Source organism: Tropicibacter alexandrii (assembly GCF_003667315.2).
Classification (GTDB): Bacteria; Pseudomonadota; Alphaproteobacteria; order Rhodobacterales; family Rhodobacteraceae; genus Tropicibacter; species Tropicibacter alexandrii.
In genome coordinates this window covers 113,829-167,657 of sequence record NZ_RCTZ02000007.1, presented here as the reverse complement: position 1 = coordinate 167,657, position 53,829 = coordinate 113,829, and the positions used below count along the sequence as shown (strand labels likewise).

60 protein-coding genes and 1 tRNA gene (2 of these 61 running past the window's edge) are annotated in these 53,829 nt (G+C 64.6%); 35 read left to right on the top strand and 26 right to left on the bottom strand.

Annotation, left to right across the window (positions count from 1 at the left end):
• Window positions 1–827 carry the 3' portion of a tRNA pseudouridine(55) synthase TruB gene (truB, locus tag D8Z78_RS11355; RefSeq protein ID WP_121630248.1) on the top strand. 79 nt of this gene lie to the left of the window's left edge, so only the last 827 of its 906 coding nucleotides appear in the window; the start codon falls outside the window, past its left edge; the stop codon is at window positions 825–827.
• Between the two features lie 16 nt (window positions 828–843).
• On the opposite strand, the gene D8Z78_RS11350 is transcribed toward truB, so the two are convergent.
• The 3 genes from D8Z78_RS11350 to D8Z78_RS11340 form a co-directional block, all read right to left on the bottom strand.
• Window positions 844–2,301 carry an ICP22 family protein gene (locus tag D8Z78_RS11350; protein ID WP_121630247.1) on the bottom strand — a complete coding sequence of 486 codons (1,458 nt, stop codon included), beginning with the start codon at window positions 2,299–2,301 and terminating at the stop codon, window positions 844–846.
• A 146-nt stretch (window positions 2,302–2,447) separates the two neighbouring features.
• Entirely contained in the window at window positions 2,448–3,269 is an 822-nt protein-coding gene (locus D8Z78_RS11345; RefSeq protein ID WP_121630246.1) for an alpha/beta fold hydrolase, read from the bottom strand.
• Window positions 3,269–3,949 carry a haloacid dehalogenase type II gene (locus tag D8Z78_RS11340; protein WP_121630245.1) on the bottom strand — a complete coding sequence of 227 codons (681 nt, stop codon included), beginning with the start codon at window positions 3,947–3,949 and terminating at the stop codon, window positions 3,269–3,271. Before D8Z78_RS11340 ends, D8Z78_RS11345 begins: the two co-directional genes overlap by 1 nt.
• A 158-nt stretch (window positions 3,950–4,107) precedes the next feature.
• Here D8Z78_RS11340 and D8Z78_RS11335 point away from each other — a divergent pair, with 158 nt between their 5' ends.
• Window positions 4,108–4,536, top strand: coding sequence for an FKBP-type peptidyl-prolyl cis-trans isomerase (locus D8Z78_RS11335; RefSeq protein WP_121630244.1), 429 nt, complete (start codon window positions 4,108–4,110; stop codon window positions 4,534–4,536).
• A 30-nt stretch (window positions 4,537–4,566) separates the two neighbouring features.
• Here D8Z78_RS11335 and D8Z78_RS11330 read toward each other — a convergent pair whose 3' ends face one another.
• Window positions 4,567–5,823 (bottom strand): SulP family inorganic anion transporter, encoded by a 1,257-nt coding sequence (locus D8Z78_RS11330; protein WP_121630243.1) that lies wholly within the window; start codon window positions 5,821–5,823, stop codon window positions 4,567–4,569.
• 127 nt (window positions 5,824–5,950) lie between these two features.
• Here D8Z78_RS11330 and pcaD point away from each other — a divergent pair, with 127 nt between their 5' ends.
• The 8 genes from pcaD to D8Z78_RS11290 all read left to right on the top strand — a co-directional run bounded on the left by pcaD (window position 5,951) and on the right by D8Z78_RS11290 (window position 14,361).
• The gene (gene pcaD, locus D8Z78_RS11325) at window positions 5,951–6,736 is read left to right on the top strand and encodes a 3-oxoadipate enol-lactonase (RefSeq protein WP_121630242.1); all 786 of its coding nucleotides are present in this window, start codon (window positions 5,951–5,953) and stop codon (window positions 6,734–6,736) included.
• A 1-nt stretch (window position 6,737) separates the two neighbouring features.
• The gene (locus D8Z78_RS11320; protein ID WP_121630241.1) at window positions 6,738–7,451 is read left to right on the top strand and encodes an alpha/beta fold hydrolase; all 714 of its coding nucleotides are present in this window, start codon (window positions 6,738–6,740) and stop codon (window positions 7,449–7,451) included.
• The gene (locus D8Z78_RS11315) at window positions 7,448–8,767 is read left to right on the top strand and encodes a class-II fumarase/aspartase family protein (RefSeq protein WP_121630240.1); all 1,320 of its coding nucleotides are present in this window, start codon (window positions 7,448–7,450) and stop codon (window positions 8,765–8,767) included. Before D8Z78_RS11320 ends, D8Z78_RS11315 begins: the two co-directional genes overlap by 4 nt.
• Window positions 8,768–8,854: 87 nt before the next feature.
• Window positions 8,855–10,057, top strand: a complete 1,203-nt coding sequence (locus D8Z78_RS11310; RefSeq protein WP_121630239.1) for an MFS transporter — start codon at window positions 8,855–8,857, stop codon at window positions 10,055–10,057.
• Window positions 10,058–10,122: 65 nt separating this feature from the next.
• Entirely contained in the window at window positions 10,123–11,199 is a 1,077-nt protein-coding gene (locus D8Z78_RS11305) for an alcohol dehydrogenase catalytic domain-containing protein (RefSeq protein WP_121630238.1), read from the top strand.
• Between the two features lie 116 nt (window positions 11,200–11,315).
• On the top strand, window positions 11,316–12,548 hold the full coding sequence (locus D8Z78_RS11300) for a mandelate racemase/muconate lactonizing enzyme family protein (RefSeq protein ID WP_121630237.1): 1,233 nt from the start codon (window positions 11,316–11,318) through the stop codon (window positions 12,546–12,548).
• Window positions 12,549–12,614: 66 nt separating this feature from the next.
• The gene (locus D8Z78_RS11295) at window positions 12,615–12,950 is read left to right on the top strand and encodes an ArsR/SmtB family transcription factor (protein WP_240672093.1); all 336 of its coding nucleotides are present in this window, start codon (window positions 12,615–12,617) and stop codon (window positions 12,948–12,950) included.
• Window positions 12,925–14,361, top strand: a complete 1,437-nt coding sequence (locus tag D8Z78_RS11290; RefSeq protein WP_121630236.1) for an amidase — start codon at window positions 12,925–12,927, stop codon at window positions 14,359–14,361. Before D8Z78_RS11295 ends, D8Z78_RS11290 begins: the two co-directional genes overlap by 26 nt.
• Window positions 14,362–14,541: 180 nt before the next feature.
• Here the strand turns inward: D8Z78_RS11290 and D8Z78_RS11285 are convergent, their stop codons facing one another.
• Window positions 14,542–16,422 carry an acyl-CoA synthetase gene (locus D8Z78_RS11285; RefSeq protein ID WP_121630235.1) on the bottom strand — a complete coding sequence of 627 codons (1,881 nt, stop codon included), beginning with the start codon at window positions 16,420–16,422 and terminating at the stop codon, window positions 14,542–14,544.
• A 141-nt stretch (window positions 16,423–16,563) separates the two neighbouring features.
• On the opposite strand from D8Z78_RS11285, the gene D8Z78_RS11280 reads away from it, so the two are divergent.
• Window positions 16,564–16,863: a DnaJ family domain-containing protein gene (locus D8Z78_RS11280; RefSeq protein ID WP_121630331.1), complete on the top strand. Its 300-nt coding sequence runs from the start codon at window positions 16,564–16,566 to the stop codon at window positions 16,861–16,863.
• Here the strand turns inward: D8Z78_RS11280 and D8Z78_RS11275 are convergent.
• Window positions 16,860–17,414: a flavodoxin family protein gene (locus D8Z78_RS11275; RefSeq protein ID WP_121630234.1), complete on the bottom strand. Its 555-nt coding sequence runs from the start codon at window positions 17,412–17,414 to the stop codon at window positions 16,860–16,862. The genes D8Z78_RS11280 and D8Z78_RS11275 overlap by 4 nt on opposite strands.
• A gap of 54 nt (window positions 17,415–17,468) precedes the next feature.
• Between D8Z78_RS11275 and D8Z78_RS11270 the strand changes: the two genes are divergently transcribed.
• Window positions 17,469–18,662, top strand: a complete 1,194-nt coding sequence (locus tag D8Z78_RS11270; RefSeq protein WP_121630233.1) for a class I SAM-dependent methyltransferase — start codon at window positions 17,469–17,471, stop codon at window positions 18,660–18,662.
• A 2-nt stretch (window positions 18,663–18,664) separates the two neighbouring features.
• Window positions 18,665–19,327, top strand: coding sequence for an SOS response-associated peptidase (locus tag D8Z78_RS11265; RefSeq protein ID WP_121630232.1), 663 nt, complete (start codon window positions 18,665–18,667; stop codon window positions 19,325–19,327).
• Here the strand turns inward: D8Z78_RS11265 and D8Z78_RS11260 are convergent.
• The gene (locus D8Z78_RS11260) at window positions 19,324–19,731 is read right to left on the bottom strand and encodes a cupredoxin domain-containing protein (RefSeq protein ID WP_121630231.1); all 408 of its coding nucleotides are present in this window, start codon (window positions 19,729–19,731) and stop codon (window positions 19,324–19,326) included. The two genes, D8Z78_RS11265 and D8Z78_RS11260, sit on opposite strands and share 4 nt — an antisense overlap.
• Window positions 19,732–19,905: 174 nt before the next feature.
• Here D8Z78_RS11260 and D8Z78_RS11255 point away from each other — a divergent pair.
• Both D8Z78_RS11255 and D8Z78_RS11250 read left to right on the top strand, forming a co-directional pair.
• Window positions 19,906–19,979, top strand: a tRNA-Gly gene (locus tag D8Z78_RS11255).
• Between the two features lie 109 nt (window positions 19,980–20,088).
• A complete protein-coding gene (locus D8Z78_RS11250) occupies window positions 20,089–21,882 on the top strand; it encodes an ABC transporter transmembrane domain-containing protein (protein ID WP_121630230.1) in 1,794 nt (597 codons plus the stop codon).
• A gap of 94 nt (window positions 21,883–21,976) precedes the next feature.
• Here D8Z78_RS11250 and D8Z78_RS11245 read toward each other — a convergent pair whose 3' ends face one another.
• Window positions 21,977–23,536 carry a bifunctional metallophosphatase/5'-nucleotidase gene (locus D8Z78_RS11245; protein WP_121630229.1) on the bottom strand — a complete coding sequence of 520 codons (1,560 nt, stop codon included), beginning with the start codon at window positions 23,534–23,536 and terminating at the stop codon, window positions 21,977–21,979.
• 312 nt (window positions 23,537–23,848) lie between these two features.
• Here D8Z78_RS11245 and D8Z78_RS11240 point away from each other — a divergent pair, with 312 nt between their 5' ends.
• The 4 genes from D8Z78_RS11240 to arsC are packed head-to-tail and all read left to right on the top strand — an operon-like array spanning window position 23,849 to window position 25,999.
• Window positions 23,849–24,187 carry a DUF952 domain-containing protein gene (locus D8Z78_RS11240; protein ID WP_121630228.1) on the top strand — a complete coding sequence of 113 codons (339 nt, stop codon included), beginning with the start codon at window positions 23,849–23,851 and terminating at the stop codon, window positions 24,185–24,187.
• Complete coding sequence (locus D8Z78_RS11235) at window positions 24,184–24,612, top strand: DUF1330 domain-containing protein (RefSeq protein WP_121630227.1); 429 nt, start codon at window positions 24,184–24,186, stop codon at window positions 24,610–24,612. Before D8Z78_RS11240 ends, D8Z78_RS11235 begins: the two co-directional genes overlap by 4 nt.
• Complete coding sequence (locus tag D8Z78_RS11230) at window positions 24,609–25,664, top strand: quinone-dependent dihydroorotate dehydrogenase (protein WP_121630226.1); 1,056 nt, start codon at window positions 24,609–24,611, stop codon at window positions 25,662–25,664. Before D8Z78_RS11235 ends, D8Z78_RS11230 begins: the two co-directional genes overlap by 4 nt.
• Window positions 25,661–25,999 carry an arsenate reductase (glutaredoxin) gene (arsC, locus tag D8Z78_RS11225; RefSeq protein WP_121630330.1) on the top strand — a complete coding sequence of 113 codons (339 nt, stop codon included), beginning with the start codon at window positions 25,661–25,663 and terminating at the stop codon, window positions 25,997–25,999. Before D8Z78_RS11230 ends, arsC begins: the two co-directional genes overlap by 4 nt.
• A 33-nt stretch (window positions 26,000–26,032) precedes the next feature.
• Here the strand turns inward: arsC and D8Z78_RS11220 are convergent, their stop codons facing one another.
• The 5 genes from D8Z78_RS11220 to rpsA all read right to left on the bottom strand — a co-directional run bounded on the left by D8Z78_RS11220 (window position 26,033) and on the right by rpsA (window position 29,825).
• Window positions 26,033–26,701 (bottom strand): phosphoribosylanthranilate isomerase, encoded by a 669-nt coding sequence (locus D8Z78_RS11220; RefSeq protein WP_121630225.1) that lies wholly within the window; start codon window positions 26,699–26,701, stop codon window positions 26,033–26,035.
• Window positions 26,702–26,787: 86 nt separating this feature from the next.
• The gene (locus tag D8Z78_RS11215) at window positions 26,788–27,147 is read right to left on the bottom strand and encodes a LapA family protein (RefSeq protein ID WP_121630224.1); all 360 of its coding nucleotides are present in this window, start codon (window positions 27,145–27,147) and stop codon (window positions 26,788–26,790) included.
• On the bottom strand, window positions 27,147–27,434 hold the full coding sequence (ihfB, locus tag D8Z78_RS11210) for an integration host factor subunit beta (RefSeq protein WP_121630223.1): 288 nt from the start codon (window positions 27,432–27,434) through the stop codon (window positions 27,147–27,149). The genes D8Z78_RS11215 and ihfB overlap by 1 nt, the downstream gene beginning before the upstream one ends.
• Before the next feature lie 276 nt (window positions 27,435–27,710).
• Window positions 27,711–27,989 carry a hypothetical protein gene (locus tag D8Z78_RS11205; RefSeq protein WP_121630222.1) on the bottom strand — a complete coding sequence of 93 codons (279 nt, stop codon included), beginning with the start codon at window positions 27,987–27,989 and terminating at the stop codon, window positions 27,711–27,713.
• A 159-nt stretch (window positions 27,990–28,148) separates the two neighbouring features.
• A complete protein-coding gene (gene rpsA, locus D8Z78_RS11200) occupies window positions 28,149–29,825 on the bottom strand; it encodes a 30S ribosomal protein S1 (RefSeq protein ID WP_121630221.1) in 1,677 nt (558 codons plus the stop codon).
• A gap of 562 nt (window positions 29,826–30,387) precedes the next feature.
• Between rpsA and D8Z78_RS11195 the strand changes: the two genes are divergently transcribed.
• Entirely contained in the window at window positions 30,388–30,603 is a 216-nt protein-coding gene (locus tag D8Z78_RS11195) for a DUF1127 domain-containing protein (protein WP_121630220.1), read from the top strand.
• A gap of 133 nt (window positions 30,604–30,736) precedes the next feature.
• Here D8Z78_RS11195 and rpsD read toward each other — a convergent pair whose 3' ends face one another.
• Complete coding sequence (rpsD, locus tag D8Z78_RS11190) at window positions 30,737–31,357, bottom strand: 30S ribosomal protein S4 (protein ID WP_121630219.1); 621 nt, start codon at window positions 31,355–31,357, stop codon at window positions 30,737–30,739.
• A gap of 257 nt (window positions 31,358–31,614) precedes the next feature.
• On the opposite strand from rpsD, the gene D8Z78_RS11185 reads away from it, so the two are divergent.
• From D8Z78_RS11185 to D8Z78_RS11165, 5 genes are all read left to right on the top strand, one after another.
• A complete protein-coding gene (locus D8Z78_RS11185) occupies window positions 31,615–32,442 on the top strand; it encodes an EAL domain-containing protein (RefSeq protein WP_121630218.1) in 828 nt (275 codons plus the stop codon).
• Between the two features lie 148 nt (window positions 32,443–32,590).
• Window positions 32,591–33,766, top strand: coding sequence for an acetyl-CoA C-acetyltransferase (locus tag D8Z78_RS11180; RefSeq protein ID WP_121630217.1), 1,176 nt, complete (start codon window positions 32,591–32,593; stop codon window positions 33,764–33,766).
• A 40-nt stretch (window positions 33,767–33,806) separates the two neighbouring features.
• Window positions 33,807–34,628 carry a patatin-like phospholipase family protein gene (locus D8Z78_RS11175; RefSeq protein WP_121630216.1) on the top strand — a complete coding sequence of 274 codons (822 nt, stop codon included), beginning with the start codon at window positions 33,807–33,809 and terminating at the stop codon, window positions 34,626–34,628.
• A gap of 68 nt (window positions 34,629–34,696) precedes the next feature.
• The gene (phbB, locus tag D8Z78_RS11170) at window positions 34,697–35,419 is read left to right on the top strand and encodes an acetoacetyl-CoA reductase (RefSeq protein ID WP_121630215.1); all 723 of its coding nucleotides are present in this window, start codon (window positions 34,697–34,699) and stop codon (window positions 35,417–35,419) included.
• 247 nt (window positions 35,420–35,666) lie between these two features.
• Window positions 35,667–36,596, top strand: coding sequence for a VOC family protein (locus tag D8Z78_RS11165; RefSeq protein WP_121630214.1), 930 nt, complete (start codon window positions 35,667–35,669; stop codon window positions 36,594–36,596).
• Between the two features lie 109 nt (window positions 36,597–36,705).
• Here D8Z78_RS11165 and D8Z78_RS11160 read toward each other — a convergent pair whose 3' ends face one another.
• The 3 genes from D8Z78_RS11160 to D8Z78_RS11150 form a co-directional block, all read right to left on the bottom strand.
• Window positions 36,706–36,879 (bottom strand): YdcH family protein, encoded by a 174-nt coding sequence (locus D8Z78_RS11160; protein ID WP_121630213.1) that lies wholly within the window; start codon window positions 36,877–36,879, stop codon window positions 36,706–36,708.
• A gap of 119 nt (window positions 36,880–36,998) precedes the next feature.
• The gene (locus D8Z78_RS11155; protein WP_240672092.1) at window positions 36,999–37,772 is read right to left on the bottom strand and encodes a tRNA1(Val) (adenine(37)-N6)-methyltransferase; all 774 of its coding nucleotides are present in this window, start codon (window positions 37,770–37,772) and stop codon (window positions 36,999–37,001) included.
• Window positions 37,762–37,977 carry a putative signal transducing protein gene (locus tag D8Z78_RS11150; protein ID WP_121630212.1) on the bottom strand — a complete coding sequence of 72 codons (216 nt, stop codon included), beginning with the start codon at window positions 37,975–37,977 and terminating at the stop codon, window positions 37,762–37,764. The genes D8Z78_RS11155 and D8Z78_RS11150 overlap by 11 nt, the downstream gene beginning before the upstream one ends.
• Window positions 37,978–38,028: 51 nt before the next feature.
• Between D8Z78_RS11150 and D8Z78_RS11145 the strand changes: the two genes are divergently transcribed.
• Entirely contained in the window at window positions 38,029–39,027 is a 999-nt protein-coding gene (locus D8Z78_RS11145) for a polyprenyl synthetase family protein (RefSeq protein WP_121630211.1), read from the top strand.
• A 34-nt stretch (window positions 39,028–39,061) separates the two neighbouring features.
• Here the strand turns inward: D8Z78_RS11145 and D8Z78_RS11140 are convergent, their stop codons facing one another.
• From D8Z78_RS11140 to D8Z78_RS11120, 5 genes are all read right to left on the bottom strand, one after another.
• On the bottom strand, window positions 39,062–39,886 hold the full coding sequence (locus D8Z78_RS11140; RefSeq protein WP_121630210.1) for a 4-(cytidine 5'-diphospho)-2-C-methyl-D-erythritol kinase: 825 nt from the start codon (window positions 39,884–39,886) through the stop codon (window positions 39,062–39,064).
• Complete coding sequence (locus D8Z78_RS11135) at window positions 39,873–41,585, bottom strand: tetratricopeptide repeat protein (protein ID WP_338064682.1); 1,713 nt, start codon at window positions 41,583–41,585, stop codon at window positions 39,873–39,875. The genes D8Z78_RS11140 and D8Z78_RS11135 overlap by 14 nt, the downstream gene beginning before the upstream one ends.
• Window positions 41,586–41,666: 81 nt before the next feature.
• Window positions 41,667–41,957 (bottom strand): hypothetical protein, encoded by a 291-nt coding sequence (locus D8Z78_RS11130; protein WP_121630208.1) that lies wholly within the window; start codon window positions 41,955–41,957, stop codon window positions 41,667–41,669.
• Between the two features lie 122 nt (window positions 41,958–42,079).
• On the bottom strand, window positions 42,080–42,475 hold the full coding sequence (locus D8Z78_RS11125; RefSeq protein WP_121630207.1) for a DUF1493 family protein: 396 nt from the start codon (window positions 42,473–42,475) through the stop codon (window positions 42,080–42,082).
• A gap of 24 nt (window positions 42,476–42,499) precedes the next feature.
• On the bottom strand, window positions 42,500–44,152 hold the full coding sequence (locus D8Z78_RS11120) for an electron transfer flavoprotein-ubiquinone oxidoreductase (protein ID WP_121630206.1): 1,653 nt from the start codon (window positions 44,150–44,152) through the stop codon (window positions 42,500–42,502).
• Window positions 44,153–44,596: 444 nt separating this feature from the next.
• On the opposite strand from D8Z78_RS11120, the gene D8Z78_RS11115 reads away from it, so the two are divergent.
• The 8 genes from D8Z78_RS11115 to D8Z78_RS11080 all read left to right on the top strand — a co-directional run bounded on the left by D8Z78_RS11115 (window position 44,597) and on the right by D8Z78_RS11080 (window position 49,956).
• On the top strand, window positions 44,597–45,289 hold the full coding sequence (locus tag D8Z78_RS11115) for a hypothetical protein (RefSeq protein ID WP_121630205.1): 693 nt from the start codon (window positions 44,597–44,599) through the stop codon (window positions 45,287–45,289).
• 122 nt (window positions 45,290–45,411) lie between these two features.
• A complete protein-coding gene (locus D8Z78_RS11110) occupies window positions 45,412–45,864 on the top strand; it encodes a hypothetical protein (RefSeq protein WP_128910769.1) in 453 nt (150 codons plus the stop codon).
• A gap of 355 nt (window positions 45,865–46,219) precedes the next feature.
• The gene (locus tag D8Z78_RS11105) at window positions 46,220–46,528 is read left to right on the top strand and encodes a hypothetical protein (RefSeq protein WP_121630203.1); all 309 of its coding nucleotides are present in this window, start codon (window positions 46,220–46,222) and stop codon (window positions 46,526–46,528) included.
• A gap of 73 nt (window positions 46,529–46,601) precedes the next feature.
• The gene (locus D8Z78_RS11100; protein ID WP_128910768.1) at window positions 46,602–46,988 is read left to right on the top strand and encodes a hypothetical protein; all 387 of its coding nucleotides are present in this window, start codon (window positions 46,602–46,604) and stop codon (window positions 46,986–46,988) included.
• Between the two features lie 323 nt (window positions 46,989–47,311).
• Window positions 47,312–47,782, top strand: a complete 471-nt coding sequence (greA, locus tag D8Z78_RS11095) for a transcription elongation factor GreA (protein ID WP_121630201.1) — start codon at window positions 47,312–47,314, stop codon at window positions 47,780–47,782.
• 21 nt (window positions 47,783–47,803) lie between these two features.
• A complete protein-coding gene (locus tag D8Z78_RS11090) occupies window positions 47,804–48,796 on the top strand; it encodes a hypothetical protein (RefSeq protein ID WP_121630200.1) in 993 nt (330 codons plus the stop codon).
• Window positions 48,797–48,931: 135 nt separating this feature from the next.
• Window positions 48,932–49,633, top strand: a complete 702-nt coding sequence (locus D8Z78_RS11085; protein ID WP_121630199.1) for an AzlC family ABC transporter permease — start codon at window positions 48,932–48,934, stop codon at window positions 49,631–49,633.
• A complete protein-coding gene (locus D8Z78_RS11080) occupies window positions 49,630–49,956 on the top strand; it encodes an AzlD domain-containing protein (protein ID WP_121630198.1) in 327 nt (108 codons plus the stop codon). Before D8Z78_RS11085 ends, D8Z78_RS11080 begins: the two co-directional genes overlap by 4 nt.
• Here the strand turns inward: D8Z78_RS11080 and D8Z78_RS11075 are convergent.
• The 4 genes from D8Z78_RS11075 to D8Z78_RS11060 all read right to left on the bottom strand — a co-directional run bounded on the left by D8Z78_RS11075 (window position 49,950) and on the right by D8Z78_RS11060 (window position 53,658).
• Entirely contained in the window at window positions 49,950–50,573 is a 624-nt protein-coding gene (locus D8Z78_RS11075; RefSeq protein WP_121630197.1) for a hypothetical protein, read from the bottom strand. The two genes, D8Z78_RS11080 and D8Z78_RS11075, sit on opposite strands and share 7 nt — an antisense overlap.
• A 26-nt stretch (window positions 50,574–50,599) precedes the next feature.
• Window positions 50,600–50,734 (bottom strand): aa3-type cytochrome c oxidase subunit IV, encoded by a 135-nt coding sequence (locus D8Z78_RS11070; RefSeq protein WP_121630196.1) that lies wholly within the window; start codon window positions 50,732–50,734, stop codon window positions 50,600–50,602.
• 177 nt (window positions 50,735–50,911) lie between these two features.
• Entirely contained in the window at window positions 50,912–51,949 is a 1,038-nt protein-coding gene (locus D8Z78_RS11065) for an MBL fold metallo-hydrolase (RefSeq protein WP_121630195.1), read from the bottom strand.
• A complete protein-coding gene (locus tag D8Z78_RS11060; RefSeq protein WP_121630194.1) occupies window positions 51,949–53,658 on the bottom strand; it encodes an acyl-CoA dehydrogenase family protein in 1,710 nt (569 codons plus the stop codon). The genes D8Z78_RS11065 and D8Z78_RS11060 overlap by 1 nt, the downstream gene beginning before the upstream one ends.
• Before the next feature lie 126 nt (window positions 53,659–53,784).
• Between D8Z78_RS11060 and D8Z78_RS11055 the strand changes: the two genes are divergently transcribed.
• A protein-coding gene (locus D8Z78_RS11055) for an L-threonylcarbamoyladenylate synthase (protein ID WP_121630193.1) crosses the window boundary here: on the top strand, window positions 53,785–53,829 show its 5' end (the start). It continues 903 nt past the right edge of the window; the window shows 45 of its 948 coding nt (coding positions 1–45); it begins with the start codon at window positions 53,785–53,787; the stop codon falls past the right edge of the window.

Genomic DNA, 53,829 nt, shown 5'->3' with positions numbered 1-53,829 from the left:
TCGGCAAGGTCCGCTGGGCTTTGGACGCAAAGAAGGCAGGCCATGCGGGCACGCTCGACCCCGAAGCGACAGGCGTGCTGGCGATAGCCTTGGGCGAGGCAACCAAGACCGTCCCCTACATCACCGACGCGCTCAAGGCCTATGTCTTTACCGTCAATCTCGGCGCCGCGACCAATACCGACGATGCCGAGGGCGAGGTCATCGCCCGCTCCGAGGCCCGCCCCTCGGATGACGAGATCAAGGCCGCGCTCAGCGGCTTCATCGGCGACATCATGCAAGTCCCGCCACAATTCTCGGCGGTGAAGGTCGATGGTGAGCGCGCCTACAAGCGCGCCCGCGACGGCGAAGAAATGGACCTTGCCGCCCGTCCCCTCTGGGTCGAAAGCCTGATCCTGCTGGATCGGCCCGACCCCGACACCGCCGTGCTGGAAATGGTCTGCGGCAAGGGCGGCTATGTCCGCTCCATCGCGCGCGATCTGGGCGAGGTGCTGGGGTGCCTCGGCCATGTGCAAAAGCTGCGTCGCGTTTGGTCCGGCCCGTTCGAGGCCGAAAAGGGCCTGACGCTGGAGCAGATCGAGGCCATGGCCCGCACCCCGGAACTGGACACTCATCTGCTGCCGCTGGAACTGGGGCTCGACGACCTGCCCGAATTGCGCGCCACGCCCGAAGGCGCGGTGCGGCTGGGCAATGGCAATCCGGGCATGGTCTTTGCCGGGGACGCCGAATATGGCGACGAGGCTTGGGCCAGCCTCGATGGCAAGCCGCTCGCCGTCGGAATCTACAAGTCGGGCGAATTGCACCCCAGCCGGGTCTTCAACCTGCCCTGAGCGCAGCCGCGGCGGATCACTCCGCCATGGTCAGGATGACATTGACCAGCGACGGGTCGGAGATCGCAGAATAGACGGTGGCCACGGCCATCCCGTCGACGCGGATCTCCGTCCCGCCGATGGCGGAGGCGCCAAGCGTCACCTCACCCGGCCCGTCATAGCCCGACGGCATCACGATCGACAGAATATCCTCGCTTTCGTCGTAATCGGCCACGATGGGCGTGCGGTCGCCGACCTCGACCTGGAACAGGTCGGCCCCGGCGCCGCCGATCATGGCAAGGTTCGGCGCAAGCCCCGTGCCGGTCGTGTCGTCGCTCAGGTTTGACACGAGGGTATCGTCGCCCGCACCGCCTTCCATCCGGCCACCGAGCGCCTCGGTCACCGAAAGGAAATCGTCCCCCGCGCCGCCATCGATATCGACAAGACTGCGCGCGACCGAGACGAAGTCATTCCCCTCGCCCGCCGACACCTCCTGTTCCGCAGGCGCCTCCAAGGCGATGATCTCGGACAGGCCGATATAGGTATCATCGCCCTCGCCAAGGTCCACATCCGACCGGAACCCGAAGAACCCGACCGTGTCGTCGCTGCCGCCGGTCTGTCCGTCCAGCACTTGGTCGGTCGAGGAGGTCTGGGTGTTGTAATCAAAGGTCTCGGCCCCGGCCCCGCCGTCGATATGGCGGACGAAATTGGCGGGCGCGTCAAAGAAATCGTCAAGGTCCTCGGTATCGAAAGTCTCTTCGACCGTGCGGTCGAGGATGAGTTGCACGCCGACATCGCTGTCCTCGGGCGGCACCTCCAGCCCTTCGAGAAAGACGACATCGACCGGGGTCGTGCCGCCGTTGCCGCCGGAGCGGGTCAGGGCCACACCATCCTCGCGCACGTCCCAGTCATAGATCGCGCCGCGCTCGGGCGTGTGTTCCTCGCCCTCGGGGTGCGAGGTGGTCAGGATGCGGTCGATGCCCGGCTCGTAATCGGTGATCGTGGCACCGAAGCCATCGGTCACCAGCAGGCCCTCTTCGTCCGGGCCGGCGATATAGAAGGTATCCGCCCCCGCACCACCCGTGACGGTGTCGCCCTGCATGGCGAGGATGGTGTCATCGCCTGACAGGTCGTCGCCGCCGGCTGTGGTGTCGTCGCCGTCGCCGGGGTCACCAGCCGGGATCGTATCGTCGCCATCCGGGCCGGGCAGCGTTTCCTCGGCGCTTCCCGGCGGTGCCGGGGTCAGCGGATCATCCGCCGCGTCGTCGCCAGACAGCGGAATGTCGGCGGCGTCGTCTCCCGATAGCGGATCGTCCTCGCCCGCAGGCGTGTCATCGCCAAGGATGTCATCCCCGATCTCGATGGTATCATCGCCGATATCGAGCGTTTCGCCCTCGTCGCGATCGTCGGAGTCGTCGCCATCCCCGTCGAACGCGCCCAGCGCCCAGCCAAGCAGCGACAGATTGAATAGCGTTCCCAACAGAATCAAATACATGCACATGCCCCCCGGCAGAAAACCCGAATCAGGAAAGCACGTTTCCCGGTTTTCGCCTAGCGACGCAGATCACAGGGGCCGAAAGAAACAATTGTAGATAAACAATGGACCCGGGCGGGGTCCACTGTTTCCATTTCGGGCGCTTTCTACCGCAGCATCGCCAGCCATTTGGTCAGCGCCGCCAGCGCCTCGGGTTCGTCGAGGAACGGGATATGGCCGCGATCGGGCACCTCGGCCACGACCGCGTCAGGGCGACGGCGGATCATCTCGGCAAAGGTTTCTTCGTCCAGAAGGTCGGAATTCGCGCCCCGGATCAGGCACAACGGCAACCCTGCCAGCGCATCGTAGAGCGGCCACAGATCGGGGGCGGGCTGCGCGCCGCCACCCAGCACCGCCTCGCGCAGTTTCGCGTCATAAGGCAGGTCCAGCCCGTCGGGGGTTTCGATATACAGCCGTTCGGCCTCTGCTTCCCATCGGCCCTCGGGAAGGTTGGCAAAGGCGGTCATGGCCTTGCGGCGCGCGGCGACCGCCTCGCTCAGGGTTTTCCAAGGCGGGCGCTTGCCCAGATAGCCCTCGATCACCTTCAGCCCGGCCTCGGCGATCACCGGGCCGATATCGTTCAGCGCGACCCCGGTCAGCCGGTCCTTGGCCGTCGCGGCCAGCACCATGGCAATGATACCGCCGCGCGAGGTGCCGAGGATCGCCGCCTTGTCCAGCCCCAGATGGTCGAGCAGTTCCAGCGCATCGCGCCCCTCGACCGGGACCTGATAGGTGGTGTGATCCCCCCAGTCGGACTGGCCGCGCCCGCGATAATCCATCCGGATCAGCCGCACACCGTCCAGATGCGGCGCGACGAAGTCGAAGTCGCGCCCGTCGCGCGTCAGCCCCGACAGGCACAGCAGCGGGGTGCCCTCGCCCTCGTCGGTATAGTGCAGGGACAGACCGTCAGAGGTGGTGAAACGCGGCATCAGATCAGCTCCGGTATGGTGGTCAGGTCGGGCAGAATGTGGGCGGGCTGGGCCATCAGGCGATCAACGGGCAGGCCCGCGCGGTTGACCCAGACCGTGCGAAAGCCATAGGCCGCAGCGCCCGCCACGTCCCAGCCATTGGACGAGACGAACAGCACCTCTTCGGGTGTGACGTCGAAATGCTGCCCGACGAGGTCATAGACCGCGCGGGCGGGCTTGAAGGTGCCGACCTCTTCGACCGACAACACCGCGTGCAGGGAGGTGCGCAGACCCGAACTGTCGACAGCCCCTTCAAGCATGTCCTTGCTGCCATTGGACAAAATCGCCGTCGCCATGCCGCGCGCCTGAAGATGCGCCAGCATGAAGGGCACCTCCTTGTAGGCGGCCAGTTCCCAATAGAGCGCCAGCAGGCGCTCGCGCAGTTCCATGTCCTCGGACAGGCCCGCGCGGTCCATCGCCCAGTCGAGCCCGTCGCAGGTGACCTGCCAGAACGGGACATAGTCGCCCGTCACCGCGCGCAGCCAGCTGTATTCCAGCTGCTTGCGCCGCCAATCCTCGGACAGTTGTTCCCACACGGCGGCCAGCGCCGCGCGCCCCGGTTCAGCCGCCGCGACACGGGCGGCGGCGGCCACGTCGAACAGGGTTCCGTAGGCGTCGAAAACGCAGAGCTTCGTTGTCATGGCCACTCCCTTTTGCGGCGCAGACTGGCACAGTGAAGGCACGGGGGAAAGCCGTGGTTTGCAAATCCGGCCCGTCAGGCGTATGCTGTCGCGCGAGCCAGAGCACCCGGGAGAGACCCGGCCTCTTCGATTCCCTTCCCAGACATTCAAGGAACCCCATGACGCAGGTCAAATCCGGCGACACCGTTCGCATTCATTACACTGGTACGCTCACCGACGGCACGACATTCGACAGCTCCGATGGCCGTGATCCGCTGGAATTCACCATCGGCTCCGGCCAGATCATTCCGGGCCTCGAAAAGGCGATCCCCGGCATGGAAGTCGGCGAGAAGAAGCGTGTCGAGATCCCGGCGGACGAGGCCTATGGCCAGCCCAACCCGCAGGCGATACAATCGGTGCCGCGCACCGAGATCCCCGACAACATCCCGCTGGACCTTGGCACGCAGCTGCAGGTGCAGACGCCCACCGGGCAGGTCATGCCCGTGACCGTGGTCGAAGTGACCGAGGAGCAGGTGACGCTGGACGCCAACCACCCGCTGGCGGGCAAGGATCTGGTGTTCGACTTCGAACTCGTCGCGATCGCGTGAAACATCGGGTAGGATGGGTCTGAACCCATCCTACTTTTCCCTCGGCGCCCAGTCCACGGGCTCCGCCCGGCGTCTCAGCCGCAGCGCAAGCCCCAACGCCACGCCGACCCCGATGGCCACCGTCAGGTCCGCCGCCAAGGTCAGGACCATCGTCAGCACCAGCAGGAACAGGTCCGACCGGCGCAAGCCGAGATAGCCGCGCCACTTGCCCGGCTCGCTCATGTTCCACGCGGTCAGCAGCAGCAATCCCGCCAGAGCCGGCATTGCCATCGCCCCCACCAACGGGGCCGCCAGCGCCATGCACAGCCCCACCGTCAGCGCATGCACGATGCCTGCCACCGGCGTCTTGCCACCCGCCCGCACATTCGTCGCCGTCCTAGCAATCGCCCCCGTTGCGGGCAGGCCGCCGAACAGAGCCGAGCCGAGATTCGCCACGCCCTGCGCCAGCACTTCGGCATTGGGGCGATGCCGCCCGCCGATCATCCGATCGGCCACCACCGCTGACAACAGCGACTCGATCCCCGCCAGAAAGGCGATCACCAGCGCCGAGGGCAGAAGCTCGACCAGCCGCGCGGTCGTCACCTCCGGCAATGCCGGCACCGGCAAGCTGCGCGGCAACGCGCCAAATCGCCCCGCCACCGTATCGACCTCCAGTCCGGCCAGTGCCACGACAAGCGACCCGAGTCCCACGGCGACGATCAAGCCCGGAAATCGTGGAAAGGCCCGGCGCAACGCGATGATCAGGGCCATGACCGCCAGCCCCACGCCGAGCGCCGCGCCGTTGACCATGTCCCGCGCGGCCCAAACGGCCTTCAGCCGCGCAAAGACGCCTGCGGGCAGCTCTCCCGACAGCCCCAGCAAGTCCGGCAGTTGGCTGACCGCGATGATCCCTGCGATCCCGATGGTAAAGCCATGCACCACCGGCTCTGGCACATAGGCGATCAGGCTGCCTGCGCGCAGCAATCCGGCCACCAGCAGGATCCCCCCCGCCATCATCGTGGCCAGCACCAGACCGTCCATGCCATGCGCCTCGATCACGCCGAACACCACGACGATGAACGCCCCCGTCGGCCCGCCGATCTGCACCCGGCTGCCGCCCAGCGCCGAGATCAGGAACCCGCCGACCATCGCCGTGTAAAGCCCCGTCTCGGGCAGCGCGCCGCTGGCAATCGCGATGGCAAGGCTCAGGGGCAGCGCCACAAGCGCCACGCTGATCCCGGCAATCACGTCGGCCAGAAAGGTCGCGCGATCATACGTCCTGAGGGTCGTCAACAGTTTCGGAGTCATGGCGCACCGCTATACGGTATCATATTACCACCATACACCCCAGTGCCCGATCTGACAAGACCGGCCAGCGCCCCTTCCCGCCCGCGCCGCACCGCGCTACACAGGTCGCAAAACGGGAGGACAGCACATGCAGATGGCCAAGATCGGCGACATCCACATCCATTACAGCCTGACCGGCCCCGAGGACGGGATGCCGGTGGTCTTTGCCAACTCGCTCGGCACCGATTTCCGACTGTGGGATAAGATCCTGCCCCTTCTGCCCACGAACCTGCGCATCCTGCGCTTCGACAAGCGCGGGCACGGCCTGTCGGACACGCCCGATGGCCCCTATTCCATGGGCGCGCTGGTGTCGGACACCGAAAAGCTGATGGATCACGTGGGCTTCAAGAACGCGGTCTTTGTCGGTCTGTCGATTGGCGGGATGATCGCGCAGGGGCTGGCGGCCAAGCGGCTCGACCTCGTGCGCGCCATGGTGCTGTCGAATACGGGGGCCAAGATCGGCACCCGCGACATGTGGGCCGAGCGCATCAAGCTGGTCGAGGACGGCGGGCTGGAGGCGATCATCGGCCCGACCATGGACCGCTGGTTTTCCAAGCCGTTCCATGCCAGCGACGAATTCCCCGGCTGGTGCAACATGTTCCTCAGCACCGGCCCCACCGGCTGGACCGGCTGTGGCGCAGCGATTGCCGGGACGGATTTCATGACGCCCACCAGCGGCTTGCGCCTGCCGACGCTGGCGATTGCCGGGTCCGAGGACGGCTCGACCCCGCCCGATCTGGTCTTTGAGACAGCCGACCTGATCCCCGGAGCGCAAAAGGCGCTGATCCGCGGCGCGGGCCACTTGCCCTGCGTGGAAAAGCCCGAGGAATACGCGCAAATACTGTCGGATTTCCTGCGCGCGCAAGGCGCCTGACATGGCGCGTTTCCTGCTGATCCACGGTGCGTCGCATGGCGCGTGGTGCTGGCGCGACGTGATCCCGGCGCTGGGGGCGCGGGGGCATCAGGCCACGGCCATCGACCTGCCCGGCCACGGCGACGACCCGGCGGATATCGAACAGACCAGCCTGCGCGACTTCGGTCAGGCTGTTGTGGATGCGTTGACCGAACCGACCATCGTCGTCGGCCATTCCATGGGCGGCTACTCGATCACGCAGGCGGCCGAAATCGACCCTACGCAGATCCACCGCCTCGTCTATCTGTGCGCCTACACGCCTTGGCCCAGCTTCAGCCTGTCGCAGATGCGGATGCAGGCCGACGAGCAACCCTTGGTGCCGCTGATCCGCCTGTCCGACACGCGGCTGAGCTTCACCTTCGACACCTCGGGCGGGGCGGGTGAGTTCTATCACGATTGCCCGCCCGGCACGCTGGACTACGCCCTGCCCCGGCTCTGCGCCGAGTCCACCGCCGCCTCAAACACGGCCATCGACCTGACGGACCGCTCGCAAACCCTACCGCGCAGCTACATCATCTGCACCGAAGACCGCGCCATTCCCCCCGCCTTCCAGCGCGTCATGGCCGGGCGGTTCGCACCCGAGGACCGGCATGAACTGAACACCTCGCATTCGCCTTTTTTCGCCGCGCCCGATGACCTTGCCGCGCTTCTCGACAGGATTGCCAAAGACCGATGACCGCCACGCCGTTCGATTCCGCCCACCTGCACAGGCTGTTCCCCACGGGCGAGACCGCCCGCTTGTTCTCCGACACTGCCGAGATTCGCGCCATGATGCTGGTCGAGGGGTCGCTGGCGCAGGTGCAGGCCCAACACGGCGTGATCCCGGAAACCGCCGGAAAGGCGATCCACCGCGCGGCGCTGGAATTGCAGATCGACCCGGCCGGGCTGGCCGAGGCGACGGGGCAGAACGGCGTCAGCACGCCCGCGCTGGTGGCGGAGTTCCGCAAACTGACGCAGGCGCCCGAACATGCACAATACCTGCATTGGGGGGCGACGTCGCAAGACATACAGGACACCGCCCTGATGTTGCGCCTGCGCCAAGCCATCGCGCTGGCCGAGGACCACTTGACGGCGACCGTGCAGGCGCTGGCCCGGCTGGCCGAGGCGCATGCCGAAACGCCCATGGCCGCGCGCACCTATGGCCAGCACGCGACACCGACCAGCTTTGGCGCGGTGGTGGCCCAATGGGGCACGCCGCTGCTGCACCTGTTGCAGGACGCCCCGCGCATCCGCGAGAACCTGATGGTCTCGCTGTCCGGCGCGGCAGGCACCGGGTCCGCCTTGGGCGACGACCCGGCCGCGATCCGCGCCGGTCTGGCCAAGGCTTTGGGTTTGAAAGACCCCCAGCGCAGTTGGCACACCGACCGCGCCCCGGTGCAGGCCATCGCGGGCTGGTTCGCGCAGGTGGCCTTGGTCACGGGCAAGATGGGCGAGGACCTGACCCTGATGACCCAATCCGACCTTGGCGAAGTCCGCCTTGGCGGCACGGGTGCGTCCTCCACCATGCCGCAGAAACAGAACCCGGTCGCGCCGTCCGTGCTGGTCGCGCTGGCGCATCACGCCCAAGGCCTGTTCGGCACGCTTCAGGGCGCGACGCTCCACCGTTGGCAACGGGACGGCGCGGCGTGGTTCACCGAATGGCTGACCCTGCCGCAATTGATCCTGACCGGCGCGGCGTCGATGACCCACGCGCAGGCGCTGGCGGAGACCCTGTCGCCCGATGCCGACGCCATGCGCGGGCATCTGGACGCCACCGGCGGCCTGATCCTTGCCGAGGCGCTGTCGTTCGAGTTGGCCAAATCCATGCCCCGCCCCGAGGCGCAGGCCCTGTCCAAGGACCTGTGCAAACAGGCCCGCACCAACGGCCAGCCGCTGGAGGAGATCGCCCGCGACGCCCACGCCCTGCCCGAAGGTTTCTTTGACCCGGCCCGGCATCTCGGGACCGCGCCCTCAGAGGCGCGCGCCTTTGCCGCCGCCGTGCATGCGCTGTGACCTGACACCCCCCGTCCCGGGCTTGACCCGGGACCTCCACCGCACTCCGGCCAGAGGCCCCGGGTCTGCGCCCGGGGCGCGTCGGTCATGAAGCTGCCGGTCCTCTTCCTGCTTCTGACCGTCGTCATCGACGCCATGGGCATCGGCCTGATCATCCCGGTCATGCCCGACCTGATCCGCGAAGTCTCGGGCGGCGGCCTGTCCGAAGCCGCCCTGTGGGGCGGTGTCCTGTCGACGATCTTCGCCGTGATGCAATTCCTTTGCGCGCCGCTTCTGGGCCACCTGTCGGACCGCTTTGGCCGCCGCCCCGTCTTGCTGGTCACGCTCGCCATCGTCATGGCCGATTACGCGCTGCTGGGGCTGGCGGGCACCATCGCCCTGCTGGTCGCCGCCCGCGCTTTGGGAGGCCTCGCCAGCGCCACGCAAAGCACCGCATCCGCCGCCATGGCCGATCTCTCCCCGCCAGACAAACGCGCCCAAGGGTTCGGCCTGATCGGCGCCGCCTTCGGCCTTGGCTTCATCGCCGGGCCGCTGCTGGGTGGCCTGCTGGGCGAGCTGGGCACACGCGCGCCCTTCTGGGCCGCCGCCGGGCTGTGCGCTCTGAACTGGGTGCTGGGCTTGCTGACCTTTCCCGAAACGCTCACGGAAAAAGCCGACCGGTTCCACTGGTCCCGCGCCAACCCGTTCGGCGCATTCTACGCCCTGACGCGGCTGCCCGGCATCGCGCGCAGCCTCGTGGTGATCTTCCTCTACCACCTCGCCTTTGCGGTCTACCCGCTGGTCTGGGCCTATTTCACCACCGCGCGCTATGGCTGGGACGCCGGCCTGATCGGCCTCTCGCTGGCGATCTTCGGCTTGTCGGGCTTTGTCGTGCAGGCCGGGCTGATCCGGCTGCTGATCCGCCAGATGGGCGAGCGCGGCACGGCGATCTTCGGCCTGTCCTTCCTCGCGATCGCCTTCGCCGCGACCGCCGTGGTGCCGAACACGGCCTTGGCCCTGACATTGGTGCCGCTCGCCGCACTTGGCGGCTGCTTCGGCCCCGCCGCCACCGCCATGCTGTCGCAAGGGCTTGGCCCCAACCGTCAGGGCCTGCTGCAAGGTGTCCTAACCTCGACCGCCGCCATCGCCACCATCGTCTCGCCGCTGTTGATGACCACCAGCTTTGCCTGGGCCACGGCGCCGGAGCGCACAACGCCCTTCGCCGGCGCGCCCTTTGTCGTGGCGCTCGGGCTGATCCTGATCGCGCTGGCGTTGTTTCTGTCCCAATCGCGCCAAAACGCCGTTGCGTAACGCCGCATTCCGGCTTGCACCGCGCCGCAACGCACAGCAGGCTCGCCGAAAACAGGGAGAGGGACATGACACGCATCAAGGCCGCCGTCTGCACGGCGTTCAACGCGCCATTGGAGATCCAGGAACTGGACCTGCGCGCGCCCGACAAGACCGAGGTCGAGGTCACGCTGGAGGCGGTGGCCATCTGCCATTCCGACATAAGCTATGCCGAGGGCATCTGGGGCGGCGACCTTCCGGCCGTCTACGGCCACGAGGCCGCAGGCCGCATCAGCAAACTCGGCAACGGCGTCACGGGCTTCACCGAGGGCCAGCGCGTCGTCGTCACCCTGATCAAGTCCTGCGGCCATTGCGGGAACTGCGCAACCGGCAAGCCGACGATCTGCGAGCATCCCGGCAGCGACAGCCCCCTGACCTGCCCCGACGGCACTCCCGTGGTCAAGGCCATGAATTGCGGTGCCTTTGCCGAACGCGTCGTGGTCGACCAGACCCAGATCGTCGCCATGCCCGACGACATGCCCGCCGAAAGCATCTGTCTGCTGGCCTGCGGCGTCATCACCGGCATCGGCGCGGTGGTCAATGCGGGCCGCTTGCGCGCGGGCGAGGACGTCGTGGTGATCGGCGCGGGCGGCGTCGGCCTGAACGCCATTCAAGGCGCCCGCATCGCCGGGGCCCGCCGCATCGTCGCCGTCGACATGAGCCCCGAGAAACTCGACATCGCCCGCGATTTCGGCGCCACCGATGGCGTGCTGGCCACCGACAAGGCCCCGTGGGCCAAGGCGATCAAGGCCATGGGCCGCGGTGCCGACCTCGTCGCCGTGACCGTGGGCGCCATCCCGGCCTACGAACAATCCCTGCGCTACATGGGTTGGGGTGGACGGATGGTCATGGTCGGCATGCCCGCCTCGGGTGCCATGGCGCAATACGAACCGGTCGTCCCTGCCTTCATGGGCCAATCCATGATAGGCTCGAAAATGGGCGACGTGGTGATCAGCCGCGACATCCCATGGATGGCCGACCTCTACCGCCAAGGCCGCCTGAAACTCGACGAGCTCGTCTCGGGCCGCTGGTCGCTGGACCAGATCAACGAAGCCATCGCCGACACGAAGACCGGCGGCGCGCGGCGCAACGTGATCCTCTTCTGACCCGCCAGCCCTTCTTCTGGCTGAAGATACCGCGGAGGGGGGTTGGGGGAGGCAGAGCCTCCCCCAACCGGTCGCCCAAGCGCAGCGCGGGCGAAACATGTGAAAGGACGACACCGATGAAACTCGCTGATCTCGACATCATCGTCACCAGCCCCCCGGCCCCCGGCTGGGGCGGGCAATACTGGATCCTCGTGAAACTGACGACGGCCTGCGGCATCACCGGCTGGGGCGAATGCTACGCCTCCTCCATCGGTCCCGACGCCATGCGCGCGGTGATTTCGGACGTCTTCCAGCGCTATTTCGAGGGCGAGAACCCCGAGAACATCGAACGCATGTTCCGCCGCACCTATTCGTCGGGCTTCACCCAACGCCCCGACCTGACGGTCATGGGCGCGTTCTCGGGCCTCGAAATCGCCTGCTGGGACATCCTCGGCAAAGCCCGCGACCGCCCCGTCTGGGCGCTGATCGGCGGGCTGATGAACGAGCGCGTGCGCGCCTATACCTATCTCTACCCGCTGCCGCATCACCCGCTGCCCGACTTCTGGGTCAGCCCGGAAATGGCCGCCGAGTCGGCGCTGGACTGCATCGGGCGCGGCTATACCGGGGTCAAGTTCGACCCGGCAGGCCCATACACCATGCGCGGCGGGCACCAGCCCGCCATGTCCGACATCTCGCTGTCGGTGTCCTTCTGCCGGGCGATCCGCGCCGCCGTGGGCGACAAGGCCGACCTGCTCTTCGGCACCCATGGCCAGTTCACCACCGCCGGCGCGATCCGGCTGGGACAGGCCATCGAGCCCTACAACCCGCTCTGGTTCGAGGAACCCATTCCCCCGGACAACCTGCTGGAGTTCCAGCAGGTGGCAAACGCCGTCCGCATCCCGGTCGCCACCGGCGAGCGCCTGACCACCCGCGCTGAATTCGCCACCCTGTTGCGCACCGGCGGGGCGAAGATCCTGCAACCGGCGCTGGGGCGCGCGGGCGGCATCTGGGAGGCGCGCAAACTGGCCGCGCTGGCCGAAAGCTTCAACGCCGAGATGGCGCCGCACCTCTACGCAGGTCCCATCGAATGGGCCGCCAATATCCAACTGGCCTGCGCGATCCCCAACCTGCTGATCGCCGAGACCATCGAGACGCCCTTCCATGACGCGCTGATCAAGGGAACCATCCGCATCGAAGACGGTTTCATCCCTGCCCCACAGGCGCCCGGCCTTGGGATAGACGTAGACGAGGATCTGGCCCGCGCCCACCCCTTCACCGGCGAGGGATTGCACCTGCAGATGCAGGATGCGCCCTGCGATTATGCGAACGGCAACGTGTTCGGCGGCGGAGCGCCCGTCAAGCAGAGTTGACCTCGCAATTTCCGATCAAGGGGTCTATATTGGCGCGGTTCCAAGCAGACAGAGCAGATGCAGACGATGGATACAGTCACACAGCCCCCCGCCCCGCCCGATGAAATGTCTGCCAACGCCCAGAATGCGGCGGCGTTTCTCAAGACGCTGGCACATGAAGGTCGGTTGATGATCCTGTGCCATCTCGGCGGCGGCGAAAAATCGGTGGGCGAGTTGGAAGCCCTGCTGAACATCCGGCAGGCTGCTGTCAGCCAGATGCTCGCCCGCCTGCGCGAAGAAGGGCTGGTCGTCACCCGCCGCGATGGCAAGACGATCTACTATTCCCTCGCCAATGAAAACACGAGCCGCGTGATCGGTCTGCTCTACGAGATGTTCTGTGCCGACACCGACAACGCCTGCTGAGCCGGTCTTCTCCGGACCGGATCTCTGCCGCCTGACCGCGCGCGAGGCCATTGCCCTGTTGAAAGCCGGAGAGGTGTCGCCCGCCGAACTGGTCGAGGCGTCCCTGACGCGCATCGGCCAGACCTCGGATGCGATCAACGCCATGGTCACGCCCTGCCCGGACCGCGCCCGCGCCGCCGCCGCGCAGGCCGACAAGTCGACCCTGCTGGCGGGCCTGCCCATCGGTATCAAGGATCTGACCACCGTCGCCGGAGTCCGGACGACCTTCGGCACGCCCGGTCTTGCGGAGTTCGTCCCCGAGCACTCGGACCCCATCGTCACCCGGCTCGAAGGCCGGGGTGGCGTCGTCATCGGCAAGACCAACACGCCGGAAATGGGGGCTGGCGCGAACACGTTCAACGCCGTCTTCGGCGCGACGCGCAATCCGTGGGACACCCGGATGAACGCGGGCGGCTCTTCCGGCGGCGCAGCGGCGGGCCTCGCCGCCGGCGAGGTCTGGCTGAGCCAAGGCTCGGACCTTGGTGGGTCCCTGCGCACGCCCGCCAGCTATTGCGGTGTCGTGGGGCTGCGCCCCTCGCCCGGCGTCGCCGGTGGCGGACATGACGTGCTCAAGATGGGCACGATGCCGGTCGACGGTCCGATGGCGCGCAACGTCGCGGATTGCGCGCTGATGCTGGACGCCATGGCCGGATTCGATCCAGTCTGGCCGGTCTCGTATCCGGCGCCCGCGGCCACGTATCTCGACCAGTGCCTCCGGCAGCCGGGCCCGATCCGCATCGCCTTCTCGCCGGACCTGAACGGGGTCGCCCCCGTTACCACCGAGATGGACGGGCTGCTGCGAACCGCCCTTGGGCAGATGACCGATGACGGGGTTTCGGTCGAGGAAGAGACACCGCAGGTGCGCGATATCGAGATGGCGTTCCGCGTGCACCGGGCCTTGGACATGTGGACGATGTATCGCCACACGCCGGAGCGCATCCGCGCGCAGTACAAGCCAACGCTGCGCCAGAACATCGAGGATGGCCGGGCCCTGACCGTCGAGCAGATCGGCGACGCGATGGTCGCGCGTGGTCGCGCCTACGGCGTGATGCAGGACTTCATGACGCGCTACGATGTGTTGGCCTGCCCGGTCGCCGGCCTGCCGCCGTTGCCGGTCGAGGTCGAATACCCGACCGAGGTCGCGGGCGTGCCCTGCAAGGATTATCTCGACTGGCTGCGCTTTGCGTTTCTGGCGACCCTGTGCGGCCTGCCCGCGCTCTCCTTGCCCGTGGGCTTCACTGAGGCGGGGCTGCCCGTTGGCATCCAGTTGATCGGCAAACCGCGCGGCGAGGGACGGCTGTTGCAGGTTGCCCGCGTGCTGGAAGAGCGCCTCGGGCTTTGCGCACCCCCCATCGATCCGATCCGCCGCTGATGGAGGTGCGGTGCAAGGCTCTTCGAAGAGCCTTGCAAATTCCTTTGAAGGAATTTGAGCCCGCCCAGCCGACAATCGCCGCGCCCGGCTCTTGCGGGACAAATCTTTCCTTTCGGACGGCAGCGCACCGGTAAGGGCAGCGCCACGCAAGGCTCTTCGAAGAGCCTTGCCCCCGCCGCGTCAGGCCGTCGCGTCCCAAGGCCGGACGAAGGCGCCCAGCACTTGGCCGACCTCGTCCTTGCCCGCGCCGTTCATCTCGATCTGCGCGACGAGGCCGCGCTTCTTGTCATCGACGACAGAGGCCACCCGCGCCGGGCACCCCGCGCCCTCAAGCGCCGCGTTATAGACCCGCGTGATCGCATGCTTGCGCAGATCGGGCTTGAAGACCTTGCCGACGGCGGTCTTGGGCAGTTCCGGCAGGATGGTCATGTGCTTGGGGTGCGCGGCGCGTTCGTGGACATGCACCTTGGCATGTTCCATCAACTCGTCCTCCGTGACCGTCGCCCCGTCGACCAGTTCGACGAAGGCGCAGGGCAGTTCGCCGGAATGGGCATCGGGCTGGCCGATGGCCCCGGCAAAGGCCACAGCCGGGTGCGCCAGCAGCGCCTCTTCGATCTCGGCGGGGTCGATATTGTGACCGCCGCGAATGATCAGGTCCTTGGCCCGTCCCGTGATCCAAAGGTAGCCGTCCGAATCGACCCGCCCAAGGTCGCCCGTCCGCAGGTAGATCCCCTCATGGAACAGGTCGCGGTTCTTGTCCTCTTCGGTATAGGTGCTGCCCGCATAGACGCCGGGGTTGGAGATACAGATCTCACCCACCTCGTCCGTGGCGCATTCCACCGGACCAGCATCGGTCTGCTTGACGATCTTGACCTGCGTATAGGGCAATGCGATGCCGACCGAGCCGACCTTCTTCTCGCCATCGGGCGGGTTGACCGACACGAGGCAGGTCGCCTCGGTCAGGCCGTAGCCCTCGCAGATGGTCACGCCGCAGGAGGTCTGGAACCGCTTGAACAGTTCCAACGGCATGGGCGCCGAGCCCGAAAACGCCGTCTTCACCGAAGAGATATCCGCATCGACCTTGCGCTGCATCAGCGCGCTGACAGCGGTGGGCACCGTGATGACAAAGCTGATCTTCCACCGCTCGCAGAGCTTCCAGAAATTGTCGAACACCCCCTCGCCGCGATAGCCCGCAGGCGTCGGGAAGACCACATGCGCCCCCGAACAGATCGCGGCCATCAGGATGACGTGGCAGGCAAAGACGTGGAACAGCGGCAGCGGGCACATGATGTTGTCGGTCTCGTCGAACAGCAGGGTCGCGCCCAGCCAGCCGTTGTAGATCATGCCGGAATACAGGTGCTGCGCCACCTTGGGCATGCCCGTCGTGCCGCCCGTGTGGAAATAGGCGGCGACCCGGTCGCCCGTGCTGTCCTCGAACTGCAACTCGGTGGGCTGCTTGGCCACTTCCTTGACGAAGTCGAGGTAATCGGCGTGGCGCGTGCCCTCGATCTTGGGCCGCAGGAAGGGCACCAGCCAGGATTTCGGCGGGCTCAGGTACCGGTTCAGGTCGATTTCCAGAACCGTATTGCATTTCGGCGCATGGCGCACCGCCTCGGACACCTTTTGCGCGATGTCGGTCTTGGGGAAGGGTTTCAGCGTGACCACGACCTTGGCCCCGGTTTCGCGCAGGATCGCACCGATCTGTTCCGGCTCCAGCAGCGGGTTGATCGGGTTAACGATCCCGGCCACGGCCCCGCCCAGCAGCGTCGCGATGGTCTCGTTGCAGTTCGGCAGGACATAGGCGACCACGTCGTTTTCACCCACGCCCAGCTTGCGGAACAGGTTCGCCGCCTGCGCGGTCTGGTCGCGCAGTTCGGCCCAGGACAGCGTCTCGGCCTTGTCGGTCGCGCCCGAGGTCAGCTGATAGCTGACGGCGGGCCGCGCCGGAAACGCAGCCGCCGTCTTGGTCAACTGCGCCCAGAGCGTGGCCGGCACGTCGCGTTCGGCCCAAGGCATCTGCGCTTCTATGGCATTGCGATCGGCCACACCTGCATAGGTCATGGTCGCCTCCTCCCGTTCGTTTTGTTCAGTCTGGGCAAGAACCGTGCAGCGCGCAAGCGGGATGGACGCTGCGGCAGGTGGCCTGTGACGCAGCGTTTCGCCCGCATTGCCGCCCGGCTGCGCCGGGCCTATATTGTCTGGATGGACCATCCCCTGATCGACCTCATCAGCGCCAAGATCCGCGCCGCCGAAGCAAAGGGCGCCTTTGACAACCTGCCGGGCGCGGGCAAGCCCCTGCCGCCACGCGATCCGTCCGTGGACGGGGTGTTGAACCGCATCCTGCAGGAGAACGGGGCCGAGCCTGCCTTTGTCTCCCTGTCGAAGGAACTGGCGCGATTGCGCGCCGAGCTGCTGGAAACGGCGGATCGCACCGAGCGTAAGCGTTTGATGACCGACATCTCGCTGCTGGAGGCCAAGCGGGACCTCGCCCGCAAAGGCTAGGCCTGCCCCCAGCGCCGCACCGCTTGCGCGATCCGTGCCCCGAACAGCCGTGCCGTCGCCAGATCGTGCTCTTCGACAAGCACCGTCTTGTCCCGCGCGGCGGTCGCCATCAGCCCCAGATGGCTGCCGTCCCGATTGATCCCGGGGCGCGCCCGATCGACCGGCGCGCCGATTTCGGACTGCCCCACCCAGATCATGCCCATCTGCGCGGCGAAAACGACAAGCCGCTGAAGCGTCGCAAGTTTGTCGCCCGACGGATAGCTGGCCACCGTTGCTCCCGCTGCGATCGTGTCTAGCCAACCGCCCGCGGCCCAACGGTCCCCGGCCTCTTCGAGAAAGGCGGCATAGGCGGCGGAGGTGCTGCCCATATAGGTCGGCGTGGCAAAGACCACGCCCGCCGCCCGATCCAGCGCCTGCCAGTCGGATGTGGTCAGGCGGGTCACGTCGATCATCCGGGCCGTGTCGCCAATCCCTTCGGCAATGGCCTCGACAAGGCGACGGGTATGGCCATTTCCGGAATGATAGGGCAGACAAATAGGCACGTGCGTCATGCGGCGACCCTGCCGAAACTCTCTGTGCACCGCAATCGGAAAGGCCAAGCCTGCATGGTCAGCGTCAGCGAACAATACGAAGCCTACCCCTATCCCGAGCGTGACCCAAGCGACGAGGCCAAGCGCCTGATCACCGGCTCGCCCTCGCATCCGCTGGAGATGGACCATTTCCTGTGGGAGGGCCGCCGCGACTGGTCGCAGCCCTTGCGCATCCTCGTGGCGGGAGGCGGCACCGGTGACGGGCTGATCCAACTGGCGCAGGTGCTGACCAGCGCGGGCAAGCCCTATGACATCACCTATGTCGACCTCTCGACCGCCTCGCGCGCCGTGGCCGAGGCGCGGGCGCAGGCGCGCGGGCTGACCGGGATCACCTTCCACACCGGGTCATTGCTGGATGCGCCCGATTATGGCCAGTTCGACTATATCGACTGCTGCGGCGTGCTGCATCACCTGCCCGACCCCGCCGAGGGGTTCGCGGCGCTGCGCAAGGCGCTGGCACCGGGCGGGGGCTTGGGTTTCATGGTCTACGCGCCCTATGGCCGCTCCGGCGTCTACCCGTTGCAAGAGGCGTTCGGCACGCTGTTCGACGGGTTGCCGCCGCAAGACCGGCTGGCCAAGGCCAAGGAGATCGTCACAAACCTGCCCGCAGGCCACCCCTTTGCCGTCAACCCGCACCTGACCGACCACCGTCAAAGCGATGCCGGCTTCTATGACCTGCTGCTGCACGGGCAGGATCGGGCCTTTGACGTGGGTGACCTGCTGGCGGTGCTCGACCAAACCGGCTGGCGGCTGCAATCCTTCTGCACGCCTGCCCTTTATGACTTGTCCCGCATTGCCTCGCGGCCTGAGGGCATGGGGGATGGCGAGGCGATGGCCGTGGCCGAAAAGCTGCGCGGCACGATCAAGCTGCACGCCGCCTATGCGGTGCCATCGGATGACCTTCGCAAACCCGCCAAGGGCAGCAACCGCCAGCTGATCCCGCATCTGCGCGGCGTCCAGCCCCGTGCCTTGGCGCAGGCGGTGGCGCAGGGCAAACCCCTGCCGATCAACATGGGCGGCGTCAGCGAACGCGTGACACTCCCCAAGGACGCGGCCCCCCTGATCGCCGCCATCGACGGGCGCCGCGCGCTGGCGCAGATCGCCGAGGCGACCCGGACGGACCCCCTGCGCTTTGGCGCGCTGTGGGGGGCGCTCGACAAGCATCTGACCGCGTGGGGGCTGATGCTGTATTCGACGCTGGGGCGCTAGGCATGTGCGGGCGGTTTGCAGTCACTCTGCCCACGGATGCCATGGCGCAGCTGTTCGACGCGCAGCCCGCCAACGACCTGCCCAGTGTGCCGAACTACAACGTCTGCCCCACCAACCAAATCCACACCGTCCTCAGCGACGGCGCGCGCAGGCTGACCGCCATGCGCTGGGGCTTCATCCCGCATTGGTACAAGAAACCCAATGACGGCCCGCTGCTGATCAACGCCCGCGCCGAGACCATCGCCGAGAAACCCGCCTTTCGCGCCGCCTGCCGCGAACGCCGCTGCCTGATCCCCTGCACCGGGTTCTACGAATGGACCAAGGACGAGGACGGCAACCGCCTGCCGTGGTACATCACCCGCGCCGATGGCGATCCGCTGGTCTTTGCCGGGGTCTGGCAGGATTGGGGGCCGGAGGCCGAGCGGATGCGCACCTGTGCCATCGTCACCATCGGCGCCAATGACCAGATGTCACAGATCCACCACCGCATGCCCGTCACGCTGGAACAGACGGACTGGGCGAAATGGCTGGGCGAGGACGGGCACGGCGCGGCCAAACTGATGCAGCCAGCGCCCGAAGGGGCACTGGCCTTTCATCGCGTGTCCACGCAGGTCAATTCCAACCGCGCAAGCGGCGCGCAGCTGATCGAGCCGGTCGCGCCTTAATTGATCGCCTCTTCGTGGACTTCGCCAGTCAGGGTGTTGGTCGCGAGGTCGGCCTGCCGTGTGTATTCGATCACGCCGATCGCATTGGTTCCGATCGGCTGGCCATTGCCGTCATAATTGGTGTCGACCACGTTGTTGAAGGTCTGCTTCATGCCGTCGAAGACCTCGATGGTGACGGTCTCTTGCGGCAGAAGGACGCCAGTGTCCCAGCTCAGGTCCACGGCGGTCGCACTCATCGGGTAGATCGACGCGTTGACGAATTTGATCGTGTCGCCAACCTCCGGATAGACGTAATCCGGGAAATAGCCGGTGCCCATCAGCAAGACATAATGCTCCTCGGCGGCCAGCGGAGTGGCAACGACACCAAGGGCGAGAGCGACGGTCAGACCGATTTTGCGAAACATGGCAGCTCCTGAACTCACGAGGCCCCCACCACGTGTATCCTTTGCAAAGTGTTTAAGGGTGAATCGCGGCAAAATTGGGGCGAATTTGACGAAACTACGCGAAAAAGACGACACAGCGCCCACGCGCGCGCACCGCTTGACGCCTGCGCCCGGCTGTCATAATCAGGGGCCGAAGCGGGCGTTGTGTAATGGTAAGACCCTTGCCTTCCAAGCAAGAGATACGGGTTCGATTCCCGTCGCCCGCTCCAACCTTTCCTCTTTCGATCCCGCACAAATCGCCTAGGCCGCGTCCTTTCGGCGCTTGACCCGCGCGCGCTGGATGGCCAAACCCCTTGCCAGACAAGGACAGGAGACGACATGGCCCGCACCCTCACCAGTCCCGACGAGGAACGCGCGAAGTCGAAGAAGATCGGCTCGCTCGGCGCACTCTGGCCGTTTCTGGCGCCCTACCGCCTGTTGATGATGGCCGCGTTGGCGGCGCTGTCGGCCACGGCGGCGGTGTCGCTGACCCTGCCCTTGGCGGTGCGCCGGGTGGTAGACAATTTCAACAACACCGACGGCGTGCTGCTGGACCAGTATTTCGGCGCGGCGCTCGGGCTGGCGGCGCTGCTGGCGGTGGGCACCGCGGCGCGCTATGCGCTGGTGACGCGGCTGGGCGAACGGGTCGTAGCCGATATTCGCAAGGCGGTGTTCGACAAGGTGATCGGCCTGTCGCCCGCCTTCTACGAAAAGATCATGACCGGCGAGGTCCTGTCGCGCATCACCACCGACACGACGCTGATCCTGTCGGTGATCGGCTCGTCGATTTCCATCGCGCTGCGCAACGTGTTGTTGTTCTCGGGCGGGATGATCCTGATGATGTTCACCTCGCCCAAGCTGACCGGGCTGGTGCTGTTGATCGTGCCCGCCGTGGTGGTGCCGATCATCGTGCTGGGCAAGCGCCTGCGCAAGCTCAGCCGGGAAAACCAGGACTGGATCGCAGTGTCCTCGGGCAACGCGTCAGAGGCGCTTCTGAGCGTGCAGACGGTGCAGGCCTATACCCACGAGGCGCTGTCGCGTGCGGCCTTTGGCGACGTGACGGAGAAAAGCTTCGATTCGGCGCGCAAGCGGATCTGGACCCGCGCGGGCATGACGATGATCGTCATCTTTCTGGTCTTCACCGGCATTGTCGGCGTGCTTTGGGTCGGCGCATGGGACGTCCGCGCGGGCGGCATGTCGGCAGGCACCCTGATCCAGTTCGTGATCTATTCGGTGATGGTCGCAGGCGCGGTGGGTGCGCTGTCCGAAGTGTTCGGCGAATTGCAGCGCGCCGCCGGCGCGACCGAACGGCTGGTCGAGCTGTTGCAGGCCGAGGACACCGTCACCGATCCGCGCGCTCCGGTTGGTCTTCCCGCGCCCGTGCGTGGCGAACTCGTCTTTGACGATGTGCACTTCGCCTATCCCACCCGCCCTGACGTGTCGGCACTGGAGGGCGTCAGCCTGCGCATCGCACCGGGCGAGACCGTGGCGCTGGTTGGCCCGTCGGGCGCGGGCAAGACGACGATCATCCAGTTGATCCAACGGTTCTACGACCCGGCCTCGGGGGCGATCACGCTGGACGGCGTGGCGTTGAACGCCATGGCACGGCACGACTTCCGCCGGGCGCTGGCACTGGTGCCGCAGGACCCGGTGATCTTTGCCGCCTCGGCGCTGGACAATATCCGCTTTGGCCGACCGGATGCGGCGCGCGACGAGGTCGAGGCCGCCGCCCGCGCCGCCGCCGCGCATGAGTTCATCGACGCCCTGCCCGACGGCTATGACACATGGCTCGGCGAACGTGGCGTCATGCTGTCGGGCGGCCAGAAGCAGCGCGTGGCGATTGCCCGCGCGATCCTGCGCGATGCGCCCGTTCTGCTGCTGGACGAGGCGACGAGCGCCTTGGATGCCGAAAGCGAGCGTCTGGTGCAGGCCGCCGTCGACAAGCTGGCCGAGGGTCGCACGACGATCATCGTCGCGCACCGTCTGGCGACGGTGAAGAAGGCGGATCGGATCGTGGTGATGGATCAGGGCCGGATCGTCGCGCAGGGCACGCATGACGCGCTGGTGGCCGAGGGCGGGCTTTATGCCCGGCTGGCGCGGCTGCAATTCACCGAAGGCATGGCCGCCGAATAAGGTGGCTGGGGGGCTTTGCCCCCCGGCGCTGGCGCGCCTCCCCCCAAGGTATTTTTGGACCAAAGAAGCGAGGGGGAGGCGCTGATTTCAGGGGTTATTGGCCCATGATCTTGATGCGGCCATCCGTGTAGGGCTGGTACGGCCCCTCGGCGGCGAGGTATTCCGCCGTCACATCCGCCAGATCCGGCCCGAAGTCGTAGGCGTTTTCCGCATCGGTGAACATCTTGTAGCCGTCGCCGCCATTGCGGACGTAGTTGTTGGAAACAACGCCATACATCTTGTCCATGTCGATCGGCGCGCCGCCGACCATGACCTCGGACACGCGGCTGCCGGCCTCGGCCGAGGGATCGACGGTGAAGGTCATGCCCGCCACCTGCGGGAAGCGGCCTGCGCCCTCTTCGATCTGGCTGACGCCGTTTTCCAGCGCCTCGACGATGGTCGCGCCCGAGACCTGGAAGGTCGAGAGCGTGTTCTGGAAGGGCAGCACGGTCAGCACCTCGCCCATGGTGACTTCGCCCGCGCCGATGGACGCGCGCAGGCCACCGGAGTTGGCGATGGCGATCTCGACGCCCTGATCCTTGACCCGGTCGAGCATGGCATCCGCCACGAGGTTGCCCATGGAGCATTCCATCGCGCGGCAGACATCGCGGTTGCCTTCGATGGGTTCGGCGGCTTCGGCCACGACCTTGTTGCGGATTTCCTCCAGCGGGGCGGCGGCCTCGGTGATGCGGGCCTTGGTGGCCTCGTCCTCGGTCACGGCGGCGTCCATGATGATCGGCGCGCCCACGGCTTCGATGACGTTGCCGTCATCGTCGAAGGTCACGTTCAGTTCGCCCAGGAACTTGCCATATGCATAGGCCTGAACGATCTGCACACCATTGACGACGGTCGGATAGGCGCCCACTGCGCCGTCCATGTCGCCAAGCAGGGTGTTGGAGTGACCGCCGACGATCACGTCGACCCCGGTGGTGTTCTGCGCGACCATCTGGTCGACGCCATAGCCTGAATGCGACAGGACGATGATCTTGTTGACGCCATCGGCGGTCAGCTTGTCGACCTCGCCCTGCACCGCGCCCGACGGATCGGTGAAGATGATGTTCTTGCCGGGGGAGGCCAGTTCATCGGTGTCCTGCGGGGTCAGGCCGATCAGGCCCAGACGCTCGCCGCCGCGCTCGATCACGGTGGATTTCATCAGGACATCGGCCAGCAGCGGCTCGCCCGAGACATCGGCGTTGGACATCAGGACGGGGAAGTCGACCGCATCCATGAAACCGCGCAGCACCTCGGGGCCATCGTCGAATTCGTGGTTGCCCACGGTCATCGCGTCATAGCCCATCTGGTTCATCATCTCGGCGGCCAGCTTGCCCTTGTAATAGGTGTAGAAGAGCGTGCCTTGGAACTGGTCGCCGCCATCCACGAGGATGTGGTTGTTGCTGCGGGCCTTTGCCTCGGAAATGGCGGTCATGAGGCGGGCGGAGCCGCCAAAGCATTCACCGGCATCGTTGTCCTCGGCGGAGCAGCCCGAATCATATTTGCTGATCGGCTCGAAGCGGGCGTGGAAGTCGTTCGTGTGCAGGATGGTCAGGGAATAGTCGGCCTGCGCGGTGCCTGCCATCATGGCAAGCGCGGCGGCGCTGGTCATCAGACGATACATGGGTGAAAACCTCTCTGTCAGAGTTGTTATCCGAACAGCAGACCCCGGTTGGACCAAAGAGTCAAAGCCTGATGCGCGGTATCGCCGCGTCATGTGACGCGTGCATGACGAACTTGCGTGAAATCGCGGCGACAGGTCGATGCCCCCAGGCGCGCGCTTTGCCCTGCGCGCCGCAAGGCCCTTCGAAGGGCCTTGAACAAGCGCTTTCGAAAGCGCTTGGGCGCCCCTAGGGAACGGCGCGCCACCAAGGCGCTTCGAAGCGCCTTGCGCGCAGCGCTTGACCGGGCGCGCAGGTCGGGGCAAACCGCGTGCATGCTGATATACAAGATCCTCCGCGCCGACGAATGGTCGGACCTGCGCGCCAAGGGCGAAACACCCGGCGCGCCCATCGACGTCACCGACGGCTTCATCCATTTCTCCACCGCCGAACAGGCGCGCGAGACGGCGGCGAAACATTTCGCCGGGGTTGACGGGCTGATGCTGGCGGAACTCGACACCGACCGCATGGGCGATGCCCTCAAATGGGAAGTCTCGCGCGGCGGCGCCCTGTTCCCGCATTATTACGGCCCGCTGACGCTGGCCCATGTGACGTGGTGCCAGCCGCTGCCGCTTGGTCCCGAGGGTCATGTCTTCCCCGAGACGTTAGCATGAGCCATATCGACCCGGAGCGCGCGCAGTTCGACGCCTTCAAGGCGCTTGATCGGGACGAACCTTGCGAAATGCTCAACCTCGTGCGTCTGCGCGAGATCGCCCGCTATCCCGAGGACCACGCACTCTATGATGACGGCCTCAGCGGAGCCGAGGCCTATGCCCGCTACGGCGCGGAAAGCGGTCCGGTCTTGGCGCGCGTCGGCGGATCGATCCTGTGGCGCGGCGGCTATCGTTGCACGTTGATCGGCCCATCCGACGAGGTTTGGGACCACGTCTTCATCGCGCGCTACCCGTCCGCCCATGCCTTCATGGCGATGGTCAAGGATCCGGACTATGCGCGGGCCGTCATCCACCGTCAGGCCGCCGTGGCGGAGTCGCGCCTGATCCGCACAGCCCCCGCCACGACAGGAGACGTGTTCGGATGAACCTGTTCGAAAAGGCAGGCATGACCCTGCTCCACCGGATGGACCCGGAGGCCGCCCATGGGCTGGCCATGAAGGCGCTCGGCATGGGGCTGGCGCCTGCCCCCGGTCAGATCACCTCGGACCGGCTGCGGTGCACCGTCGCCGGGCTGAGCCTGCCCAACCCGCTTGGCCTTGCCGCCGGTTTCGACAAGAATGCCGAGGTGCTCGACGGCCTGTCACGCGCGGGCTTCGGCTTTGTCGAGGTCGGCGCCGCCACGCCTCGCCCGCAAGCCGGCAACCCCAAACCACGCCTCTTTCGCCTGACCGAGGACCGCGCGGCCATAAACCGGTTCGGCTTCAACAATGACGGGATGGAGGCCATCGCAGGCCGCCTGATGAAGCGCCCGCGCGACATGGTCCTTGGCCTCAACCTTGGTGCCAACAAGGACAGCGAAGACCGCGCGGCGGATTTCGCCAAGGTCCTGACCCGCTGCGGCCCCTATCTGGACTTCGCCACCGTCAACGTCTCCTCCCCCAACACCGAGAAACTGCGCGACCTGCAAGGCAAGGAGGCGCTGTCGGCCCTGCTCGCCGGTGTCATGGAGGCGCGCGGCGCTCTCGACACGCCGATCGCGGTCTTTCTCAAGATCGCCCCCGATCTCGATGCCCAAGGGCTGGAGGACGTGGCCGAGGTCGCGCTCGCCTCCGGCGTGGCGGGTGTCATCGCCACCAACACCACCCTGTCGCGGGACGGGCTGACATCCCGCTTCAGGGACGAACCCGGCGGCCTCTCCGGCGCGCCGCTGTTCGAGAAATCGACCCGCACCCTCGCCCGGCTCTCCCAACTGACCGACGGCAAGATTCCCCTGATCGGCGTCGGCGGCGTCAGCACGGCGGAACAGGCGTGGCAGAAGATCCTCGCGGGGGCGTCTGCCGTGCAACTCTACACCGCGCTGGTCTATGGCGGCATGTCGCTGATCCCCAACATCGTCCACGGCCTCGACGCCATCCTCGAACGCGAAGGCTGCACCGCCGCGCAAGCCGTTGGACAAGGACGCGACACATGGCTCTGATCCTGTGGCACAATCCACGCTGCTCGAAATCCCGTCATGCGCTTGCGCTTCTCGAAGAGCGCGGCGCCGATGTCACCCTCCGCCGCTATCTCGACGACGCGCCCAGCCTTGACGAATTGCGCGCGGCTCAGGCGGCGCTCGGCCTGTCCGCCGTCGAGATGATGCGCACGAAAGAAACCACCTTCAAGGAAATGGGCCTGACCACGGACATGGCCGACGACGCCCTCCTGCAGGCCATGGCAGAGCAGCCAAAGCTGATCGAACGCCCCGTCCTGTTTGCAGGCGAAAAGGCCGTCATCGGCCGCCCGCCGGAACGCGTGCTGGACCTGCTCTGACCCAGAGGCTCCGGGTCTTCGCCCGGAGCGGGGTCACAGGCGCGGCGGGGCCTTCGCCGCCGCGCTGCGGGCCGCCTGCACGAAGGCGCGGATCAGACCCGCATCCTTCACCCCCGGCGCGCTCTCGACCCCCGACGACAGGTCCACCTGCCGCGCACCGGTCATGGCGATCGCCGTCGCGACATTCTCGGGCGTCAATCCCCCGGCCAGCATCCATGGCTTGCCGAACCGGCGCCCCGCCACCAGCCGCCAGTCGAAACTCAAACCGTTGCCGCCCGGAAGATCGCCGCCCTTTGGCGGCTTCGCGTCGATCAGCAATTGGTCCGCCACCGGCTGGTAGGATGCCACCCGTGCCAGATCCGCCTCGTCGGCCACCCCCACCGCCTTCATCACCGGCAGGCCGTATCGTGCCCGTACCTCGGCCACCCGTTCCGGGCTTTCGGACCCATGCAATTGGATCATGTCCAAGGGAACCTCGTCGAGGATCATCCGCAAGTCGTCATCCGTCGGATTGACCATCAAACCGACCTTCGCCAACCCCACGGGCGCCGCCAAGGCCAAGTCGCGCGCCTGCGCGATGCTCACGTTGCGCGGGCTCTTGGCAAAGAACACGAGACCGAAATAGTTCACCCCGGCCTCGGCCACCGCCTCGACATCGCGCACCCGCGTCAGGCCACAAATCTTGATCCGGATGTCCTGCATCGCGGCCCCTGTCTTCTTCTCTTTGAAAATACCCCGGGGGAGGCGCGGCACGCGCCGGGGGGCAGAGCCCCCTCCCCGCGGATGGATCAGGCGGATTGATCCAGAATCGCCAGGACCTCGTCCTTGTCCTTGTCCCGCTCCGCCTGCGTCTTCTTCAGCTCGCGTTCAAGCTTCTTGACCTCACCCTTCTTGCGGGCGGCCTCGGCGCGATACTTGTGCTCGCGCAGCCATTCCCAGACGAAGCCGATCAAAAGCCCCGCCACGATGCCCGCAAAGATCACGATGAACAAAGGCAGCTCGACGGAAACGGCGAACGGTCCCAAGCCGGGAAAGGTCGCCAAACCGTCAGGAAGGCTGTTCAGCGCCACCGACTGGCGATTGGCGAGGGCCACGACCACGAGGCAAATGGCCAGCAAGGCAAGAAAGGCGTAGCGGATATAGCGCATCAATCAGTATGTCCGTTCAGGCGGTCCCGCAGAAGCTTGCCGGTCTTGAAGAAGGGGACGTGCTTTTCCTCGACCTCGACCGCCTCACCCGTCCTCGGGTTGCGTCCGGTCCGCGCGTCCCGCTTCTTGACCGAAAAGGCCCCGAAGCCCCGCAGCTCGACCCGATCACCCCGGGCCATGGCATTGGTGATTTCCTCGAAGATCGTGTTCACGATCCTCTCCACGTCCCGCTGATACAGGTGCGGGTTCTCATCCGCAATCTTCTGGATCAGTTCAGATCTGATCATTCCAGCCACCCCCCGTGGTGTCTTGTTCTTGTCTCTCTTAGCGAACTATACGCATGGGTTTTTCAAAACGGAAACATGAACTCGCTGGAAAATTCAAGTCTTGCAGCAGTTTGCGCGGATTTCCGACGCTTCCTTGCCGATTCCGGCCAGTGCAGCCCGCGCATGGGTGATGCCGCACCGCGGCGATGCCACCCGCGATTCGGGGGGCGCGGCGTGCCAATCTGCCGCGATGCATGTGCCTGATCGCAGGGCGGGGCTGGCCCCCGCCGCCCGGGATCACTTGCAGACGGCGGCGAATTCCGTGCGGCCCTTGCTGTCCGTCTTACCCGGTTTGAAATAGATCATGCGCATGCCGTTGTCGGCGCAGGTCTTCGCCGCCTCGTCGCGCACCTCCCCCGCCTCCCAGGCCGAGCCGTAGCGCCCGCGCAACTGGTTCTGCCCCTGCACCGTCACCGCCTTCATGATCAGGTCCGTCCCGCCCGGCGGCGGCCCGTCCTGCGCCTGTGCCGCCCCTGCGAGCAGCGCTCCGACAACGGCACCATAGAATCGTTTCATCGGACCCCCCCTGACATCACTCAGGGACCAACAGAGCAAAAACCGCGCCCCGATGCGAGCCAAATAACCCAAAGAAAAACCCCCGCCAATCAGGCGGGGGTCTCAAGTGTCAGACCTTTAAATGTCAGACAATTGTCTGACATTCGCAGGCGCTCAGGCTCAGTTGTCGCCCTTCAGCGCTGCGCCAAGGATATCGCCCAGCGATGCGCCCGAGTCCGACGAACCGTACTGTTCCACGGCCTCTTTCTCTTCGGCGATCTCGCGTGCCTTGATCGACAGGCCCAGACGGCGGGTTTTGGAGTCGATGTTGGTGACACGGACGTCGACCTTGTCACCGACCGAGAAACGCTCGGGGCGCTGTTCGGCACGGTCACGCGACAGGTCGGAGCGGCGGATGAAGGACTTCATGCCTTCATATTCCACTTCGATGCCGCCATCTTCGATGGCTGTCACTTCGACGGTCACGATCGAGCCGCGCTTCACGCCGCCAACCGCATCCGCGAACTTGTCGCCGCCCAGAGCCTTGATCGAGAGCGAGATACGCTCTTTCTCGATGTCGACTTCGGAGACAACCGCCTGAACCACATCGCCCTTGCGGTAGTTCTGGATGGCTTCCTCGCCGCGCTCGTCCCAGGACAGGTCGGACAGGTGAACCATGCCGTCGATGTCGCCTTCGAGGCCGATGAACAGACCGAATTCGGTGATGTTCTTGACTTCGCCTTCGACCTGCGTGCCCTCGGGGTGGGTCTCGGAGAAGACTTCCCACGGGTTGCGCTGCGTCTGCTTCAGGCCCAGCGACACGCGACGCTTGGTCGGGTCGATTTCCAGAACCATGACGTCGACTTCCTGCGAGGTCGACACGATCTTGCCGGGGTGCACGTTCTTCTTGGTCCAGGACATCTCGGAGACGTGGACCAGACCTTCGACACCGGCTTCCAGCTCAACAAACGCACCGTAATCGGTGATGTTGGTGACGCGACCCTTGTGGACCGAGCCCAGCGGATACTTGACGCCAACCAGATCCCACGGATCTTCCTGCAGCTGCTTCATGCCGAGGCTGATACGGTGGGTTTCCTTGTTGATCTTGATGACTTGGACCTTGACGGTCTCGCCGATCGACAGGATTTCCGACGGGTGGTTCACACGGCGCCATGCCATGTCGGTGACGTGCAGCAGGCCGTCGACGCCACCCAGATCGACGAATGCGCCGTACTCGGTGATGTTCTTGACCACGCCGTCAACCGCGTCGCCTTCTTGCAGCTTGCCGATGACCTCGGCGCGCTGTTCGGCGCGGGACTCTTCGAGGATCGCGCGGCGCGACACGACGATGTTGCCACGGCGACGGTCCATCTTCAGGATCTGGAACGGCTGCTTGAGACCCATCAACGGGCCAGCATCGCGCACGGGGCGCACGTCAACTTGGGAGCCGGGCAGGAAGGCCACGGCACCGCCGAGATCGACGGTGAAGCCACCCTTGACGCGGCCAAAGATCGCGCCTTCGACGCGGGCATCGTCTGCATAGGCTTTTTCGAGGCGGTCCCAGGCTTCTTCGCGGCGGGCCATTTCACGGGAAATGACGGCTTCGCCACGGGCGTTCTCGGCGGCGCGAAGGTAGACTTCGACCTCGTCGCCGACATTGATGTCGGGCGCTTCGCCGGGATTCGCGAATTCTTTCAGATCAACGCGGCCTTCCATCTTGTAGCCCACGTCGATGATGGCTTGGCCCGCTTCGACGGCGATGACCTTGCCTTTGACGACGGTACCCTCGTCGGGGGTGTCCATTTCGAGGCTTTCGTTAAGAAGCGCTTCGAATTCTTCCATAGTTGCGTTTGCCATGTGGCGTTCAATTCCTTTTCATCGGTTTTCCGGCCGGGTGGTTGTCTCCACCGGTCTTGGGAGGGTGTCCACGCTTGCCGTGGACTGGCTTGGTCGTCGGGCGGACGCAAAACAAAGAGGGCCGGTAAGTCCCGACCCTGCTCGATCTTTGTGCTGCGGCGTTGATCGCCGTTCCGACAGGCGCGCGTATAGCGCAAGCCTGCATTCGGATCAAGCCCGCCTGTCCCGCATTTCGCGCGGCGCGCAGAGTGCCGGGCATGGCCTCAAAGCGTCACGCTCCTGTCACCGAATCCCTGCACAAGGCCACAGCGTCCCCCCGGGCGCATGTCCACGCGGAAAGTTCTTGCCGCCTGCGACCTCATGTACCGACCCATTTCAAGGCACGTTTTCTTTCGGTCAGGCGGGAGACCCCCGGGTCTCCCGCCCATTTCTTTCCAAACCGTTCACAGAGCTATGCATTTGTGAAAACGCGGGTATTCGCTCTTGCCACTGGCGCGATGCCGCGCCGCAGCATAGATATTGGGTCAGGGAGGGTAACCTATTTACCCAAGGAGACATCCAAATGGCTCATATCCAAACTGCGGCAGCGCCGCACGGCAACTTCTTTGCCAACCTCTATGACGGTTTCATCCGTGCCATGGTCAACATCGCCGAATCGAACAGCCGCGTGAAGCGCGTCGAGGCCTTGCAGGCCCTGTCCGACGCCGAACTGGCCGCGCGTGGCCTCAAGCGTGACGACATCGTCAAGCACGTTTTCGGCGACGTCATGTACCTCTGACGCCGACCATACAGGTCCAGACCAGCGAAAACCGCGCCCCGCCATCCGGGACGCGGTTTTTCTTTGCGTGGCAGGCAAACCAACGAAAAAGGCCGCCTCGGAAGGCGGCCTTTCGCATTCGGGGCACAGAGCCTTAGTTCTGCGCGTAATATTCGATGACCAGGTTCGGTTCCATGACGACCGGGTAAGGCACGTCGGAAAGGCCCGGAGTCCGCACGAAGGTCGCAACCAGCTTGTTGTGGTCGACGTCGAGATAGTCCGGCACGTCGCGCTCGGGCGACTGGGTGGCTTCCAGAATGGCTGCCATCTGCTTGGACTTCTCGCGGACTTCGATCACGTCGCCTTCCTTGACACGGTAGGACGCGATGTTCACGCGGCGACCGTTGACCAGCACGTGACCGTGGTTCACGAACTGACGGGCTGCGAAGACGGTCGGAACGAACTTGGCGCGGTAGACGACCGCGTCGAGGCGGCGCTCCAGCAGGCCGATCAGCTGTTCGCCGGTGTCACCGCGCAGACGCTCTGCCTCGGCGAAGATGCGGCGGAACTGCTTTTCGGTCAGGTCGCCATAGTAGCCCTTCAGCTTCTGCTTGGCGCGCAGCTGCAGACCGAAGTCGGACATCTTGCCCTTGCGGCGCTGGCCGTGCTGGCCGGGGCCGTATTCACGGCGGTTGACCGGGGACTTGGCGCGGCCCCAGATGTTTTCGCCCATGCGGCGGTCGATCTTGTACTTGGCAGACGTGCGTTTGGTCACGGCTGATCTCCTTCATATGAGTTCGAAGGGCGTTGTCCTCTGCCCGGACCGGAAAACCGGCGACCCGGACTGACAGGCATCCCCTTGCGGGGGCCACCAACACCAATGAAGGCGCGCTTATACGGGGGATCCCGGCAGAGTCAAGCGCTCTGCCGCGCCGCCGAATGTTTCAGACAATTTTTGACGATTCGCGGCTTTAACAAATGTTTAAGCGAAGAGGCGCAGAACGGCATGCGGGATGTGAAGGAGCGACCGTTATGACCCGGGTGAACAACGATTTCGGACACGGTGCGCGCAACGCGCTGGACCACGCTGTCGCCGCGCGGGATTCGAACATCATGGACATGGTGAACCGCGCCATTCAGCACCGGCAGGTCACGCTTGCCTTCCAACCCGTGCTTCTGGCGCATGACCCGCGCACCGTCGCCTTCCATGAGGGGCTGCTGCGCGTTTTGGATGAAACCGGGCGCATCATTCCCGCCAAGGAGTTCATCGGTCAGGTCGAGAACACCGAACAGGGGCGCATGCTGGATTGCATCGCACTGGAAAAGGGGCTGGCGGAACTGGCGCACTATCCGTCGCTGCGCCTTGCGATCAATATGTCGGCCCGGTCCATCGGCTACAAGAAGTGGGGGCGCACGCTGCAGCGTGGCTTGCAGCAGGACCCGACCGTGGCCGAGCGGCTGATCCTCGAGATCACCGAGACCTCGGCGATGACGGTCCCGGAACTGGTCGTCACTTTCATGAACGACCTGCAATCCAAGGGAATCACCTTTGCCATGGATGATTTCGGGGCTGGCTACACGGCGCTGCGGCATTTCAAGGATTTCAGCTTCGACATCCTCAAGATCGACGGCGATTTCAGCCGTGGCATCGAGAACGACCCCGACAATCAGGTGCTGGTCGGCGCAATCGTCAAGATCGCCGAGCAGTTCGACATGTATACCGTCGCCGAACGGGTCGAGACGCTGGCCGAGGCGCAGACGCTGGCGGCCCTCGGGGTCGACTGCCTGCAAGGCTATCTATACGCGGCGCCGACCGTGACACCGGCTTGGCGCCCGGACGCGCAGCGCCAGAAAGCCTGACCATACGTCAAGCCTGAGACACACTGCCGCTTTCGCTGCAGCGCAGAATGGTTTACCCCTCCAACATGACAGGCGAGAAGGGAATGGTTTCGCAAGTCGCGGAATCACGGTATGCCTCGGCATACACGCTTGGGCCAGGAGGATACTTATGACCAACGTCGTTATCGCAAGCGCTGCACGGACTGCCGTGGGCTCTTTCAACGGGTCCTTCGCGACCACCCCCGCACATGATCTGGGTGCCGCCATGCTCGAGGCGCTGGTCGCCCGCGCCGGCATCGAGAAGGGCGAGGTTTCCGAAACCATCCTCGGTCAGGTGCTGACCGCCGCACAGGGGCAGAATCCGGCCCGTCAGGCGCATGTCAATGCCGGCCTGCCGATCGAGTCGGCCGCCTGGGGCATCAACCAGGTCTGCGGTTCGGGCCTGCGCGCCGTCGCACTGGCCGCGCAGCACATCCAGCTGGGCGATGCCGCCATCGTCTGCGCCGGTGGTCAGGAAAACATGTCGCTCTCGACCCATGCCGCGCATCTGCGCGCCGGTCACAAGATGGGCGACGTCAAGTATATCGACACGATGATCCGCGACGGTCTGTGGGACGCCTTCAACGGCTACCACATGGGCCAGACCGCTGAGAACGTCGCCGAGAAGTGGCAGATCTCCCGCGAGATGCAGGACGAATTCGCCGTGGCATCGCAGAACAAGGCCGAGGCCGCGCAGAAGGCCGGCAAGTTCGACGACGAGGTGATCCCCTTCACCGTCAAGACCCGCAAGGGCGACATCATCGTCGACAAGGATGAATACATCCGCCATGGCGCCACGATGGAAGCGATGCAGAAATTGCGCCCCGCCTTCACCAAGGACGGCTCTGTGACCGCGGCCAACGCGTCGGGCATTAATGACGGTGCCGCCGGTGCCCTGCTGATGACCGCCGACGAGGCCGAGCGTCGCGGGATCGAGCCGCTGGCGCGGATCGTCTCCTACGCCACCGCCGGTCTCGACCCGTCGATCATGGGTGTCGGCCCGATCCACGCCTCGCGCAAGGCTCTGGAAAAGGCTGGCTGGAAGCCCGAGGATCTGGATCTGGTCGAAGCCAACGAGGCATTTGCCGCGCAGGCCTGCGCCGTGAACAAGGACATGGGCTGGGATCCGGCGGTCGTGAACGTCAATGGTGGCGCGATTGCCATCGGCCACCCGATCGGCGCATCCGGCGCGCGCATCCTGAACACCCTGCTGTTCGAGATGAAGCGTCGCGGCGCGAAAAAGGGTCTCGCGACCCTCTGCATCGGCGGCGGCATGGGCGTGGCCATGTGCCTCGAACGCCCGTAATCACCGGCACAGGGACGGGTCCTTCGGGACCCGTTTTCGCATGATCCCCAAAGACCCCGAACAGATCGTGTTTTCCGGCGGCGGGCTGCGTTGCTTCTGGCAGGGCGGCTTCCTGACCGAACTGGAAAAGACCCGCAGGCTCGCGCCCAAACGCATCACCGGCGTGTCCGGTGGCGCTTTGGCGGGCGCAGCTTGGGTGGCGGATGTGGAACGGCGGTTGCTGGACACGATGTGCGACGCCTTTGCGCAACGCGACAGCAATCTCGGCCTGTTCGATCCGGACGAGGACGGCATCACGCCGCATCAGCGGCTGTATTGCAACGTGGTCGCCGAGGTTCTGGACAAGGCCGCCTGTGACAGGATCGCGGACGGTCCGCAGTTCCAGATCCTGATCGCGCATCCGCCCTCGACCGGGCTGCCGACCCTGACCGGGACGGCGCTGGCCGCCGCCTACGAGGCCGAGCTGCACGTGAAGAACGCCCCGCATTTCGGCTGGGCCGAGAAAATGGGGCTGGACTCGCACCTTGTCGACGCCAACGCCGCGGCGCGCGCGGGCAAGCTGACCGATCTGGTGAACGCCGCTGCGGTGATCCCCCCGGTCTTCGAGCCACCGCTCTGGCAGGATCGGCGGGTTGTCGATGGCGGGATGGCCGATCAGGCCCCGCTGCCCGACCCGGACGAGGGGGTCACGATGGTGCTGCTGACACGCGACTACACGCGGCTGCCCGAGGTGGACGGCCGCCACTACATCGCGCCCAGTCAGGAAACGCCTGCGGACAAGATCGACTTCACCGATCCGCAAAAGCTGCGCGACACCTGGGCCCAGGGAGAGAGAGACGCCCGCCGATATCTTGACGGGTAACTTTGTTGCGCACATGCGCGCAACACGGTAACAACATTACAAAGACGATTTGCCAAACGGAGGACACCATGGCGAGAGTAGCACTAGTGACCGGCGGGAGCCGGGGCATCGGCGAGGCCATCTCGAAAAAGCTGAAAGCCGAAGGTTACGAGGTCGCCGCGACCTATGCCGGCAATGACGAGAAAGCCGCCGCCTTTACCGAGGCCACCGGCATCAAGACCTACAAGTGGAACGTCGCGGATTACGAGGAATCCAAAGCGGGTCTGGCACAGGTCGAGGCCGATCTGGGTCCGATCGACGTGGTTGTCGCCAATGCGGGCATCACCCGCGACGCCATGTTCCACCGCATGACCCCGGAACAGTGGAACGAGGTCATCGGCACCAACCTGACCGGCGTGTTCAACACCGTGCACCCGATCTGGAACGGCATGCGTGACCGCAAGTTCGGCCGCGTGATCGTGATTTCCTCGATCAACGGCCAAAAGGGTCAGGCCGGTCAGGTCAACTATGCCGCGACCAAGGCGGGCGATCTGGGCATCGTCAAGTCGCTGGCACAGGAAGGCGCGCGCTTCGGCATCACCGCCAACGCGATCTGCCCGGGCTACATCGCGACCGAGATGGTCATGGCGATCGACGAATCCGTGCGTGAAAAGATCATCAAGGGCATCCCCGCAGGCCGTCTCGGCGAGCCCGAGGAAATCGCGCGCTGCGTGGCCTTCCTTGCCTCCGACGATGCGGGCTTCATCAACGGCTCGACGATCTCCGCCAACGGCGCGCAGTTCTTCGTTTGATGTGCCCCTCGCGCCCCGGGCTTGACCCGGGGTCTCACGCTCAGCCCCGGCTTCACGGCCGGGGCTTTTCCATGACCGCGCACCGGGCCCCCGCCGCCGGGGATGGTGGGCGGGGCGCCTTCGAGCAAAGCGAGAACAGCGCCGTCCCCATCCCAACTGTGCAAATTCGCACCAAACCCACGCGGCCCCGCCCGTTTCCTGACGCCTGCGCGCGCTATATCGTGGTGCAGACAACAGGAGACGCGCCATGCTCACCCAGATCAACGGTCTGCACCATGTCACCTCGCTCGCTTCCGGCGCGCAGGAGAACAACGCCTTCTTCACCCGCACGCTGGGATTGCGCCGGGTCAAGAAGACCGTCAATTTCGACCGCCCCGAGGTGTATCACCTCTATTACGGCGACGAGCTGGGCACGCCCGGCACCGTGATGACCTATTTCCCCTTCCCCGATGCAGGCCCCGGCCGCCCCGGCACAGGCGAGGTCGGCACCACCTCCTTCGCGGTACCCAAGGGCGCCCTGCCCTATTGGGAAGCCCGCCTGTCCGGGCACGGCACCGCTGGCATGATCCGCACCACCCGCCTCGGCGAAGAGCGGCTGATCTTCAAGGGGCCCGATGGCGACGGGTTCGCGCTGGTGGAAACCGACGATGACCGCGCCCCGTGGGTGGCGGATGTGCCCGAGGACGTGGCCATTCGCGGCTTTCATTCCGTCGACATGCGGCTCGACCCGCGCGGCGCGGCCGCGACGGCGGAATTGCTGGGCTTCATGGGCTATGACCGCGAGGCGGGCGAAGACAACGTCACCCGGTTCCGGGTGCCCGGCGGCAACGCGGCGCAGGTCATCGACATCACCGAGATCGACGCCGCCCCGGCGGATCAGGGCGCGGGCAGCGTGCATCACGTCGCCTTCTCCGTCGACAACCGCGACACGCAGGCCGAGGTGCGCAAGGCGCTGATGGATACCGGCTATCAGGTGACGCCGGTGATCGACCGAGACTATTTCTGGGCGATCTATTTCCGCACCCCCGGCGGGGTTCTGTTCGAGGTGGCGACCAACGAGCCGGGTTTCGACCGTGACGAGGACAGGGCCCATCTGGGTGAGGCGCTGAAGCTGCCGAGCCAGCTCGCCCACCTGCGCGACCGGCTGGAACAAACACTGGAGCCGATTGCCGATTGATCGGCGCGGGCCAGAAGGTCCCGGGTCCGGCCCGGGACCACGCTGCGCCCAAAACGAAACGGACCTGCCCCGGATGGGACAGGCCCGCGCGCTGGACTGCGTCGAGGTATCAGGCCAGTTGGGCCGATACGCGCTCGATTTCTTCCTTGATCCGGAGTTTGCGCTTTTTCAGGTCCGCGATGTGCAAGTCATCAGTGCCGGGCGCGCGTTGCGCCTCTTCCACGGCGGTCGACAGGGAGTTATGTTTTCTCTTCAGTTCTTGCAGGTGCGAACTCAAGCTCATTTCGATCCTCCTATCATCGGATTAAGCACCACCAGTGCAACACATTGTCATCGTTCTGTCACGCGGCACGTGCAAAATGGGTGACCGATTTATCAAGAAAATACGTCTGAAAGGCGGGTTCATGCCGAGAACGGTAATCCAGCACCGTTCACCATGATGTCGCGAAAGCGGTCCGAGTAATTGTCGCTGCCGTCGCAATGCGGCGCGTCGGCGTGAATCACCTCAGCCGCATGGAACCGAAAGGGTGCGCGACCGTCCTTGCGGGCCCGCACCAGCACCAGACGGGGCGGACGACCGGGCCTCGGGATCAGTGGCAAAAGCTCCAGCGCCCCCAGCGATCCGGACAGGGCCGCCAGAAGCTCCGGCAGGCGTTCGGCACGCTGGATGAACAGCGCGTGGCCACGCGGCTTCAACCGCCGGGCCGCCATGGCAACCCAGTCGGCCAAGGGCGTTTCCCCCGATCGCCCGATCCCGCGCCCGCCATCCTGCGCCGTCAAGCCCCGTGACGGTTCGAAATAGGGCGGGTTGGCGATGACATGGTCAAAGCTGAACTGCTTCAAGGCGGTCGGCGGATCGGCAACATCCCCGTCCCAAACCGTCCCTTGCAAGCCGTTCTCGGCGAGGTTGCGACGGGCGAGTTCCGCATAGGCGGGTTGCAGCTCGATCCCCGACAGGATCGCCCCGGGCACCCGCGCCCCCAGACAGCACAAGGCCGGTCCCGCGCCGCAGCCCAGCTCCAGCACGGTCTGACCCGGCTTCGCGTCACAGGCAGCCGCCAGCAGCACCGGGTCGGTCCCCGCGCGATAGCCCACCCGCGGTTGGCGGATCATCACCCGGCCACCCAGCATGGCATCACAAGTCAGGTCGGCCTCGGCAAACGGATCAAGCCTCAAACTTGACCCCGTTTTCCCACAGCACGCGGCGCGCCCGCGCGAGGTCGTCCGACCGAACCATCAGGCGGCGCGGCAATATGCCGATGCTGCCTTCGAGAACGCTCATATTTACGTCCAGTTCAAAGCTGACTATACCCTCCCCGTCCAGAAGGGTCCGGGCCAGCGGGATCAAGGTGATGTCATTGGTGCGCAAAAGCTCTTCCATGAGACGGACTTAAGAATACATTCGACGGAAAGTCGAGAGACGGGGAGCCAGATGAGCTTGGACGAAAGCCGCCAGAAGCCGCATGAACGCCTCGCAACGGTCCTCGCCGAGGATCTGGACGCGGTCAACGCGCTGATCCGCGAACGCATGGCGTCGAAACACGCGCCCCGCATCCCCGAAGTCACGGCGCATCTGGTCGAGGCCGGGGGCAAGCGCCTGCGCCCGATGCTGACGCTGGCTGCGGCGCGGCTTTGCGGCTATGACGGCGCGGACCATGTCAAACTGGCCGCGACGGTCGAATTCATCCACACTGCGACGCTGCTGCATGACGATGTGGTCGACGAAAGCGCGAAGCGGCGCGGGCGGCCCACGGCGAACCTGCTCTGGGACAACAAGTCCAGCGTGCTGGTGGGCGATTACCTGTTTGCCCGCGCGTTCCAGTTGATGACAGAGCCGGGCAACCTGCGGGTGTTGAACATCCTCTCCGATGCCGCAGCGACGATTGCCGAGGGCGAGGTGCTGCAACTGACCGCCGCGCAGGACCTTTCGACGACCGAGGATATCTATCTGCAAGTGGTGCGCGGCAAGACGGCGGCGCTGTTTTCCGCCGCGACCGAGGTGGGCGGCGTGATCGCCGGGCGCCCGGATGCCGAGGTGCAGGCCCTGTTCGACTATGGCGACGCGCTGGGGATCGCCTTTCAGATCGTGGACGATCTGCTGGATTACTGGGGGGGTGACGCGACCGGCAAGAATGTCGGTGACGACTTCCGCGAGCGCAAACTGACCCTGCCTCTGATCAAGGCCTTTGCCAAGGCCGACGAGGCCGAGCGCGCGTTCTGGAAGCGGGTGATCGAAAAGGGCGACCAACGCGAGGGCGATCTGGAGACGGCGATGGACTTGCTGAACAGGCATGGCGCGCTGGAGGCGACCCGGATTGAGGCGCTGGCGTGGTCCGCCAAGGCCAAGGCCGCGATGGAAGGCTTCCCGCCGAGCGAATTGCGCGATCTGCTGATCGGCGTGAACGATTACGTGATCGAGCGCGTCTCCTGAAAGTAGGATGGGTGATCACCCATCCTACCCGAGCTCAGCGCAAGCGACAGGGTTCGACCCACCAATCCGGGTGCGCGCTTGCCACGGCCCGTGCCCCAGCTTCCGCCTCGTCGAAGGTGTCGAACAGTGCGAAACAGGTCGCGCCAGAGCCTGACATGCGCGCCAGACGCGCGCTAGGCAAGGCATCGAGGACCTCCAGAACCTCTGCAATCACCGGCTGCGCCGCCAATGCAGGCGCTTGCAAGTCGTTGCGCTGCCGCGCCAACCAGTCGAGCGCCGCGGCGTTGCCGCCGCCCTCCGGCCATGGCTCCATCGGCGGATTGTCCTTGCGCGCCAAGCGCCCGAAGACCTCCGGTGTCGAGACCTCGACCCCGGGATTGACCAGCAGGCAGGGCATGGGCACTTCGGTGAACAGGGGCAGCACGCGCTCGCCGATGCCCGCCATATGCGCCGCGTGGCCCACCATGCAGACCGGCACATCCGCGCCAAGCGGCAGGGTATCGAGAGGCGCCGGACGGCCATAGACCTGCTCCAACCCCTGCAAGACCGCCGCCGCGTCGCTGGACCCGCCGCCAATGCCGGCCGCGGCGGGAAGATGTTTTTCGAGGGTGATGGCAGCGCGCGCCCCGTAGAATTCAGCCGCTTTCCAGCACAGGTTGCGCGCGTCATCCGGCACCCCTGCCGCACGGGGCCCAGTCACGGTCAGCGACATCTCGTCCGCCGCTTCGACAAACACCCGGTCGCCGATATCCGCGAACATCACGTAGCTGTCGAGCAGATGATAGCCGTCCTCCCGCTGCCCGGTCACGTGCAGCGTCAGATTGATCTTTGCCGGGGCAAAGACCTCATTCGGCGGCATTCGCGCTTTCCAGTGGCGGCAGCCCCTGTTCGGACCGGTAGACGTCGAGACCCACCTCGATCTTGCGCTTGATCGCCTCGGGATCGGCCTCGGCGGCGGCGTCTTCCCAATCGACGAAGGACAAGGCGCGCTTCCACATGAACTCGGCCTCGCGGTAGCGCCCGACCGACCAGTAGACGTCGCCCAGATGGTCATTCACCACCGGGTCGATGGGCATCAGTTCGGCGGCGCGCTCCATGTGCGGCACCGCCTCTTCGTAGCGGCCAAGACGGTACAGGACCCAGCCGAGGGAATCGACGATGTAGCCGCTATTGGGCCGCGCCGCGACGGCGCGCTCGATCAGGTCCAGCGCCTCGTCCAGCTTCAGCTTCTTCTCGACCAGCGAATAGCCAAGGTAGTTCAGCACCTGCGGCTGATCCGGGTTCAGTTCCAGCGCGCGGCGGAAATCGGCCTCGGCTTCGGGCCAGTTGTCGGCGCGCTCATTGCTGATGCCGCGCGCGTAATACAGGAACCACTGGCGTTCCGTGATCTCGGAATAAAGGCTGAGCGCGCGGGTGTAATCGGCGATGGCCGCGTCGAAATTCTGTTCGCTGCGCTGCAGGTCGGCCAGCGTTGTCCAGACCACCGGCAAGTCGCCATGGCTTTCAGTCAGTGCCTCCAGCACGGCGATGGCCTCGGCGGCCTTGTCCTGCGCGCGCAACGCCTCTGCCCGGCCCAACTCGGCGGCATGGAAGGCATAGCTGTCCTGCGGCACGCGGGCATAGGTCTGCACCGCAAGATCGTGCTGGCCCATATCCTCGAGCACCTCGGCCGACAGCAACAGCGCGTCGATATGATCGGGGCGCAGATGCTCGGCCGTGCGCGAATAAAGCAGCGTCAGGTCGTCGTTGCGTTCATTCGAAAGCGCGCCCGCGAGCGTGTAGAACACCTCGGCAATCCCGTCGCGCGGCGAGCGGGCATGAGTGAAGGGCAGCGTCTCGCCCGCCTGCAACTGGGCCTGCATCGCCGACAGACCGGGATCGAGATCGACCCCGAAGGACTGTTCCAGCAGCGCCAGCGCATCCTCGTTGCGATCCAACTGCGACAGGATCTCGGCCCGGGCCATGACGCCGCGGCGGGTGTTGCTCATGCCGCCGGTGGTATCACCGGCAAACAGGGAATTGGCCCCGTCCCAATCGCCGACAGAGGCCAACGCCAAGGCCTTGTGATAGCTCGCAAAGCCACCCAGACCATCGATTCGCGCGACTTCGTCAAAGGCGTTCATCGCCGCGCCGACATCGCCGCGCCCCAGTTCGGCCCAGCTTTTGACGAGGCCGTCAGCCAGCAGGCCGACGCCCTTCTGGCTGTCGATCATCTCGATCACGGTGGCGTAGTTTTCCGAGCCCGCTTCCTCGGCGAGGATGGCCATCTGCGCCAGTTCGGAGGCAAATCCGCGCTGCCCCAATTGACGCGCAAGCGCCGCCGCATCCGTCATGTCGCCTAGCGAGATGTTGGAGATGATGGCGCGCTCCAGAAGCTCGGGCTTGCCCGGGTCAAAGGCCAGCGCACGGCCATAATAAAAGGCGGCGCTTTCGAAATCGCCAAGAAAGCTTGCCTGCCGCGCCGCAAGGTAGGATCCGGCGATGCCGTTTGCCGTGGCGGGCGCCGCCAGACTCACCGTCAAAAGACCTACGCCCAAAATCCGTGCCAAAGCTGTCACTTGCCCGTCTCCTTGCATCGTTCGGGGAAAGCCTAGAGCGCCGGGCCGGGCAAGGCAATCGACCATCCGGTCAAAGCGAGGTTACCAGACGCCGCCCATCGACCGGAATTGCCGCAGAGTCGCCAGTTGCGCCGGTGTCAGGGCGCGGTCGAATTTCAATGCGCCGCCCTTGGTGTCGCGCCGCGCCAGTTTTGCGCCGATGCGCTGCCCCAAGACGCGGAATCGCACGGGATCGTCCACGCCAGCCTGCACATCGCCCGAGAATTTCAGCCCGCTGGTGCTGACATTCACGACCTTCACGGGAAACTCCCCGCCTGAACAATTCACATCCATGGCCCAACCGCTGGGATACCGATCAGCACGCCATTTCATCGTCGCCTCCTTTGCAAAAAGCCCCGGCAACCATGCTTGCAACCGGGACTTAACGTAAGGTTAACGTTAATAGTCGATTGGGCCACCTGTCACAAAATCGGTTTGCTGGCGGGTGGCTGCGATCACGACAGGATGTTCATCAGGATCAAGGCTAGAACGGCAAGCGCCGGGATGATCCAGAACCTCGGTCCACGATTGCGGAGCCCGTGATCCGGGTATGTGAGCGGCCAGACGCCTTGGTTCGCGGCATCAGCGAGCATTTGGGGCGTGATGGCAGTGCGGTTCAGTTCTCTGCCGTCCGGCCTATGGGGCCAAGCGGTTTCCGCGAAAGGCGGCTCATTCGCATTGTCGTGGAAAGACCAGAGCATGCCCGACACATTCACGCCGTAGCGCGTGGCATAGCTGTCGAGACAGTCTGTCGCGTCGTCCCCGAGCGGGGAAAACGCCTTGAGGATGTCGGCGTCATGGGCGCAGGCCGTTCGGTGTCTGCCCGAAGCGGCCTGCGTACCTGCGATCATGTGGTCCGGTTGGACTACACCCGGTCACATGTTCGGGTAATTCGGCCCGTCGCCGCCCTGCGGGACCGTCCATGTGATGTTCTGGCTGGGGTCCTTGATGTCGCAGGTCTTGCAGTGGACGCAGTTCTGGAAGTTGATGACAAAGCGCGGATCCTTGCCCTCTTCCTGAACGAATTCATACACGCCCGCCGGGCAGTAGCGCTGGGACGGCCCGGCATATTGCTTGAGGTTGACCACGGTCGGCGTGTGCACGTCCTTCAGCCGCAGATGCGCGGGCTGGCTTTCCTCGTGGTTGGTAAAGCTGAACGCCACGTTGGTCAGACGGTCGAAGGACAGCTTGCCATCGGGTTTCGGATAGTCGATCGGCTCGAACTTGCTGGCCTTGCCGGTGGCGTCCGCGTCGTTCTTGCCATGGCTCAGCGTCCCGAACAGCGACATGCCAAACAGCGAGTTGGTCCACATGTCGAGCCCGCCAAAGGCCAAGGACGCCGTCAGGCCCCACTTGGACCACATCGGTTTGACGTTGCGGACGGGCTTCAGGTCCTTGCCAATCGCGCCCTCGCGCACTTCGGTCTCGTAATCGGACAGCTCATCGCCCGAACGGTCGGCCTTGATCGCGGCATAGGCCGCCTCCGCCGCCGCCTTGCCCGACAGCATCGCGTTGTGGTTGCCCTTGATGCGCGGCACGTTGACCATGCCGACGGAACAGCCCAGCAGCGCCACACCCGGCGCGACCATCTTGGGCATGGACTGCCAGCCACCCTCGGAAATCGCCCGCGCGCCGTAGGCCACGCGCTTGCCGCCTTCCAGCAGTTCCGCGACCATCGGGTGATGCTTGAAGCGCTGGAATTCCATGTAGGGGAACAGGTAGGGGTTCTCGTAGTTCAGGTGGACCACGAAGCCCACATAGACCTGATTGTTATCAAGGTGATAGATGAACGACCCGCCGCCCGCGTTGGAGCCAAGCGGCCAGCCCATCGTGTGGGTCACGGTGCCCTCTTTGTGCTTGGCCGGGTCGATCTCCCAGATTTCCTTCATGCCGAGGCCGAATTTCTGCGGCTCTTTCCCGGCTTGCAGGTCGTATTTCGCGATCACTTCCTTGGACAGGGACCCCCGCACGCCCTCGGCGAGGAACACATACTTGCCCAGCAGCTCCATGCCCGGCTCGGTGTTCGGGCCATAGGAGCCGTCCGCCTCAAGGCCGAACACGCCCGCGACGACGCCCTTGACCTCGCCATTCTCACCATAGACCAGTTCCGAACAGGACATGCCGGGGAAGATCTCGACGCCCAGTTCCTCGGCCTGCTCGGCCATCCAGCGGCAGACATTACCCATCGAGACGATGTAGTTGCCGTGGTTGTTCATCAGGCCGGGCATCGGCCAGTTGGGGATGCGGACCTTGCCCTCTTGCCCCAGCATGTAGAAATTGTCCTCGCGGACCGGCACGTTCAGCGGCGCGCCCTTGTCTTTCCAGTCGGGGATCAGCGCATCCAGCCCGCACGGGTCGAGCACCGCGCCCGACAGGATATGCGCCCCGATCTCCGAGCCCTTCTCCAGCAGGACGACCTGTAGATCGGGGTCAAGCTGCTTGAGCCGGATCGCGGCGGACAGGCCAGCCGGGCCGCCGCCCACGATCACCACATCATATTCCATCGACTCGCGGTCTATCTCGGCCATGCCGGTCCTCCTCGGTGGGGCAAGAATGTTTCGCGACTGAGTAGCGCGGCAGCGCAGCAAGGGTCAATTGCAACACGGCGTTACATGGGTCGAAAACGGCGAGATTGGCGCGTCCTATGGCGGTTTGGGGGTGTTTGGGGCGAGAGCATCCGGATCAGCGCTTAAAGGGAACAGCCCGCGCGCTACCCAAAGAGGCCGAGACCAAAGCCTTCCTCTGCGACCTTGACGACCAGTTCACCCGGGCACGGTGAGTGCGCGCGATCTAGGGATAGAATGATGTAGAAGCCGACGAACCAGAACCGCATTATGACTTTGCCGGTGGAATGGTGTCGAACAATGAGTTTGCAGCGTGGACAGAAGCGAACATAGTCGGGTACGAAGCCAACAACCCGCCACCAATAATGCTGCCTGGCCTCAAACTTCCGATCCCAAAATAGGTTAAGTATGTACGCAACTGAGACAGTAACAAAGGATCTTGAACTGGCCACTCGGTTCCTCTTCACCTCTGACAAGTTTGAGAATAACTTCCTCGTGAAGTTGATCAAAATTATTACGATAAAAACGCTCAAAAGGATTGGCGCGCCATCAGATTGCATCCCGGATAAAATTGCTGAGACCTTCAGAGGCAACTTGCAAAAGGATGGCACGTGGAACACGCCCTACTCAAAGAGCTTTCGTTCTGTGCGCGATGAAGCTCTAGACCGCCTGTTTGGAACAAGCGCGCCCCTTGGTCATATGAAACCCGGCACGGGTTTCGAAAAAGATGATTTGATATCAGCACTAGACTTGGCGATGAAAAAATTTCACCTGCCCGAATACGAAATAGAAATTGCCCCCCAAGGCGGCGAGATTTCAGCTTGCTTCAAAAAGGATTTTCCTACCGAAAGGATTGGTTCTATTTTGGTGTATTTGCATTTCAGGAACTCCGGTATCTCCTATGTATCTTTCTCCATGCAGGTCTATGACGGGTGCAAATGTGTTGCCGATTTTGATCCGCTGAAACTATTGGGGATAGGAGCCCTGGATATTTGTCCAAAAAATTCGAAGGCTACCAAAGAGCAGCTGGAAACATCTGTAGTGTCTGTGCTGGAAGTCGCGGAGGTCTATTCGACGTACCTTGCTGAGAGCCATTTGTAAGCTTGGTTCGCATACCGCGCCGCATCCGGAGCTGAATAGAGTCATGCGCACTCGATCCGGTCAAGCCGTTGACGGTCCAAGCGGGCCCGGCATCTCCCACCTTCAATAAAATTGGCCTTGGAATGCAGGACAAGTTACCCGATACTGTCTCGCAATTAAATATTGAAGGCTACCTAAGGGATCATGGCCGGAGAAGGGAAACTCGTAACGTGAAAATGAAGTATGTCAGCCTCCCTGATTTGACCCAGCACGCGGCTGAAGGCTTGGTCTACAATGAAGCCGAAGAGTTTCACAAGCGACGAACGGCCGTGCTTTGGCTGGTGAGATTCGGCGAGCCGGCAAGAGCGATTGAAATCGTCGAAGATTTGGTTGAGCGCCACTGGGATGCGCTTGCATATCCCGGAGTATCTCTATTGGACCTACCTATACAATTCGGGGGCTGCCGTCCGAATATTCCATTGATCAAGCGTTGGATGGATAGGTTTTCGGATGAAAACCCGTCCGATAGAAAGGGTCTTGAAGATACGCTCGAATTAATCGAAATGGCCATGTCGGATTTGGACTACAGAATTTAGTTGCCATCCGGAACAAGTTCCTGAAAGTGCGGGCAAGGGATCGACGCCGTTGAGACATGGTAAGATACTGTCTCGCAATTGAAAATTGAAGGCTAGCTCAGTGGGTATCGACAGATGAATATAAATGAACTTGCGGAGCACCTAAAAGTTTCCAATTTAGACCGCAGGGCATTTTCACTCAATGATGGCGAGAAAAATGAGTCTTATTGCATTATTTTTGAGTCCGGTGAGTGGAAGACCTTCTACTTTGAGAGGGGCAATAGAAACGCGCTTGCATTATTTGAAAGGGAAGAGGATGCCTGCCGAGCATTTTACGAAATGATATCCGGAGACGTATCGTTGCGAGCCCCGAGTAATGGAACATAGCGAATTGCCAACTCTACAACTGCCGTCCACCTCAATGTATTTGATGTCAAATCGCAGCTACCGCCCCTTCGGAGCCTACGACGACCAGCCCTCAAGCTGCACGGAGGTGGATGAGACCAAAGCCTTCGTCGGCGAGCGCTACGACATGGACGCGGAACTGTACTATCTCAACGCTCAGCTCACATGGACCCGGCTTTGGGAATGCTCAGCCAGGCCAAACACAATGATTGAACAGAATCGCATTTCAGTCGAAGCTATGGTTCAAGCAGCATCTTACGCTCAGTCGCGCGCGGCATGACCGCTGCGTAACTTTCGTCTTTCCGCCAAATGGGTGTATACCAACCTACACACCTTCCATATTCGGGCATACAATGACTGAACTAGATAACTTTGGCCGACTTGTCGTAAAAAGGGCGCGGGATCCGGTGTTCGATGAAATCGAGAAAATTCTTGATGGCACATCACCTCCAATGTATCGCCAAGCCGTGGAATTTTTCTTGTCAACCGACGTCTCAGAGAAGGACAAGCTTAAAGAGATGGCATTGATGGCCATTGATATGAGCTTATTCTATTTACTGCATGCTTTTGAACACTACTCTGATGGTGACGAGGGATGCTTTGAAATCATTTCTTTGCGGCAAGGAGGAAACGACATTCCAGTGAGAGAATTGTCCGACGGACTCGCGGGTGAACTGGTTGATGAAACCGGGTGGATAGATCGTTTCAGTGCAGTCAGGCCTAGCAAGTATTCAGAATAGATATTTGCAAAGCATGGGTTTTCCGCAGCTACCGCCCCTTCGGAGCCTACGACGACCAGCCCTCAAGCTGCACGGAGGTGGATGAGACCAAAGCCTTCGTCGGCGAGCGCTACGACATGACACGGCCCTGCACGACCTCAGCGCCCGCCAGCAGGACCGCACAAAGCCCCCATCCGGGCAAAACCCCGCCAAACCGCCACACTTCCCGCGCTCTCCCCCGCGTTGCCCCTTGCAAACCACACCCCCTTTGGGTCAGGTAAGAAAAACACCCGGCAGGGACGGCCCTTTCTGGCGCCGTCCCCTTTTGCAATGAGGGCATGAGAATGGAAAAGATCCTGATGACCCGCGCGGGCTTCAACGCGCTGGAGACCGAACTGAAACACCTGAAATCGGTCGAGCGTCCCTCGGTCATTCAGGCCATCGCCGAAGCGCGCGAACTGGGCGACCTCAAGGAAAACGCCGAGTATCATTCGGCGCGCGAAAAGCAGGGCTTCATCGAGGGCCGCATCAAGGAACTCGAAGGCGTGATCGGTCTGGCCGAGGTCATCGACCCCACCACCCTCTCCGGCCCGATCAAATTCGGCGCGACCGTCAAGCTGGTCGACGAGGACACGGACGAGGAAAAGGTCTGGCAGATCGTCGGCGAACACGAGGCCAGCGTCGAAAAGGGCTTGCTCAACATCAAGTCGCCCATCGCCCGCGCCCTGATCGGCAAGGAAGAAGGCGACAGCGTCGAGGTCCGCACCCCCGGTGGCGAGAAGTCCTACGAAGTGCTCTCGATCACCTACAAGTAACCCCAGCAGACTGGCTTTGTCATGGCCGACCGCACGCCTCCCCGCCCCGGCCCTCTGGGGCTGACCGACCGTTTCGAAAGCGGCGGCTTCACCGTGATCGAACTGGCCGCGACCGTGGCCACGGTGCTGTGGCTCGGCTTGTCCGGCGGCTACGCGCTGATGGGCGGGGGCGACGAGGCGCAGGGATTGCGGTTCCTGCTGCTGCTTATGGTCATCGCCCTGCCGGTGGCGCTGATCTGGGTGGCGGCGCTGACCGTGCGCTCGGCCCAGATCATGCGCGAGGAAAGCGCCCGCCTGAAAGCGGCGATCGACGCCATCCGTCAGGCCTATGTCGCGCAGGCTCAGGCCGGCAAGGGGGAGCCGCCGCATCCAATGCTGATGAAACGTCTCGACGACATCTCCGCCGCGCAAAAGGGGCTGGAGGCAACGCTGGCCATGCTGGGCGGCGTCCGGCAGGCCGAGGGCTATGCCGAACCCGTCGCCGCCGCCGCAGACGATCAACCGACCCTGTCGCTGGGAACACCGGCGGAGGCGCTGCAACCGCCCTTGTCGAACGCCGATTTCATCAGCGCGCTGCACTTCCCGGAAACCGCCGAGGACGAGGCGGGCTTTGCCGCCCTGCGCCGCGCGCTGAAAGACCGGCAGGCGGCGCGCTTGATCCAGGCCTCGCAGGACATCCTGACCCTGCTCTCGCAGGAAGGTATCTACATGGACGACCTGCGCCCGGAACTGGCCCGACCCGAGACGTGGCGCGCCTTCGCCAAGGGCGCCCGGGGGCGCGAGATCGCGGCGCTGGGTGGCGTGCGCGACCGGTCCTCGCTGGCGCTGGCGACCGGACGGATGAAGCAGGACCCGATCTTCCGCGATGCCGCGCATCATTTCCTGCGCCGCTACGACCAGCAATTCGCGGCCTTCGAACCGAACGCGACGGACGAGGAAATCAGTGCCTTCGCCGCGACCCGCACATCGCGCGCCTTCATGCTGCTGGGTCGGGTCGCCGGCACGTTCGACTGACGACGCCACATCCGACCGCACCACATATGGGCTGGCGGGTGGGCGCTTTTCGGCGAAGCCGGAACAGTGCCACCCGCCGGCCCATGACCCAAACCGACCAACCCGCCCGCCACGCGTCCAAGCAGAGCTGCCCACATGCCACATGCCTCCACCCGGTCCGCCTTCCTGCGAGGTCTGCGCGACGGCTTCCCCTTTCTGATGGTCATCGCCCCGTTCGCCACGCTCTTTGGCGTGATCGCCACCGAGGCCGGGCTGGATATCTTCGAAACCCTCTCCTTCTCGGTCGTCGTGATCGCCGGAGCGGCACAATTCACTGCCATCCAGCTGATGTCGGAAAACGCGCCGACGCTGGTCGTCCTCGTCTCGGCGCTGGCCGTGAACCTGCGCATGGCGATGTATTCCGCCTCGATCACCCCGCATCTCGGCCGGCTGCCCCTGTGGAAGCGCGCGCTCGTCGCCTATTTCCTCGTTGACCAGACCTATGCCAGCGCCGCCTTCGACTTCGAAAAGCACCCCGACCAGACACTCGCCGAGAAATTCGCCTATTTCATGGGGGTCGTGGTGCCGATTTGTCCGCCTTGGTACGTTTTCACCCTCGCCGGCGCTTGGGTCGGCGAAGCGATCCCGCAGGAACTGGGACTCGATTTCGTGCTGCCCATCGCCTTCATCGCGATGATCGCGCCCGCCCTGCGCACGGGGGCGCATCGTGGGGCGGCGCTCACGGCGACGCTTGTCGCCCTCGCCTGCGCCGGACTGCCGTGGAATCTCGGCCTGATCGTCGCCGCGCTTGCCGGCATGATCGCCGGTGCCGAACTGGAGCGGAGAGCCCTGCAATGACCGACGCCTATCCGCTCTGGCTTATCATATTCGGCCTTGGCATCGGCTCGTTCGGGCTGCGCTTTGTGTTCCTCGGGCTGGTCGGCGACCGCACGATGCCCGACTGGCTGCTGCGCCACCTGCGTTACACCGCCGTGGCCGTGCTGCCCGCGCTGGTCGCCCCGCTGGTGGTCTGGCCCAAGGCGACGGGCGGCGAAACCGATCCGGTCCGCCTTGGCGCCGCCGCGCTGGCCTTTGTCTGTGGGTATGTGACCCGCAGCCTCTACGCGGCCATGGGCGCGGGGGCTGCGGTGATGATCGGCGCGGCCTATTGGCCTTACTGACCGGTGGCCGCTTCCATCTGGTTGATCGCCAGCGATTTGTCATCGCTGTCATTCTCGCGCAGCACGCGGGTCTGCACGCCCGGCAATTGCGCGAATTGCTCCGCCAGCTTGTTGGGATAGAGCACCGACCTGATCTGGCCGAAGCCCGGCAACTGCCCAAGGATGCGCGAGGTCGATGACGTGCAGGCTGCCGGGGCCACCGTGCCCTCGCGCTGAACCAGTTGCAGCGCCATCTCCGCCGTCTCGGCAGGCACCGAGATCTCTTGGATCTGCACGCGATAGGTCACGCGGGCATGCGCCGATTCGTACATCTGCTTCACCTGGGGCGTGATGCCATACAGCACATCGCCCACCTCGGGCACGCCGGTAAAGCGCACCGAGCCTGCGGGGTCAAAGACCACCCGCTGGCTCGGCGCATTGATCATCATCGAGGTATGCGCCCCGGAATTGGTGCGGTTGTTGATCATCGTGTAAAGGGTGATCGAGTAGGGTGGCCCGGCGCGATAGGCCGCCGCCGCCGCCTGTTCAGGCGTCGAGTCCGGACCAGAGCCCACTTCGGCGCAACCGGCCAAGGAAAGGGCCGCGGCTGCGACCAGAAATATGGAACGCAGTCCCATCACGTCACCCCCAAGATGATGTCAGATCAGGAATTGAAGACCGCCAGAAAGATCGCGATTGCGATGCAGACGATGACCACGCGGGTCGACGCCTTTACGAACCCTTCAAAGGTCTTCTCGTGCTCGGTGATGTCCATGGAGCCGTGCTTGTGTTCAGCCATCTGTGAATCGTCCCGTGATGTGCTTTGCGTTTCAGGAATTGGGATTAGCCCATTTCGACGGCGCTGTCACGGCGGCATTCGGGCGCAAATGTCGCGGTCTCGTGATGCGCGCCCTGCGGCAAGGGCCGGTGGGTGGGCGCTTTCCGGCGCAGCCGGAACAGAGCCACCCGCAGGCCCCTAGACCGCCTGCCACAGCCATGCCCCGTCCGCCGCTTCGGTCCGCGTCGCGCGGCCCTCGTGCCACAGGTGCAGGCAATGGGCCATCGCCTCGACCAGCGCGAGGTTGTATTCCGCCTCGCCGATCCGGCGTTTGAACAAGGGCGCAAAGCAATCGCCCGCCGCCAGTGGCGTGCTCAGATGGTCATGCAGCCGGTCCAGCCCGTGATGATGATTGTCGATCAATTGCCGCATCCGTGCAGGCAGGCCGGTAAAGGGCAGCTTGTGCCCGCCCAGCACCAGATGCCCGTCCTGCGCCAACAGCGCCAGCCGTTCGCAGGCCTCCAGCCATTCGCCCACCGGGTCTGCCTCAGGTTCCGTGGGATAGACGCCGAGATTGGAACTGATCGACGGCAGGATCTGATCCCCGGCGATCACCAGCCCGTCGTCCCGGCTCCAGAGTGTCGCATGTTCCGGCGCATGGCCATTGCCGATATGAACGTCCCACGTGCGCCCCCCGGCCGTCAGAACGTCGCCCTGCTTGATCCGGGTAAAGCCCGATGGCAGCGGCGCCACGCAATCGGCAAAGTTGAAAGGCCGCTCCGTCAGCCGCCTTTCCAATATCTCCGGGTCCATCCCGCAGCGTTTCCAGTAGGTCACCGTCTCGGCAGAGGGCGTTGGCTCGACATCCATGACCAGCATCCGGGCATACAGCCAAGCTGTCCGCGTCGTCACCAGTTCGGCGCCCTGCCCCTGCAACCAGCCCGCCAAGCCGATATGGTCGGGGTGGTGATGCGTCACGATCACCCGCCCCACGGGCTTGCCCTTCAAAGGGCCCTCCAGCCACGCCGTCCACAGCGCCCGTGACTGCGGCGTGTCAAAGCCGGTATCGACCACGGTCCAGCTGTCGCCCTCGTCCAGCACGTAGACGTTGACGTGGTCCAGCTTCATCGGCAGCGGCTGGCGCAGCCACAAGACACCTTCGGCCACCTCCACCGCCTGCGCCCCTTCGGGCGCATCGGCAAACGGGTAGCGGATCGGGTCGCGCGCGCCATCCATCACGCGGCGAAATCCTCTACCGTCAGCGCCATCAGCCCTTCGGCCCCGGCGCGGGCATGGGCCAACTGGCCTACATGATCCGGCAACATGCGCTGGATGTAGAACCGTGCCAGCCGTTCCGCAGCGCCCCCCTGCATCGCCGCACGCAGGTGGAAATACCCGCCCAGCACCAAGGCAAACCCGCGCAGGAAGGGCACGGCGCCGGCGAACCGGTCCTGCATGTCCTCCATCGCGACCAGAGCCTCGACCGCCTCGCGGAGGGTCTCGGCGGCCTGCCAGACCGGTTCCGCGAGATCCGGAAGCTGCCCCTTGGCCTGCTCGGCAAAGGCCTCGATCTCATCCAGCAGGCGAAAGGCCGCCTCGCCGCCATCCATCATCTTGCGCCCGACGAGGTCCATCGCCTGAATGCCGTTGGTGCCCTCGTAGATCGCGGTCACACGCACGTCGCGGGCAAATTGCGCGGCCCCTGTTTCCTCGACATAGCCCATGCCGCCATGCACCTGAATGCCGATATTGGACACTTCGATGCCGGTATCGGTGCCGAATGCCTTGGTGACCGGCGTCAGCAACGCCGCGCGTGCCTTCCACTCGGGCGCGCCCGTCGCGTTGCCCATATCGATCGCCACCGCCTGCGCCAGCGCAATCGCGCGGGCCGCAAAGGTCTGCGCCTTCATCGTCGCCAGCATCCGGCGCACATCCGCATGGCCGATGATCGTGCCCCCAGACTCCGAACCGGGGGTTTTGCCCTGCTTGCGGTCCATCGCATAGGCCAGCGCGTGCTGATAGGCACCTTCGGCCACGCCGATGCCCTGCACGCCCACGCCCAGACGGGCGTTGTTCATCATGGTGAACATGGCGCGCATGCCGTCGTTTTCCTCGCCCACGAGCCAGCCGGTCGCGCCCTCGTACTGCATCACGCAGGTGGGCGAGCCGTGCAGGCCCAGCTTGTGCTCGACGCTGACGACCTTGAGGCTGTTGGCGACACCGGGATTGCCGTTTTCATCGGGGATGTTGCGCGGCACGAGGAACAACGAGATCCCCTTCGTCCCCGGCACCGCGCCCGGCAGACGCGCCAGCACCAGATGGCAGACATTGCCGGTGAAATCGTTGTCGCCCCAAGTGATGTAGATCTTCTGCCCGGTGATCGCGTATGTGCCATCGCCGTTGGGTTCTGCCTTGGTCGACAGGGCACCGACATCGGACCCGGCCTGCGCCTCGGTCAGGTTCATCGTGCCCGCCCATTCGCCGCTGATCAGCTTGGGCAGATAGAGCGCCTTCAGCTCATCGCTGGCGTGATGCTCCAGCGCCTCGATCTGGCCTTGGGTCATCAACGGGTTCAATTGCAGCGACAGGCAGGCCGAGGACAGCATGTCGTTGACGCAGGTCGTCACCGTCAGCGGCAGCCCCATGCCGCCGAAATCGGGATCGGCGGACATGGAAATCCAGCCGCCTTCGGCAATCGCCTTATACCCATCGGCAAAGCCCTTGGGGGTGCGCAGCTTGCCGTTTTCCAACACCGCCGGGTCAAGATCGCCGCTGCGGTTGAGCGGCGCGATCACCTCTTCGCACATCTTGCCGGCTTCGGTCAGGACAGCCTCGACCGTCTCCATTCCGGAGTCGCTGAACCGTTCGGTCCCGGCGACGGCATCGTAGCCGACCACATGGGACAAGAGCAGGCGAAAATCGTCCAAAGGCGCGCGATATGGCATGAAACCTCTCCCTCGGGGTAAATCTGATTGGCAAACTGGAACCAGTTCCATAGATACCGCGTTTGAACCGTCAAGTTACAGGGCACAGCAGTCCTGTACCGAAATAACGCCGCGTCACGGGGGCACATGTCCGCGCAACTCACCGAAACCTTGCCCGCCACCGGGCCCGGC

Coding starts and splice junctions, on each gene's coding strand:
- D8Z78_RS11340 (WP_121630245.1), bottom strand. CDS start 3,949: ATGACAACGAAGCTCTGCGTTTTCGACGCCTACGGAACCCTGTTCGAC.
- D8Z78_RS11075 (WP_121630197.1), bottom strand. CDS start 50,573: ATGGGACTGCGTTCCATATTTCTGGTCGCAGCCGCGGCCCTTTCCTTG.
- D8Z78_RS11145 (WP_121630211.1), top strand. CDS start 38,029: ATGAGCTTGGACGAAAGCCGCCAGAAGCCGCATGAACGCCTCGCAACG.
- D8Z78_RS11070 (WP_121630196.1), bottom strand. CDS start 50,734: ATGGCTGAACACAAGCACGGCTCCATGGACATCACCGAGCACGAGAAG.
- greA (WP_121630201.1), top strand. CDS start 47,312: ATGGAAAAGATCCTGATGACCCGCGCGGGCTTCAACGCGCTGGAGACC.
- D8Z78_RS11310 (WP_121630239.1), top strand. CDS start 8,855: ATGAAGCTGCCGGTCCTCTTCCTGCTTCTGACCGTCGTCATCGACGCC.
- ihfB (WP_121630223.1), bottom strand. CDS start 27,434: ATGATCAGATCTGAACTGATCCAGAAGATTGCGGATGAGAACCCGCAC.
- D8Z78_RS11245 (WP_121630229.1), bottom strand. CDS start 23,536: ATGTATCGTCTGATGACCAGCGCCGCCGCGCTTGCCATGATGGCAGGC.
- D8Z78_RS11280 (WP_121630331.1), top strand. CDS start 16,564: ATGGACCATCCCCTGATCGACCTCATCAGCGCCAAGATCCGCGCCGCC.
- D8Z78_RS11085 (WP_121630199.1), top strand. CDS start 48,932: ATGCCACATGCCTCCACCCGGTCCGCCTTCCTGCGAGGTCTGCGCGAC.
- D8Z78_RS11265 (WP_121630232.1), top strand. CDS start 18,665: ATGTGCGGGCGGTTTGCAGTCACTCTGCCCACGGATGCCATGGCGCAG.
- D8Z78_RS11150 (WP_121630212.1), bottom strand. CDS start 37,977: ATGGAAGAGCTTTTGCGCACCAATGACATCACCTTGATCCCGCTGGCC.
- D8Z78_RS11080 (WP_121630198.1), top strand. CDS start 49,630: ATGACCGACGCCTATCCGCTCTGGCTTATCATATTCGGCCTTGGCATC.
- D8Z78_RS11285 (WP_121630235.1), bottom strand. CDS start 16,422: ATGACCTATGCAGGTGTGGCCGATCGCAATGCCATAGAAGCGCAGATG.
- D8Z78_RS11300 (WP_121630237.1), top strand. CDS start 11,316: ATGAAACTCGCTGATCTCGACATCATCGTCACCAGCCCCCCGGCCCCC.
- D8Z78_RS11350 (WP_121630247.1), bottom strand. CDS start 2,301: ATGTATTTGATTCTGTTGGGAACGCTATTCAATCTGTCGCTGCTTGGC.
- rpsA (WP_121630221.1), bottom strand. CDS start 29,825: ATGGCAAACGCAACTATGGAAGAATTCGAAGCGCTTCTTAACGAAAGC.
- D8Z78_RS11160 (WP_121630213.1), bottom strand. CDS start 36,879: ATGAGCTTGAGTTCGCACCTGCAAGAACTGAAGAGAAAACATAACTCC.
- D8Z78_RS11065 (WP_121630195.1), bottom strand. CDS start 51,949: ATGGATGGCGCGCGCGACCCGATCCGCTACCCGTTTGCCGATGCGCCC.
- D8Z78_RS11295 (WP_240672093.1), top strand. CDS start 12,615: ATGGATACAGTCACACAGCCCCCCGCCCCGCCCGATGAAATGTCTGCC.
- D8Z78_RS11240 (WP_121630228.1), top strand. CDS start 23,849: ATGCTGATATACAAGATCCTCCGCGCCGACGAATGGTCGGACCTGCGC.
- D8Z78_RS11130 (WP_121630208.1), bottom strand. CDS start 41,957: ATGAAATGGCGTGCTGATCGGTATCCCAGCGGTTGGGCCATGGATGTG.
- pcaD (WP_121630242.1), top strand. CDS start 5,951: ATGCAGATGGCCAAGATCGGCGACATCCACATCCATTACAGCCTGACC.
- D8Z78_RS11195 (WP_121630220.1), top strand. CDS start 30,388: ATGGCTCATATCCAAACTGCGGCAGCGCCGCACGGCAACTTCTTTGCC.
- D8Z78_RS11105 (WP_121630203.1), top strand. CDS start 46,220: ATGGAACATAGCGAATTGCCAACTCTACAACTGCCGTCCACCTCAATG.
- D8Z78_RS11335 (WP_121630244.1), top strand. CDS start 4,108: ATGACGCAGGTCAAATCCGGCGACACCGTTCGCATTCATTACACTGGT.
- D8Z78_RS11330 (WP_121630243.1), bottom strand. CDS start 5,823: ATGACTCCGAAACTGTTGACGACCCTCAGGACGTATGATCGCGCGACC.
- D8Z78_RS11060 (WP_121630194.1), bottom strand. CDS start 53,658: ATGCCATATCGCGCGCCTTTGGACGATTTTCGCCTGCTCTTGTCCCAT.
- D8Z78_RS11090 (WP_121630200.1), top strand. CDS start 47,804: ATGGCCGACCGCACGCCTCCCCGCCCCGGCCCTCTGGGGCTGACCGAC.
- D8Z78_RS11270 (WP_121630233.1), top strand. CDS start 17,469: ATGGTCAGCGTCAGCGAACAATACGAAGCCTACCCCTATCCCGAGCGT.
- D8Z78_RS11220 (WP_121630225.1), bottom strand. CDS start 26,701: ATGCAGGACATCCGGATCAAGATTTGTGGCCTGACGCGGGTGCGCGAT.
- D8Z78_RS11205 (WP_121630222.1), bottom strand. CDS start 27,989: ATGAAACGATTCTATGGTGCCGTTGTCGGAGCGCTGCTCGCAGGGGCG.
- D8Z78_RS11185 (WP_121630218.1), top strand. CDS start 31,615: ATGACCCGGGTGAACAACGATTTCGGACACGGTGCGCGCAACGCGCTG.
- D8Z78_RS11140 (WP_121630210.1), bottom strand. CDS start 39,886: ATGCCGCCGAATGAGGTCTTTGCCCCGGCAAAGATCAATCTGACGCTG.
- D8Z78_RS11250 (WP_121630230.1), top strand. CDS start 20,089: ATGGCCCGCACCCTCACCAGTCCCGACGAGGAACGCGCGAAGTCGAAG.
- D8Z78_RS11110 (WP_128910769.1), top strand. CDS start 45,412: ATGCAGGACAAGTTACCCGATACTGTCTCGCAATTAAATATTGAAGGC.
- D8Z78_RS11305 (WP_121630238.1), top strand. CDS start 10,123: ATGACACGCATCAAGGCCGCCGTCTGCACGGCGTTCAACGCGCCATTG.
- D8Z78_RS11320 (WP_121630241.1), top strand. CDS start 6,738: ATGGCGCGTTTCCTGCTGATCCACGGTGCGTCGCATGGCGCGTGGTGC.
- D8Z78_RS11165 (WP_121630214.1), top strand. CDS start 35,667: ATGCTCACCCAGATCAACGGTCTGCACCATGTCACCTCGCTCGCTTCC.
- D8Z78_RS11115 (WP_121630205.1), top strand. CDS start 44,597: ATGTACGCAACTGAGACAGTAACAAAGGATCTTGAACTGGCCACTCGG.
- phbB (WP_121630215.1), top strand. CDS start 34,697: ATGGCGAGAGTAGCACTAGTGACCGGCGGGAGCCGGGGCATCGGCGAG.
- D8Z78_RS11125 (WP_121630207.1), bottom strand. CDS start 42,475: ATGATCGCAGGTACGCAGGCCGCTTCGGGCAGACACCGAACGGCCTGC.
- D8Z78_RS11120 (WP_121630206.1), bottom strand. CDS start 44,152: ATGGCCGAGATAGACCGCGAGTCGATGGAATATGATGTGGTGATCGTG.
- D8Z78_RS11230 (WP_121630226.1), top strand. CDS start 24,609: ATGAACCTGTTCGAAAAGGCAGGCATGACCCTGCTCCACCGGATGGAC.
- D8Z78_RS11235 (WP_121630227.1), top strand. CDS start 24,184: ATGAGCCATATCGACCCGGAGCGCGCGCAGTTCGACGCCTTCAAGGCG.
- D8Z78_RS11315 (WP_121630240.1), top strand. CDS start 7,448: ATGACCGCCACGCCGTTCGATTCCGCCCACCTGCACAGGCTGTTCCCC.
- D8Z78_RS11215 (WP_121630224.1), bottom strand. CDS start 27,147: ATGCGCTATATCCGCTACGCCTTTCTTGCCTTGCTGGCCATTTGCCTC.
- D8Z78_RS11175 (WP_121630216.1), top strand. CDS start 33,807: ATGATCCCCAAAGACCCCGAACAGATCGTGTTTTCCGGCGGCGGGCTG.
- D8Z78_RS11345 (WP_121630246.1), bottom strand. CDS start 3,269: ATGCCGCGTTTCACCACCTCTGACGGTCTGTCCCTGCACTATACCGAC.
- D8Z78_RS11180 (WP_121630217.1), top strand. CDS start 32,591: ATGACCAACGTCGTTATCGCAAGCGCTGCACGGACTGCCGTGGGCTCT.
- D8Z78_RS11275 (WP_121630234.1), bottom strand. CDS start 17,414: ATGACGCACGTGCCTATTTGTCTGCCCTATCATTCCGGAAATGGCCAT.
- D8Z78_RS11100 (WP_128910768.1), top strand. CDS start 46,602: ATGACTGAACTAGATAACTTTGGCCGACTTGTCGTAAAAAGGGCGCGG.
- D8Z78_RS11260 (WP_121630231.1), bottom strand. CDS start 19,731: ATGTTTCGCAAAATCGGTCTGACCGTCGCTCTCGCCCTTGGTGTCGTT.